Origin of the sequence: Enterococcus sp. BWB1-3, from assembly GCF_016745275.1 — a bacterium.
GTDB lineage: Bacteria > Bacillota > Bacilli > Lactobacillales > Enterococcaceae > Enterococcus_L.
Genome location: NZ_JADOEP010000007.1, coordinates 112,093 through 153,311, shown reverse-complemented (window position 1 = coordinate 153,311; position 41,219 = coordinate 112,093). Strand labels below are relative to the sequence as shown.

The 41,219-nt window shown below is 39.0% G+C and carries 31 protein-coding genes, 2 pseudogenes and 1 other annotated feature (1 of these 34 running past the window's edge); of the genes and pseudogenes, 5 read left to right on the top strand and 28 right to left on the bottom strand.

Annotated features, from left to right (window positions below):
- Nucleotides 1-320 precede the first annotated feature (320 nt).
- Nucleotides 321-3,137, bottom strand: a complete 2,817-nt coding sequence (gene uvrA, locus IW492_RS07525; protein WP_202066997.1) for an excinuclease ABC subunit UvrA — start codon at nt 3,135-3,137, stop codon at nt 321-323.
- Between the two features lie 10 nt (nt 3,138-3,147).
- Nucleotides 3,148-5,142 carry an excinuclease ABC subunit UvrB gene (gene uvrB / locus IW492_RS07520; RefSeq protein WP_202066996.1) on the bottom strand — a complete coding sequence of 665 codons (1,995 nt, stop codon included), beginning with the start codon at nt 5,140-5,142 and terminating at the stop codon, nt 3,148-3,150.
- Between the two features lie 348 nt (nt 5,143-5,490).
- Between uvrB and IW492_RS07515 the strand changes: the two genes are divergently transcribed.
- Together IW492_RS07515 and IW492_RS07510 are read left to right on the top strand one after the other, a co-directional pair.
- On the top strand, nt 5,491-7,641 hold the full coding sequence (locus tag IW492_RS07515; protein ID WP_202066995.1) for an amino acid ABC transporter substrate-binding protein/permease: 2,151 nt from the start codon (nt 5,491-5,493) through the stop codon (nt 7,639-7,641).
- Nucleotides 7,642-8,379 carry an amino acid ABC transporter ATP-binding protein gene (locus IW492_RS07510; protein WP_202066994.1) on the top strand — a complete coding sequence of 246 codons (738 nt, stop codon included), beginning with the start codon at nt 7,642-7,644 and terminating at the stop codon, nt 8,377-8,379.
- Between the two features lie 747 nt (nt 8,380-9,126).
- Here IW492_RS07510 and IW492_RS07505 read toward each other — a convergent pair.
- From IW492_RS07505 to IW492_RS07465, 10 genes and pseudogenes are all read right to left on the bottom strand, one after another.
- Entirely contained in the window at nt 9,127-10,224 is a 1,098-nt protein-coding gene (locus IW492_RS07505) for a glycerol dehydrogenase (RefSeq protein ID WP_202066993.1), read from the bottom strand.
- A gap of 108 nt (nt 10,225-10,332) precedes the next feature.
- On the bottom strand, nt 10,333-11,268 hold the full coding sequence (locus IW492_RS07500) for a homoserine O-succinyltransferase (RefSeq protein WP_202066992.1): 936 nt from the start codon (nt 11,266-11,268) through the stop codon (nt 10,333-10,335).
- Between the two features lie 3 nt (nt 11,269-11,271).
- On the bottom strand, nt 11,272-12,543 hold the full coding sequence (locus IW492_RS07495) for an O-acetylhomoserine aminocarboxypropyltransferase/cysteine synthase family protein (protein ID WP_202066991.1): 1,272 nt from the start codon (nt 12,541-12,543) through the stop codon (nt 11,272-11,274).
- A complete protein-coding gene (locus IW492_RS18045) occupies nt 12,533-12,715 on the bottom strand; it encodes a hypothetical protein (RefSeq protein ID WP_236671833.1) in 183 nt (60 codons plus the stop codon). Before IW492_RS18045 ends, IW492_RS07495 begins: the two co-directional genes overlap by 11 nt.
- Nucleotides 12,682-12,942: a binding site (T-box leader), on the bottom strand. It overlaps the preceding gene by 34 nt.
- A gap of 149 nt (nt 12,943-13,091) precedes the next feature.
- Nucleotides 13,092-14,039, bottom strand: coding sequence for an oxygen-dependent tRNA uridine(34) hydroxylase TrhO (gene trhO, locus IW492_RS07490; protein WP_202066990.1), 948 nt, complete (start codon nt 14,037-14,039; stop codon nt 13,092-13,094).
- Nucleotides 14,040-14,187: 148 nt separating this feature from the next.
- Nucleotides 14,188-14,562, bottom strand: a complete 375-nt coding sequence (locus IW492_RS07485; protein WP_202066989.1) for a VOC family protein — start codon at nt 14,560-14,562, stop codon at nt 14,188-14,190.
- A 259-nt stretch (nt 14,563-14,821) separates the two neighbouring features.
- Complete coding sequence (locus IW492_RS07480; RefSeq protein ID WP_202066988.1) at nt 14,822-16,210, bottom strand: L-cystine transporter; 1,389 nt, start codon at nt 16,208-16,210, stop codon at nt 14,822-14,824.
- A gap of 337 nt (nt 16,211-16,547) precedes the next feature.
- Nucleotides 16,548-17,345 (bottom strand): annotated as a pseudogene (locus tag IW492_RS07475) (carbohydrate ABC transporter permease); the annotation flags it as partial.
- An 86-nt stretch (nt 17,346-17,431) separates the two neighbouring features.
- Nucleotides 17,432-18,298, bottom strand: a complete 867-nt coding sequence (locus IW492_RS07470) for a carbohydrate ABC transporter permease (RefSeq protein ID WP_202066984.1) — start codon at nt 18,296-18,298, stop codon at nt 17,432-17,434.
- Between the two features lie 442 nt (nt 18,299-18,740).
- The gene (locus tag IW492_RS07465; protein ID WP_202066982.1) at nt 18,741-20,030 is read right to left on the bottom strand and encodes an ABC transporter substrate-binding protein; all 1,290 of its coding nucleotides are present in this window, start codon (nt 20,028-20,030) and stop codon (nt 18,741-18,743) included.
- Nucleotides 20,031-20,346: 316 nt separating this feature from the next.
- Here IW492_RS07465 and IW492_RS07460 point away from each other — a divergent pair, with 316 nt between their 5' ends.
- Both IW492_RS07460 and IW492_RS07455 read left to right on the top strand, forming a co-directional pair.
- Nucleotides 20,347-21,858, top strand: coding sequence for a response regulator transcription factor (locus IW492_RS07460; protein ID WP_330927603.1), 1,512 nt, complete (start codon nt 20,347-20,349; stop codon nt 21,856-21,858).
- Entirely contained in the window at nt 21,855-23,609 is a 1,755-nt protein-coding gene (locus tag IW492_RS07455) for a cache domain-containing sensor histidine kinase (RefSeq protein ID WP_202066981.1), read from the top strand. The genes IW492_RS07460 and IW492_RS07455 overlap by 4 nt, the downstream gene beginning before the upstream one ends.
- 820 nt (nt 23,610-24,429) lie before the next feature.
- Here IW492_RS07455 and IW492_RS07450 read toward each other — a convergent pair.
- Genes IW492_RS07450 through IW492_RS07440 form a run of 3 tightly spaced genes read right to left on the bottom strand, consistent with a single transcriptional unit; the run spans nt 24,430 to nt 29,474 of the window.
- A complete protein-coding gene (locus IW492_RS07450) occupies nt 24,430-25,383 on the bottom strand; it encodes a beta-galactosidase small subunit (protein ID WP_202066975.1) in 954 nt (317 codons plus the stop codon).
- Nucleotides 25,364-27,241 (bottom strand): glycoside hydrolase family 2 TIM barrel-domain containing protein, encoded by a 1,878-nt coding sequence (locus tag IW492_RS07445; RefSeq protein WP_202066973.1) that lies wholly within the window; start codon nt 27,239-27,241, stop codon nt 25,364-25,366. Before IW492_RS07445 ends, IW492_RS07450 begins: the two co-directional genes overlap by 20 nt.
- Nucleotides 27,242-27,266: 25 nt before the next feature.
- The gene (locus tag IW492_RS07440; RefSeq protein WP_202066967.1) at nt 27,267-29,474 is read right to left on the bottom strand and encodes an alpha-galactosidase; all 2,208 of its coding nucleotides are present in this window, start codon (nt 29,472-29,474) and stop codon (nt 27,267-27,269) included.
- A gap of 109 nt (nt 29,475-29,583) precedes the next feature.
- On the opposite strand from IW492_RS07440, the gene IW492_RS07435 reads away from it, so the two are divergent.
- Complete coding sequence (locus tag IW492_RS07435) at nt 29,584-30,615, top strand: LacI family DNA-binding transcriptional regulator (protein ID WP_202066962.1); 1,032 nt, start codon at nt 29,584-29,586, stop codon at nt 30,613-30,615.
- Between the two features lie 125 nt (nt 30,616-30,740).
- Here IW492_RS07435 and IW492_RS07430 read toward each other — a convergent pair whose 3' ends face one another.
- The 13 genes and pseudogenes from IW492_RS07430 to IW492_RS07370 all read right to left on the bottom strand — a co-directional run.
- Nucleotides 30,741-31,145, bottom strand: a complete 405-nt coding sequence (locus IW492_RS07430; protein ID WP_202066961.1) for a DUF1149 family protein — start codon at nt 31,143-31,145, stop codon at nt 30,741-30,743.
- Nucleotides 31,146-31,220: 75 nt separating this feature from the next.
- Complete coding sequence (locus tag IW492_RS07425) at nt 31,221-32,564, bottom strand: PFL family protein (protein ID WP_202066960.1); 1,344 nt, start codon at nt 32,562-32,564, stop codon at nt 31,221-31,223.
- 44 nt (nt 32,565-32,608) lie between these two features.
- On the bottom strand, nt 32,609-32,878 hold the full coding sequence (locus IW492_RS07420; RefSeq protein WP_202066959.1) for an ACT domain-containing protein: 270 nt from the start codon (nt 32,876-32,878) through the stop codon (nt 32,609-32,611).
- A gap of 222 nt (nt 32,879-33,100) precedes the next feature.
- Nucleotides 33,101-33,496 (bottom strand): MerR family transcriptional regulator, encoded by a 396-nt coding sequence (locus tag IW492_RS07415; protein ID WP_202066957.1) that lies wholly within the window; start codon nt 33,494-33,496, stop codon nt 33,101-33,103.
- A 426-nt stretch (nt 33,497-33,922) separates the two neighbouring features.
- Complete coding sequence (locus IW492_RS07410) at nt 33,923-34,354, bottom strand: hypothetical protein (RefSeq protein ID WP_202066952.1); 432 nt, start codon at nt 34,352-34,354, stop codon at nt 33,923-33,925.
- 208 nt (nt 34,355-34,562) lie between these two features.
- Nucleotides 34,563-34,910, bottom strand: a complete 348-nt coding sequence (locus tag IW492_RS07405) for an effector binding domain-containing protein (RefSeq protein WP_442896312.1) — start codon at nt 34,908-34,910, stop codon at nt 34,563-34,565.
- Nucleotides 34,911-35,001: 91 nt separating this feature from the next.
- Nucleotides 35,002-35,961, bottom strand: a pseudogene (locus tag IW492_RS07400) (IS30 family transposase).
- Between the two features lie 311 nt (nt 35,962-36,272).
- Complete coding sequence (locus tag IW492_RS07395) at nt 36,273-37,184, bottom strand: helix-turn-helix domain-containing protein (RefSeq protein WP_202066950.1); 912 nt, start codon at nt 37,182-37,184, stop codon at nt 36,273-36,275.
- Between the two features lie 1,195 nt (nt 37,185-38,379).
- Nucleotides 38,380-38,634 carry a metal-sensitive transcriptional regulator gene (locus IW492_RS07390; protein ID WP_202066945.1) on the bottom strand — a complete coding sequence of 85 codons (255 nt, stop codon included), beginning with the start codon at nt 38,632-38,634 and terminating at the stop codon, nt 38,380-38,382.
- Nucleotides 38,634-38,930 (bottom strand): rhodanese-like domain-containing protein, encoded by a 297-nt coding sequence (locus IW492_RS07385; protein ID WP_202066944.1) that lies wholly within the window; start codon nt 38,928-38,930, stop codon nt 38,634-38,636. The genes IW492_RS07390 and IW492_RS07385 overlap by 1 nt, the downstream gene beginning before the upstream one ends.
- Nucleotides 38,930-40,582, bottom strand: a complete 1,653-nt coding sequence (locus IW492_RS07380) for an FAD-dependent oxidoreductase (protein ID WP_202066943.1) — start codon at nt 40,580-40,582, stop codon at nt 38,930-38,932. The genes IW492_RS07385 and IW492_RS07380 overlap by 1 nt, the downstream gene beginning before the upstream one ends.
- Nucleotides 40,582-40,896, bottom strand: coding sequence for a rhodanese-like domain-containing protein (locus IW492_RS07375; protein WP_202066942.1), 315 nt, complete (start codon nt 40,894-40,896; stop codon nt 40,582-40,584). Before IW492_RS07375 ends, IW492_RS07380 begins: the two co-directional genes overlap by 1 nt.
- 187 nt (nt 40,897-41,083) lie before the next feature.
- Nucleotides 41,084-41,219, bottom strand: partial view of an endonuclease/exonuclease/phosphatase family protein gene (locus IW492_RS07370; protein ID WP_202066941.1) — the 3' portion only. 947 nt of this gene lie beyond the right edge of the window; 136 of the gene's 1,083 nt are visible here — the last part of the coding sequence; its start codon lies beyond the right edge, outside the window — the gene reads right to left on this strand; it ends in the stop codon at nt 41,084-41,086.

The following is a 41,219-nucleotide window of genomic DNA, read 5'->3' as shown; positions in this document are numbered from 1 at the left end:
GCGTACCCGAATTTTCTTACTCAACGGCCTTATTCAATACAAATAAAAAACACCGGAGAAGGAGTTCGATTCCTTCTTCCGATGTTCATTGGTGATACTATCAGTCCGATTTGACAAAGAGCCAGAGATGTTCCTTTTTCTTTTTTGAACGGATTATTTATAGAGAGAAAGTTATAGACCAATTCACACCCATAACTTATCTTCATTAAACAAATTTTACCTTAAATAAAGATTTAAATCAAGGAAACTAAAAGAATCCTTAATAATTATTTGTTTGACTAAAATAAATATAAACAAACTGAAAATGGAGTATACCAATTCTAAAGAACGCTCTTCAGATATTGCCCTGTATAGCTCTCTTTTATTTCAGCAATATCTTCTGGAGTCCCTATTCCTACAATGGTACCTCCGCCTTCTCCACCCTCAGGTCCTAGGTCGATTACGTGGTCTGCTGACTTAATCATATCCAGATTATGTTCAATAACCAACACTGTGTTTCCTGTATCAACAAGACGATTCAAAACATTCAGCAAGCGAGAAATATCATCTGTATGGAGTCCCGTAGTTGGTTCATCTAAAATATAGAAATTCTTTCCGTTGGATATTTTATGAAGCTCACTGGCCAGTTTCATCCGCTGTGCTTCTCCCCCGGAAAGTGTGGTTGCAGGTTGTCCCAATGTTACATAGCCTAAACCAACATCTAATATCGTCTGAAGCTTTCGATGAATTTTCGGAATGTGTTGGAAGAACTCAACCGAATCTTCCACAGTCATTTCAAGTATATCTGAAATATTTTTTCCTTTATAATGAACATCGAGAGTTTCAGAGTTATAACGTTTTCCATGGCAGACTTCACATGGAACATAAACATCCGGCAGGAAATGCATTTCGATTTTTATAATACCGTCTCCCCGGCAAGCTTCACACCTTCCGCCTTTAACATTGAAACTGAATCTGCCCTTTTTATATCCACGGACTTTTGCTTCATTTGTCTTTGCAAACAGATCACGAATGTTATCGAATACACTGGTATATGTTGCCGGGTTACTTCTCGGAGTTCTGCCGATCGGACTCTGATCAATATCAATAACCTTTTCGATATGCTTATATCCTGTGACATTTTTATGTTTACCTGGTTTATTTGAATTTCGATTAATTTTTTGTGCCAAAGCTTTTTTCAAAATTTGATTTACCAATGTACTTTTACCGGAACCTGAGACACCAGTTACAGCAACGAATTCACCCAAAGGAAATTCCACGTTAATATTTTTTAAATTATTTTCTGCAGCACCAGTCACTTTAATTGATTTGCCGTTTCCTTTTCTGCGTTTTTCCGGAACAGAGATTTTTTTCTTTCCTGATAAATACTGTCCAGTCAATGATTTTTTATTTTTGGCAACCTCTTTTGGAGTGCCGGCAGCTACAATCTGTCCCCCCTGATCTCCAGCTCCAGGCCCAACATCGATTAGATAATCTGCTTCCCTCATTGTATCTTCATCATGTTCCACCACAATCAGAGTATTTCCAAGATCACGCATCTTCTTTAATGAAGCAATCAGACGATCATTATCCCGCTGATGAAGTCCAATTGACGGCTCATCAAGAATATAGAGTACGCCTGAAAGGTTTGAGCCAATCTGCGTTGCAAGTCTGATCCGCTGGGCTTCCCCTCCGGACAACGTACCGGAAGCCCTGCTCAATGTCAGATAATCCAGACCGACATTCTCCAGAAATGTCAGACGATCTCTGACTTCCTTTAAGATAGGTTTTGCGATCATCTCTTCCTGCTCAGACAATGACAGCTTACCAAAGAACGGCAACCCTTTTTTGATCGTCAGCTCGCTGACTTCACCGATGCTGGTCCCGTTGATTTTCACTGCCAGTGCCTGCTGATTCAAACGATATCCTTTACATGTTTCGCAAGGCAATTCGGTCATGTAAGTACGCATTTGTTCCCGAGTGAACTCACTATTGGTTTCATGATAACGGCGTTTAATATTCTTTAGTACCCCTTCAAAAGGGACGTCTACGTCTCGAACACCGCCAAAATCATTTTCATAGTGAAAATGGAATACTTCTCCGTTTGAACCATTTAAAATAATATCCTGATGCTCTTCTGGCAATTCACTGAACGGAGTATCCACATCAATACCAAAACTGAGCGCTGCTTGTTCCAGCATTTGAGGATAATATTGAGAACTGATCGGATTCCATGGAGCAACTGCTCCTTCTTTCAGTGTTTTTTCTGGATCGGGGATAACTAAGTCCTTATCTACTTCCAACTTCATTCCAAGCCCATCACAATCCGGGCAAGCTCCAAATGGTGCATTAAATGAGAACAGACGCGGCTCCAATTCTCCTACAGTAAAACCACAGTAAGGGCATGCATAATGTTCACTGAACAGCAATTCTTCCTTGCTGTTTACGTCTACTAAAGCATAGCCGTCTGCAAGCCGGAGGGCTGCCTCAAGTGAGTCAAAGAGACGGGAGCGAATACCCTCTTTTACAATAATCCTATCGACAACAATAGCAATATCATGCTTCTTGTTTTTTTCAAGTTCAGGCACTTCACTCAGATCATAAACTTCTCCATCCACGCGAGCTCTCACATAACCGTCTTTTTGGATTGATTCAAATACTTTTTTGTGCTGACCCTTTTTCTTTACAATTACCGGTGCCAAAATCTGAACTTTGCTTCGTTCCGGCAGTTCCAGGACACGATCCACCATTTGTTCCACAGACTGACTGGTAATTTCTATATGATCATTTGGGCAAATCGGATGACCGATTCTAGCAAACAAAAGACGCAGATAGTCATTAATTTCCGTAACTGTTCCTACTGTTGAACGCGGATTTTTACTTGTTGTTTTCTGGTCAATCGAAATGGCCGGACTTAATCCATCAATGCTGTCAACATCAGGCTTATCCATTTGACCTAAAAACTGGCGGGCATAAGCTGAAAGACTTTCAACATATCGGCGCTGTCCTTCGGCATATAAAGTATCAAAAGCCAATGAGCTTTTTCCAGACCCCGATAAACCAGTCACTACAACCAGCTTATCTCTAGGGATTGTTACATCTATATTTTTTAAGTTATGAGCTCTTGCTCCGTGAATGACAATTTTATCGTTTTGCATCTTTTACCTCCTAGTTTGAAGCCTTCAATTCCAGTATTGTATCTCTTAATGTAGCTGCAGCTTCAAAATCAAGCGCTTTGGCCGCATCTCTCATTTCTTTTTCCAGTCGCATCAGCAAATCATCTTTTTCCTGTTTCGTCATCTTATCATAAGACTTGCTGATTGTATAAGTTTCATCCTCTTCTGCAACCTTGGAAATGGAGATCAGATCACGGATTTCTTTAATGATTGTTTTCGGAACAATACCATGTTCTTCATTATATTGTTCTTGAATAGAACGCCGCCGTGCCGTTTCATCCATCGCTTTTTGCATGGAATCAGTAATTTTATCCGCATACATGATAACTTTTCCATCCGCATTTCTCGCTGCCCGTCCAATAGTCTGGACAAGCGACCGCTCGCTTCGCAGGAATCCTTCTTTATCAGCATCCAAAATAGCAATTAATGAAACCTCAGGTACATCCAGACCTTCTCTCAACAGATTAATTCCTATCAAGACGTCGAATTCTCCCAACCTCAGATCACGGATAATCTCGGTTCGTTCCATCGTTTTAATGTCACTGTGAAGATACTTTACCTTCATTCCAAGTTCTTTGAAGTAATCTGTTAGGTCTTCCGACATTTTTTTGGTTAATGTCGTAATAAAGACCCGTTGATTTTTTTCAATACGCTCATTAATTTCACCAACAAGGTCATCAATCTGTCCCATAATCGGACGAACTTCAATCACCGGATCAAGCAGCCCTGTCGGACGAATAATCTGCTGAATCACAGTATCTGTTTGTTCATACTCATAAGGTCCCGGTGTTGCAGATACATAAACAACCTGATGGACATGCTGCTCAAATTCTTCAAGACGTAAAGGCCGATTGTCCAGTGCACTTGGCAGACGGAATCCATAGTCAACGAGCATTTGCTTTCTTGCCCTGTCGCCATTATACATACCTCGTACCTGAGGCATCGTTACATGCGATTCATCAATGACCAGCAGAAAATCATCCGGAAAGAAATCTATCAGAGTATACGGAGGCTCTCCTTCTGATCTGCCATCCATATGTCTGGAATAATTTTCAATCCCAGAGGTATATCCCATTTCACGCATCATTTCGATATCATAATTGGTTCGCTGCTCCAGACGCTGTGCTTCCAGCAGCTTATTTTCAGACCGCAGAACCTTCAGACGAGCATCCAATTCTTCTTGTATCTGACTGATTGCATGTTCCATATGGTCTTCATTTGTAACAAAGTGAGTTGCAGGGAAAATAACCGCATGCTCGGTTTCTCCTAAAATTTCCCCGGTCAATGCATCCACTTCTCGGATTCTTTCTATTTCGTCTCCAAAAAATTCGACTCTCAACGCATGGTCATCTCTTGATGCCGGGAATATCTCAACAACATCCCCTCTGACACGAAAACGCCCCCGCTGGAAATCAATGTCATTTCGTTCAAATTGAATATCCACAAGACTTTTCAGCAGCTGCCCTCTTTCTATTTCCATACCTGCTCTTAATGAAACAATTTGTTCACTGTATTCTTTTGGATCTCCCAAACCAAAAATACAAGAGACTGAAGCAACAACGATCACATCATTACGCTCCAGTAAAGCACTGGTTGCAGAGTGACGAAGTTTATCAATCTCATCATTAATACTGGCATCTTTTTCAATGTATGTATCACTTGAAGGAACATAAGCCTCCGGCTGATAATAATCATAGTAACTGACAAAATATTCAACTGCATTATTCGGAAAGAATTCTTTAAACTCTCCATATAGCTGCCCAGCTAATGTTTTATTATGAGCAATTACTAATGTCGGCTTGTTAATCTCTTTAATGACATTTGAAATTGTGAATGTTTTACCAGTTCCGGTGGCCCCCAAAAGAATCTGAGCCTTTTCTCCGCCTTCAACACCCTCAATCAGCTGAGCGATTGCTTGTGGCTGATCCCCATCCGGTTTATATTTTGAAACTAACTCAAATGTATTGGTGGTTTTTCTCTCAATCATAAGTTGTGCTCCTCTCGTGTAATTTTCTCACTAGAAAAGGAAAAGAGTAAATTTCTTACTCCCTGAATCATTTTAACATACCGAACATATTTTCGCTACTTCTATAATCTCAATTTTTTATCCGTTCTTATATGTATTATATATAGAAGGTATTCAAATGTTTCCCATCAGCTAAAAGCTTTTTAGAAGGAGAAATTATTAGTAACTAGGTGGGTTAACCTTGTCATAAAACCTAACATCAAACGTTAGATTTTTTTATTTTTTTTCTTACCTTTACCGAATTTATTGTTTTTCTCATGGATTTTGCTATATAATTGTTAAATATGTAATTATTTAGGAGGATTTTGTATGAAGAAGAAGCACTTTTTATTTTCTTTATTTGCTATGATTGCAAGTCTGCTCGTTTTAACGAACGGCAATACGAGCTGGGCAGAAGAAAAGACTTATGATATTGGAACAGATCTGACATTCGCCCCATTTGAATTTCAGGATTCAAATGATGAATATATCGGTATTGATATAGACTTGCTGAATGCGATAGCAGAAGATCAGGGATTCAAAGTGAATCTTAAGCCTCTTGGATTTGACTCAGCCATTCAAGCTGTACAGTCAGGACAGATTGATGGAATGATCGCGGGAATGAGTATTACAGATGAACGAAAAAAATCCTTTGACTTCTCAGATTCTTATTTTAACAGCGGCCTGCAAATGGCTGTCAAACAAGGGAATGATACCATTGAGAACTATGATGATTTAGATGGTAAAGCAGTTGCTGCCAAAGTAGGAACGGAGAGCGCAGCTTTTCTTGAAAAAAATCAGGACAAGTATGGCTACTCCATTAAAAATTTTGATGATGCAACCGGTTTGTATCAGGCTCTTCAAAACGGGGAAGCTGATGCGATCTTTGATGATTATCCGGTGTTAGGCTACGCCATTACAAATGGGCAAAAGCTTCAACTGGTTGGAGAGAAAGAAACGGGCAGTTCTTACGGCTTTGCTGTGAAAAAGGGGCAAAACCCTGAACTGATCGAAATGTTCAACGACGGACTTGAGAAACTAAAAGAAGACGGCACCTATGATAAGATCATTGCCGAGTACATCTCTTCCGGTTCTGAAGATGCTGAAGGTGAAATGAAACAAATTGAGCCTAAAAAAGATGTGTATACAATTGCCAGTGATTCAACGTTCGCGCCTTTCGAATTTCAAAATTCTGATGGTGAATACGAAGGAATCGATGTTGATTTGATCAATCGAATTGCTCAACTACAGGGCTTCACGATTGAATTTACATTCATCGGATTCAGTTCAGCAATTCAGGCTGTGGAGTCCGGTCAGGCAGACGGAATGATTGCAGGGATGACCATTACTGATGAACGTGAAAAATCCTTTGATTTCTCCACTCCTTATTTCAACAGCGGAATTCAAATTGCTGTCAAGGAAGACAACGATTCTATAACTTCCTACGAAGATTTAAAAGATCAAACAGTTGGAGCAAAAATCGGGACAGAGAGTGCTGATTTCCTTGAAGCGAATAAAGATAAATATGGATATAAAATCAAATATCTGGATACAACAGATGCTTTGTACAGCTCTTTGGATATTGGCGAAATTGCTGCGATGATGGATGACTACCCGGTAATCGGTTATGGAATTGCTCAGGGGCAGGCTTTGTCGACACCCATCCCCCGTGAAGAAGGCGGTTCTTACGGCTTTGCTGTGAAAAAAGGCAAAAATCCTGAATTAATTGAAATGTTTAATGAAGGCTTGGCTGAATTAAAACGAACAGGCGAATACGACACAATTGTTGGAAAATATATTAAAGACGGCAGCACCAAAGACACTGTTGATGAATCTACCTTTTCCGGAATGATTAAAAATAACTGGAAACGTCTGTTAAGCGGATTATGGATGACCGTTCAGCTTACACTGATTTCATTTGCTTTAGCGTTAATTCTGGGTGTGTTTTTCGGACTGTTCAGTGTTTCTCCTGTGAGAGCTTTACGAATAATATCAACAATTTATGTGGATATTATCAGAGGAATTCCATTAATGGTTGTTGCGTTCTTTATTTATTTCGGCTTGCCAAGTATGTTAGGCTTTAACATTCCTGTATTTATTGCTGGGATTATCACACTGACCTTAAATGCCAGTGCCTATATTTCAGAAATTGTCCGGGGCGGTATTAACGCTGTGCCAGTTGGACAAATGGAGGCTTCCAGAAGTTTAGGTCTGTCCTACAATAAAACAATGCGAAAAATCATTCTGCCGCAGGCCATCAAGATTATGATTCCTTCGTTCATCAATCAATTTGTTATTTCTTTGAAGGACACAACGATTCTTTCTGCAATCAGCTTAATTGAATTACTGCAGACGGGTAGAATTATTGTTGCCCGCAACCTGCAAAGTACCATGGTTTACTTTGTGATTGCTGTGATGTATTTAATTCTAATTACATCATTAACAAAACTGGCAAAAGTTCTTGAAAAGAGGGTGAAATAAATGACTGAAAAAATTCTTGTTGAACATTTGGTGAAAAAATTCGGCGATAATACTGTATTGAATGATATCAATGTTTCGATCAACGAGGGCGATGTTGTTTGTATCATCGGACCCTCAGGATCTGGAAAAAGTACATTTCTGCGCTGTCTGAATCAGCTTGAAGAAGCATCAAGCGGCGATATCATTATCGACGGTTCAAATCTGACAGATAAAAATACGGATATCAATAAAGTTCGCCAGCATATTGGAATGGTTTTCCAGCACTTTAACCTGTTCCCGCATTTATCTGTACTGGAAAACATTACTCTGGCTCCTGTAGATTTGGGACGTCTGTCTCCTGCGGAAGCGAAAGAAGAAGCAATGAGACTTTTGGATACGGTTGGATTGGCTGATAAAAAGGACAGCTATCCGAAATCACTTTCAGGGGGCCAAAAACAACGTGTGGCCATTGCTCGAGCACTGGCTATGAACCCGGATATCATGCTGTTTGATGAACCAACTTCTGCACTTGATCCGGAAATGGTTGGAGATGTGCTGAATGTTATGAAAAAGCTGGCAAAACAGGGCATGACCATGGTTATCGTTACTCATGAAATGGGCTTCGCTAAAGAAGTAGCGAACCGGGTAATGTTTATCGATGGCGGAAACTTCCTGGAGGATGGCTCACCGAAACAAATTTTTGAATCTCCTCAAAATGAGCGGACAAAAGACTTCCTTGATAAAGTGTTAAATATTTGATGAGTAAACTCTCCTGAGTATTGGCTTGCTCAGGAGAGTTTTTAATGCAGCAGCGGTCTTGAAACTATCATAGCCTCTCTGGGCAACTTAATTGGGTTCAAAATCTATATAGACCATTATCCAGAAAAAAACAGATACTTTTTAATTCAATTTACTTGTTTCAATAGACTATTTTTAACTGCTTTTGTGCTTTAAAACCTGCTAATTTAAGTAAAAGAGCCTGTGACAAACACTCATGAGGACTATCGCCCTCACCAAACAGAATGAAAAGAAAAAAACGATCGACCTACACGCTATTTCCTGTCATACTAAAGAGGACAGAAGGGCTTGTAGGTCGATCACTTATTGAAGTTCTTTTCCAAGTTGACCTTGAGGAACAAACTAGATCGTTCTACTTATCTGCTCCTGCGGTTACTCGTCGCATTTAAGTCCGTATACATGCTCCTTCGGTTACTCGTCGCATTTAAGTCCGTATACATGCTCCTTCGGTTACTCGTCGCATTTAAGTCCGTATACATGCTCCTTCGGTTACTCGTCGCATTTAAGTTCATGTACGTGCTCCTGCGGTTACTCATCGCATTTAAGTCCGTATACATGCTCCTTCGGTTACTCGTCGCATTTAAGTTCGTATACATGCTCCTTCGGTTACTCGTCGCATTTAAGTTCGTATACATGCTCCTTCGGTTACTCGTCGCATGGAGAAGCTTTGTCACAACCTCCTCAAGTTACTTTGTTTTCTTCATTATTCTATGCGTAATTATTCTCTACAAAGACATCCAGCGCCTGAATCGCTCTGACAATCTCTCGTTTTGTTACAACTCGCGGCTGCTGCTTCAGGTAGTCTCCATCTGATAGAGACTGCTCGGCAATCAAACCAAGCTGTTTCTCATCTTTAAAATCCAGTCCCATTCCTCGACAATTGATTGGCAGTCCCAATTCACTGAACAAGTCAATGTATCTTGTCAGCATTTCAGTCGGCTGTTCCTCTAAAACAAGCTGAACAAGTGTTGTGAAGGCCACTTTCTCCCCGTGCATCAACAAATTGACTTTTCCCTTGATAGCTGAAAAGCCGTTATGCAGAGCATGAGCAGCTGAAAGGCCGCCGCTTTCAAAACCAAGACCGCTCATTAAAATATTTGCTTCTACAACTGCTTCAAAGGCATCTGTAACTCGTCTTTTTCTATTATCTTCAACAGCCTGGAGTCCATAGGTAAATAAAACATCTTCACATCTCTCGGCAATCGCCAGTGCTGTGAATGTTGGTTTTTGCCCCAGCACATTAACCCCATGATTTTTCCAAACAGATCTTGCTTCAACTCCGGTGGCCAAACCATCTGCAATCCCTGCTATCAATGTCCGAACAGGTGCATTTACAATTATTTCGGTATCAACAAGAACAAGATCAGGATTTTTTTGGTACAAAGCATAGGTCTTAAAGCGGCCATCATCCTCATATAACACAGATACTGAAGAAGTTGGCGCATCAGTAGATGCCGTTGTCGGTATAACCACAATTGGTATATTCAATTGATCCGCGATTGCTTTCCCCGCATCAATAACTTTACCTCCTCCTAGTGCAAGTAAAACCTCACTACTCGTTTCAGTCATTTCATTAATAATACGTTGTATTTCTTTTTCAGAAGATTCTCCATTAAAAATAATGTGTGCTACCTTCAATCCTTCACTAGTCAGCTGCTGATCATACGATTCTCCAACAAGCGTCCAGACAAACTCATCCGTCAAAATCAGGGCATTATTCCCAAATGTTTGAATGTACGGTCCACTTCTCCTAAGAAGGTCTCTCCCCTGAACGTATTTTGATGGACTGACAAATAGCTTTTCCATGCTTTCACCTCTTACTACCAAATTTTTACCGTTTTTAATTATACAGGTCATTTTATTAAAAAAAAAGGGAAGCCGAAAATTCAGCTTCTCCTTTTATTATTATTCATTTCACATCATTAAACGTTCTTTTTGCTCACTGAGGATCTGATTCAACTCATATGGCGTCAGCTGATAGACATCGTTCAGCCAATTATGGTAGAGTAAATGCGCGTGTCCACGCCATGTGTTGATGACTCCTTTGTCCAGCTGGTTATCTACAAAATAGTTTTTAGGTATTGCAGTGTCCATGCCTTTTTCCTGATCACGCAGATATTCCTGTGTTAAAGAATCCGTATCGTACTCAAAATGACCCAGCAAAAAGATATTATGATCATCTTCGGAAATTAAAATCGTTGCCCCAATTTCTTCATTTGCTGCCATTATCCGTAAACGCTTCTCATCAATCTGTCCTTCATTGATGCCTGTGTACCGGGATTGAGGCGTATTAAAGCGGTCATCAAATCCTCTGAACAAACGATGATTTTCTTTTGGTGTCTGACTGTAAATACCAAACAGCTTTTTATCATAGGCAGTTTTCTCTACACCATAGTGATGATACAGGGCTGCCTGTGCACCCCAGCAGATATGAATGACCGAAGTTGTATTTGTCTGACTCCAATCCATGATTTCCACCAGTTCATCCCAGTAATTTACTTCTTTAAACGGCAGCTGTTCTACTGGTGCACCGGTAATAATCATTCCATCGTAAGTTCTGTTCCTGATCTCATCAAATGCCAGATAAAATTGTGACAAATGATGCAGGCTGGTATTTTTATGTTCATGAGAAGAAATTTTCAAAAAATCAACATCTATTTGCAAAGGACTTTGACTGATTAATCGAAGAAGCTGAATTTCTGTATCAATTTTATTGGGCATCAGGTTTAGAATCAAGAGCTTTAATGGTCGGATATCCTGTGTAGAGGCCCGTTCATTATCTATGGCAAAAATGTTTTCTTTTTCCAATACTTGCTTCGCCGGGAAGCTATCAACCAGTTTTATCGGCATCACCTATGCCTCCAGCTTTTCAAAGGCCTGCTGCAAATCTGTCAGAATGTCTTTCACATTTTCAATCCCACAGGAAATACGAATCAGTCCTGGAGAAATGCCTGCATTACTTAGTTCATCATCAGATAACTGACGATGTGTAGATGTTGCAGGATGCAGCGCACAGGTTCGAATATCTGCTACGTGTACTTCCAAAGAAACAAGTTCCAATGAATCAAGCCACTTAGCTGCTGCTTCTTTTCCATCTGCAATTTCAAACGAGATAACTCCGCACAACCCGTTTGGAACATATTTTTGAGCTAGTTCATAATTCACATCAGTTTCCAATCCAGGATAAGTAACAGAAGATACAGCATTTTGCTCTGTTAAAAATTTCGCTACTGCTAATGCATTTTCATAATGACGATCCATCCGTACAGGTAAAGTTTCCATTCCCAAATTCAGCAAAAATGAGTTTTGAGGAGAGGGAGTCGCTCCAATATCTCTCATTAGCTGTACACGAGCTTTAGTAATATAAGCAGCCGGTCCAAATGTCTCAGTATAGACCAAATTATGGTACGTCACATCAGGCTTGCTGAGCTGAGGAAACTTTCCATTACTCCAGTTGAATTTCCCGCTGTCAACAATTACTCCACCAGTCTGAACTGCATGACCATCCAAATATTTTGTCGTACTGTGTATCACAATATCTGCACCATATTCAATTGGGCGACAAAAATAAGGGGTAGCAAATGTATTATCAATAATAAACGGTACCTCTGCATCATGTGCCAGCTTGGCAAATTTCTCAATATCCAAAACATGCATGGCAGGATTAGCAATCGTTTCAGCAAAAACTGCTTTTGTATTTGGTTGGACCGCTTTTTTCAACTCTTCCAAGGTTGCTGTCTGATCAACAAATGTAACTTTGATACCTATTTTTCTGAACGTATGAGCGAGTAGGTTAAACGTCCCGCCATACACATAGGAAGAAGAAATCAGATGGTCTCCCGCTTCAAGAATATTCAGAATTGCAAAAAATGTTGCTGCCTGACCGGAAGAAGTACACAATGCCGCAACTCCGCCTTCCAGTGCCGCAATCTTTTCTTCTGCTGCATTTGTCGTTGGGTTAGCCAGACGAGTATAAAAATACCCAGCCTTTTCCAGATCAAATAATTTGCCAATTTCTTCTGTAGAGTCATACGTATACGTTGTACTTTGAACAATGGGAGCCACTCTCGGCTCTCCATTTCCCGGTTGATAGCCTGCATGCAGACACTTCGTTTCAAATTCCATTCTTTTTCCCTCCATCATTTTTTAGTTGTATTTCTGGTCCGCTTAATGTTTCAGCATTAAAGATATAAGAGTTCATGCCAGTCTTTTGATAGCGGGCTATGCAGCTTGTATACAAAAAAGCTCCCGCCTTTTCGTTGCCGAAAGGACGCGAGCGTATACTCCGTGTTACCACCTTAATTCACTGCTCCCTTATAAGAACAGCCTCAGTCAGTAAGACAAAATCCCCTTTTCTGTCATTACTGTCATGCTGTAACGGGCATTCCCGCTGACCGCTTATCCTCAGACTCACGATCATCTGCTCAAAGACCATCTTCCAAACTGATTCCTCTGCTTCTTTTCACCGGTCGAAGCTCTCTTTTAAAATTCAGCAGCTTGTACTCTTCTTTTCAATGCGTCTAACCTATGTTGTTGGGTTCACTATACTTGATTTTTTTGATTCAGTCAACAAGAATTCCGAACAAAAATAACTTAATAACTGAAATCATTAGTGTTTTCAAGCAAAAAAAGGATAAACCGCTCTTTCCGATTTATCCTTCATTGTTCTCTTTTTAGACGCCTAACTCAATCAAAGACAGTCGTTCAGCAACTTGCTCTTTTGTTAACTGGTGTTTCGCAGCATAACGATTTTCCGGATGTCTGCTGCACTCCGGTGAACAGCCGCCTAAGTGCTTCTCTTCATTTTCTACAGAAGAAAGAATCTGTCTGTTACAGTAAGGATTTGCACAGTTGATGTAGCGTTCACAGGGAGCTCCGTCAAACCAGTCCTTCCCGATAACCTGTTTGTCCACATGGTTAATTTCTACACTGATTCGTTCATCAAATACGTACATTTTTCCATCCCAAAATTCACCCTGAGTTTTTGGATTTTTCCCATAATTGGCAATACCTCCATGTAATTGCGCTACGTCCTCAAAGCCCTCTCTCAGCAGCCAGCCGGAAAATTTCTCACAACGAATGCCGCCTGTACAGTAAGTGACGATTTTTTTATCCATAAATTGCTCTTTGTTGTCACGAATCCATTGAGGAAGCTCACGGAAATTGCGAATATCCGGACGCACAGCACCGCGAAAATGACCAAGGTCATATTCATAATCATTCCTGGCATCCAATACAATGGTATTTTCATCAATCAATGCTTCGCGAAATTCTTCCGGCTCTAAATAGTTGCCAGTCAAAGCTAACGGATTAATATCATCTTCCAAATTCAAAGCAACCAGCTCTTTTCTTGGACGAACAAACATTTTCTTAAATGCATGTTCTTCCGCCTGATCCACTTTAAAAAAAGTATCCTTAAAGCGCTCATCAGCAAGCATTGCTTCCATGTATTTATTCGTTTCAGCTGTCGTTCCGGAAAGAGTACCATTGATGCCTTCGCGGGCAACAAGAATTCTTCCTTTTAAATTTAATGATTTACAGAAGGCAAGATGCTCTTTGGCAAACTGCTCCGGATCTTCAATCGTTGTATATTGATAATATAAGACTACTTGGTACTTCATTTCTTTCCCTCTTTTCATTTCATTCCAATTCATTATATAAAAAGAAAAAAACAGAATGCCAGTTTGATGCTTGTGGAATGCCGCACAATCAGCTGCTTTATTTACGAACAAAAAAGAGAACGAATTTCGCCCTCTCATGAGTTACATTCTATTCTCCCGACACTGCAAAATAATTCCCATCATTATCTGAAAAGTTAAAAACCAGCTCACCGCCGGGCAATTGCACTAGTTCCCCCACTGTTACATGAGCCTCCTTCATTTTTTTATACAGCTTTGTAATATCCTCGCTGAAAAGCATCAGTGATGGCGTGTTGCCTGCTACTTCAGGAGAGTGCTTTTGAATAAATGCCAGTTCATACAAAACAATTTTGGCAGAAGAATCTGCACTTGGTGCGATCTCCACAACCAGCGTTCCATCAACAGCATCTCTTTCCAATTCTACAAATCCGATACTTTGCCAGAATTCACTTGATTCACTGACATTATTTACATAGAGCATTATTTTTACTTGACTGGTAAACATCTAACTAGTCCCTCCAAAATGATTCTTATTTTTCTATACATCTTATTTTAACTTATGTTCTGCTTGAACAACATCATTTTGATTAGTTTAAGGAGGAAAAAAGATGAAATTAACTGTGCTGGTAGACAGCAATGGGTATATTACTCACTATTATGACGGTGAGGCTGCGTTATCTTTTTTATTGAAGATTAAAACATTTTTTCAATATAAAAAACCATGATCGGTTTCCTGTTTGACCCGATCATGGCTTTAATTTTTTTTATTTAGCTTCTACAACCAGTTCTTCATCTGCAAGAACAGATCGATCTAAATGACCAATATTGGAGCTGGCTACCATTCCGGCTACCATACTATCACTAACATTTACTGCTGTTCTTGCCATGTCAATCAGAGGTTCAACTGAGATAACCAAACCAACGATCGCTACAGGCAGATTCATTGCACCAAGAACGATCAAAGAGGCAAAGGTTGCACCACCGCCGACTCCCGCAACACCAAATGAGCTGATTGTTACGATTGCTGCCAGCATCAATACGAATTCTAAGCTGAATACATCAATTCCCACTGTTGGTGCAACAATTGTCGCAAGCATTGCAGGGTAGACACCGGCACAGCCATTTTGACCAATCGACAATCCGAAGCTGCCCGCAAAATTTGCTGTTGTTTCATCCACGCCCAATGCTCTTGTTTGTGTTTCAATATTTAAAGGCAATGCGCCCGCACTTGATCTTGAAGTAAAAGCAAAGCTTAAAACAGGGAAGGCTTTCTTCAAATAATTCAACGGATTAACCTTAATTACTGCCAGAATAACCAGATGCAGCAGAAAGACAACAATCAATGCTGCATAAGATGCCACTACAAATTTTCCTAAGTTTAAAATTGCTTCAAAATCACTCGTAGCAACGACATTGGTCATCAATGCCAGAACGCCGTATGGAGTCAGTCTCAAAACTAAAGTTACAATTCTCATAGTTATTTTATATAAGCTATCGATTAAGTTCGCAAAAAATTCAGCTTCTTTCGGAGCTTTTTTCTTCACTCCAAGGAATGCGATACCTACGAAAGCAGCAAAGATCACGACACCAATAGTACTGGTTGCACGTGTTCCTGCAAAATCAGCAAAAACATTTCGGGGGATGAAAGATAAGATCTGATCAGGAATTGATAAATTTTCAATGGTCTCCTGTCTGGTTGCCAGTTCAGCGATACGAGCCGCTTCAGCCGTTCCTTCTGTAAACTGAGCACCTTGAAGACCGAATAATATAGTACTGCCATAGCCGATCAAGGCAGCCGCTGCTGTTGTTCCAAGTAAAGTAGCCAAAACATTGAAGCTGATTTTTCCCAGCTTGCTTGACTCTTTCATTTTAGTAAATGCTCCTACAATAGAAACGAATACCAATGGGATCACGAGCATTTGCAGCAATGCCACATAGCCATTTCCAATAATACCAATCCATGACATTGCCTGAGATGTAACATCACTGGCTGTACCAAAGGCAACTTGAATAATTGCACCTAACACGATTCCTACACCCAGAGCTGCAAAAACACGAGTAGAAAATTTTAAGTGTTTTGCCTGCATCCGATAAAAGGCATAGACAACGCCGAGAAATGCAAGAACCACTAAAACTGTGATGAGTGTTGTCATTTTTTACTCCTCCTAAATTAAATTATGTTAATGACAAGTCCATCTAAGGAAGTAAAGGTTCCCGGCAGCAACTCTTCAGCAGCTGCCCTGAATTGAAATTCAGTGATACACTCATTCTAACTGATTAAAAGAAAAACAGGCTATTTTTTTGCTTGTAGACTGATAAGAAAAAAATAGCAGTGATAGCCAAAAACTATCACTACTATTTCTGTACATCTACGCCACCCTTCTGCCAGTACAAAGAAGGAAAACTTTTTTTACAGTAGAAATAACTTCCATACAACTGAAACCAGCTCTTCTTGCAAATTGACACATTAAGTATTAAAGTTGATTTCTTTTATTTCACAGAGCCGATCATTCCTTGAACAAATTGCTTTTGCAGAACAAAGAAGACAACTGCTGTCGGTAACGTCGCAATGACCAACCCGGTCATAATCATTCCATAATCTGGCGTGTAAGAAGCCCCCATTGCGGACAACACCAAAGGAATCGTACGCTTATCAGGTGACTGCAATGCAACTAACGGCCATAAATAATTATTCCAGCTGCTCATAAAGGTAATAATCGCTGCAGCCGCATAAGTATTTTTAGCGGTGGGCATGTACACTCTGAAAAAGATACTTAATTCATTTAAGCCATCCAGACGTGCTGCTTCCACCAAGTCTTTAGGAAATGATTTAACATTTTGGCGGAAGAAGAAAATCAGAAAAGCAGTACTAACTGAAGGCAGAATAACCACAAAGATACTGTTTATCCCCAAAAATGTTCCATTCAAGTTTGAAAACATCCGATACAAAGGTATCATCAATGCCGCAAAAGGCACCATCATAGACAACAGAAGAATATTGAACAGCCTGTCTTTTCTTTTACTATGATAAATTTCGAATCCGTAGCCGGCCATAGATGAAATAAGCAAAGCCAGAACGGTTGTAATCACAGCAATCACCGCAGAATTCCACAAAGCTCGGGCGAAGTTTAAATCATTTGAAAATAAATTTTGAAAATTGATCATCAAGTTGTTCCCAATTTTGATTTTACCTGCAGTAATATCTACTGGTGTATTCGTCATTCCCAAAATCATCCAGATAAAAGGAAAAATTGAAATAAATGAAACAATACTCAAGACTAAATACTTAAAGCCAGTCAGTAGAGAATCTTTCACATTTCGTTTTACTTTCTTGGTTGTTGCAGATACTTCACGTATAGTTGTTCCAGATTCCATTAGCCTTCTCTCCCCACTCTTGTTTGGATAATCGACAGAATGACGATAAATGCAACGATCACAAAGGATACTGCTGCCGCATAACCAAAATTCGGTGTAAATTTATAACTTAAATTGTAAATATATTGTGATAATGTCGCGGTGGCATTTGCCGGACCTCCGCCTGTAATATTCTGAACTTCATCAAACAGCTGCAGCGTTCCAATTGTTGATGTTATGGATGTGAATAAGATAATCGGCTTCAAATTAGGAATTGTTACACGAATAAACTGCTGCCATTTGGAAGCTCCATCAATATCAGCCGCTTCATATATTTCCGGATCAATATTTTGCATACCTGAAAGGAAAAAAATCATATTATAGCCTGTCCAACGCCATGTGATGGAAATAATGATCAGAACTTTTGCCCAAACCGGATCAGTAAGCCAGCCGATAGGCGAATCAATCAGCCCAATGCTCAGCAGTAAATTATTTACCAGTCCGGACTGTGAAAATAGACTTTTCATAATCAGGGAGTAGCTAACCATTGAAGTAATGCAGGGTAAGAAGATAGCTGTACGAAACAATCCCTTGAACTTCAGTTTTTTGTCATTTAAAAAATTGGAAATAAACAATGCCAGAAACAGCATGATCGGAACCTGAACAAGTAAATAAAGAAATGTGTTAAAAAAAGCTTTTTTGAAGGTTGCATCAGTAAGCAGACGCTGATAGTTCCCAAGTCCGTTAAAGCTCATGTTAACGGGTGTTCCGCTTTGAAAGGATGTAAGCAGTGCTAAAATCATTGGAATAAATACCATTAGTGAAATCAATATTACCGGGAGAATCAAAAAGGCATTACCATTTTTGAATAAGTCTTTCTTTCTCATTTTTCTTCCTCTTTCTTCAACAAATATAATCATCAGGTGACAGCAATTTGTTCGCAGCTTGTTGATACACAAAGATGTATACTTAGTCTGCTGCAGACATTTATCAGAATCTATTATGTAAAATAGCTAAAAAATAAATAAACGGTGTTCCTGAAGTCGCCTCTTCATAAATAAACCAGACCTGCTGAAACACAAAGCAATTGCTTTGCAGAGCTGATACAACATAATCTCTACTTAGATACTGAAAATACGAAAAGCTTCAAGCAGGGTAGGTGAGGTTGTGACAGAAGTGTTCTGTCTCAAGAAATAAGTCGGAATATACGAAAATAGCTACTCATATTTTCAGTATAGTTCGACTTATTTCCGAAGAGACAACTTCTGCGTCTACGGTTCTCACTTCGTTCCGATCCTCGAAGCATGGAGAAGCTTTGGCACAACCTTTTTAATTTGCCAGCTGTGCTTCTACTTGCTTTTGTGTATCTGCTAAAACGATATCTGTATCTTCACCATTAATAATGCGATGCAGCGCTTCAGCTACAACAGATTCAATCGCATAGGTCTGATCCCCGTAATTAACTTCCGGAATATCCGCTGTCCATGCAGAAAAATCTTCAAACACTTTTTGCCCGCTGTAAAACTCTGAAGCTTCCTGATAGGCCGGCTGGTCAGTGGCACTCAGCATAGTGGAAACCAAACCAATTTTCTCAGCCAACGTACCCATCAACTCTTCATTGGCAGCAAATGTTTTTTGGAGAAAATCTTTTGCATTTTCTTCTCCAGACACCCCTTTAATAACATACCAACCTGCTCCGCCTAAGCTTGACGCTTGAGCTGCTTGCATTCCTTCTGGTAGTGATGGGATAGGAGCAACTTTCCATTTACCTGATTGATCTTCGGCCCCCTGAATTGTTGAAGAATACCATGCGCCGATTGGACTGGATGCTACTGCTCCTGATTGCACTGCGGTCACACCTGCATTCCAGTCAGAGGTCTGCTCAACCAAATCTTCTTTAAGTAATGCTGCAAATAATTCCAATCCATACTTAAGAGATTTATTATCCTTAATTGTTACCGTCTTCCCATCTTCTGCTGTATACCATTCGCCTGCTTCCTGCATAATCATCCGCACACGCCCCAAGTCTGATGGATTCACCTCGGTAATTTTCTTTCCTGTTTTTTCTTTAATATCTCTGGCAGCCTGAATATAATCATCCCAAGCCAGGTTATTAACATCTTCTTCGGTATATCCTGCTTTTTCAAAAAGGTCTGTTCGATAGAAATTAGCCGTGATTCCTGAGTCAAACGGTACACCATATATTTTGTCATCTACTTTATTTACAGCAAACTTATACGAGGCAAAGTCTTCTTCATTTACAATATCTGAGAGATCTGCAAATGCATCCGGATAAGAGGTTAGATACCCTTGAATTCGATAATCCTCTATCAGAACAATATTCGGAAGTCCATCGGTGTTTCCGCTTGCCAACGCCGTATTCAACTTCTGCACAATATCATCCTGTGACATGGTCACAACTTCAACCTCCACATCTTCATCGTTATAAACCTCTTTTGCCTGATTCACTGCTTCAATGTTGAATGTTTCATCCCACGCCCAGACTGTAACTTCATTGTCTGTACTTGTATTCTCTGATCCATTACTGCTGCAGCCAGCCAATAGTAGAGCTGCTGATGCAAAAGCTGCAGCGCTTACAAATAGTTTTTTGATTTTCATTTTTTCCTCCGCCTGTTTTTATTGATTCACTTAAGTGTAGGTACATCATAACAGAATAAGAAAACGTTTACTTCGTTTTTGATAATGTTCAAAAAAATGTGCAAAAATAAGAAAAAAGTACAAATTCAGTACTGAAAAAAAGTTGAATGATAAAACTGAAACGCCTAAAGAAAGCGGTTCCCATCATCTTTTTACTATACAGAAATCAAGAGATCTTACATCAAAATTTCTTAAGTTTGTGAAATTTAAATATTTCATCAGCTTGCTTTCTCTCTTCTTTAGAAGTATTTTTAATTTATCAGAAAAATGAAGGCAGGTGGCAAACGTGTATAATATCATGCTGATTGATGATGAAAAAACAATTCTTCATGGATTAACCTCTATTATTGACTGGTCAAAACACAATTACCATTTAAGCGGAGCCTTTTCAAGCTCTTTAGAAGCACTCGATTTCTTTTACGAGCATCCGGTTGATATCGTCATTACAGATCTGATGATGCCTGAACTGACAGGAATTGAGCTGGCGGGTCTAATGAAAAAAAGAAAACCGAATAGTAAAATACTGGTTCTCTCAAGCTATGATGACTTTGTCCTGGTTAAAGATTCATTTAAGGAAGGTGTATCGGACTACCTGTTGAAACCAAAACTAACGCCCAATATACTGCTGTCCACGTTAAATGCACTTTCAGAAAAAATACCAAAGGACAATGTAAAAAAAGAACTTAGCAAAGAAGAACTAATCAGCAGAGAACTCAGTAATTATTTTTCAGGAATACATACAGAACGAACTCTTTCTCAAAAAAGCTTCAGCTATCCTCACTTCTTTTTAATCTATACAGAAGATGAAATTACTCTATCTGGGGAAAACAACGAGAAACAGAAAGTAAGCGTTAACTATTCAAGTAAATCACTGGACATTTTCTCATTTAAAACAAACAAAAATGACTATGGATTTCTTATTAATACGGCTTCCGAAAAAGAATTCTCTCTGTTAATCAACGTCTTTCAAAAAGAAAACAAACATATCAAAAACAGTTTATTTATCTATTCAGCGCAGCTTGATCAAGATAATTTGTATCAATCATTTTTAACGATTCAGAAATTAGGAAAGGGGCAAAAGTTTTATCATAAAAATGAGCTGATTATCCCGTTAAATAGCTTAACCATGCTGCAGCCAACCTATGACCATAATCCAAGTAAGTATCTGACATCAATCGTTAATAAAGACTACTTGCATGCACTGGAAGAACTCAAGAACTACACTCTGACTCTGCTTCATTTAAAGCTGACACCCTCTTATTTAAAACATGAAACAATCAATCAGTTTTATGCATTGATTAATTCACTGAACGATACCTATGCTGCAAATGAAAAGATCGCTGCATTGAAATTATCTCTCCCTTCGCAGCTGTCAAATGCAGACTGTTTAGAAGATTTTTCACTTCTTATTACGCAGACAATTTATCAGCTGATGGAAATTATTCCGCCGGCAAAAACAGACAGCTATGAGATTTTGACACTCGTATATGAGTATGTTCAGGAAAATTATCACGAGGAAATCAGTTTGCAGAGTATTTCTGAAAAATTTCATTTTTCATACAGTTATTTTTCTACCCTCTTTACCGAAAAATACGGAATAAACTTTACGAAGTATTTAAAAAAAGTCCGAATAACGAAAGCAAAAGAACTGTTAAAGAATCCAAGTCTGCCGCTATCTGAAATTTATAACAAAGTCGGCTTTACAGAACTGGGGTATTTTTCCCGCGTATTCAAAGAAGAGACAGGGATCACACCATCTCACTATCGTAAAGGAAAGCTAAATAAATGAAAAAGAAATTTAAAGAGTATGAGCTGTTTACCAAGCTTCTGATTATCATTATTGTTGCATTGTGTGCACAGGCAATCGTTATTTCAACCTTTATTTATTATCGTTCAAAAAATGTCTACATCGAGCTTTTTAACAAATCAAACGCAGTCGTACTAAAGAAAATTCAAAGTGATTTTGAAACGCTGAATGACAATATAGAAAACACATTGTCCCTGATTGAGGACAGCTCTGCCGTTGAAGGATATTTTACTATTAATTCAAAATACACCAGTGTGGACAGACTTGATCAGCTGCTTGCCATCCAGAAAATGAATCAGTCGTTTAGTGAAATATATCCAAAAATAAATTATGATGTAGTCATTTTTGGAGAAAACGGACGTACTTTTATCGGCAATGATATGATTACTTCGATTTCTTCACCTGAGTTCTTTAAATCTGACCTGATTAAGCAATTTAGGGAACATGCTGCAGACACACAGATGCTTTTTTCTGAAAATGGCCTGACTACACGAGATAAAGATGAGCCTAGTATTTTGTTTATAAAAAAACTAACAGATACATTTAACCGGACATTCGGCTATGCGGTAGTTTCAATTTCATCTCGACAGCTCGCAGAAATTTTTAACTCCATGATTAATTCTGAAATTTCTGAAATAACTTTTGTAACAAATGAAAATCAGATCATTGCTTCCAATGAATCCAGTCTAATCGGCAAACAATCTGAATATCTGGAATTGCTGAGCAACAATGAAACTCGTCAAATCCACGGAAAGCAAACAACACAACTTTCCTTGTACAGGCAAAATGTAGCCCTGATCAGTCAGGTCAATTTACATTCATTAGCCAACCAGATGGACGTGATTATTCCCACTATTCTCTATAACATTGTCACTATTATTCTTATCGGACCACTCGTTTTTACCTATTTAAATCGAAATACTAAATCAATTTATACACTGATCCATTCACTAAAAAACATTAACAGCGGCTCTTTGGAAACAAAAATGCCGGTACAGGGAACCTATGAAGTGCAGGTTCTCGGCAGTACAATCAATCAGTTGTTGGGAGAGCTGAACAGCTACTTCACCAACTCCATTCAAAATGAGAAAAAAAAGCGATTTCTGGAAATACAGGCAATGCAGACACAAATCCAGCCGCACTTTATTTACAATACATTGACAACCATAAAATTTTTAATTTGGCAGCAGGAAAATGAAAAGGCTATTTTGGGGATTGACAGTTTTATTGATCTTTTAAGGAGCACAATTGGGAATAAAGAAGAGATGATTCCTGTGCGTGAGGAGCTGAAAAGTGTAAAGAATTATATTGATATCCTAACTTTGCGTTATGGAGATACAATTTCTACAAAAGTAATGGTTCCTGATGAGCTGCTGGATTTAATGATGCCGAATATGATTATTCAGCCAATTATTGAAAATGCTTATATTCATGCGTTTAGCTCCAAGGAACAGGGGTTTATCACTATTTATGGAAAAATGAATGAATCATTTCTTATTTTTGAAATCATTGATACTGGAAACGGGTTTGATGTATCTCAGTTAAAAAAAGAGAAAAAAGACCACTTTTCCGGGCTTGGAATGAAAAATGTGAATGAACGAATTCATTTAATGTATGGCAGCACCTACGGCATGACAATCCAGTCAATCATTGGTGTAGGTACGACTGTGACGATTAAACTTCCTGTGCTGAAAGAAGAAACTGTAAAAGACGTTACCGATTCTGAGGAATAGTGAAAGGAGCTGTTCAGTTAATGGGGCATATAGCCGGATGAATTCCATTATGAAAGAAGTTAGCTGGCTGAATTCATTATCCTTCGGTTTGCAAAAAGAAATACTTGCTCAACTCAAACATACTAAGATTAGTGGGTAAGATATTCGACGGAATATCTTACCCACTAATCTTAGGAAAAAAGGACTGTGACATCAGTATGTCTGAGTCCCCTATAGCCGAATAAATGGTGTTCCAGTCTTTGTATGATTTGAGCATTCGTAAAAAGCGTAGGAGCATGCTCTTGCATACCCCTCAGACATGCGACGAGCATTCGAAGAAGCGTAGGAGCACGTTCTTACACGCCCTCCATGATTCGAGAATCGAAACGAAGTCCTTCAATTCTTAGCGGCTTTGCCGTTTAGAAATTGATGAGATCGAAACGAAGTCCTTTAATTCTTAGCGGCTTTGCCATTTAGAAATTGATGAGATCGAAACGAAGTGTAGTGTAGCGAGAGCTGTAGACGCAGAAAAACGGCTACAGTGTACTGTTTTGTCTCGAGAATCATTAGACTCGCAGAGACAGCAGTTCTTCTACGCTCCGCTACGCATACAGTTCTACTACATCAAGTGAGCTGGTTTCATTCAAGGAATACTTATCGAAACTACGCATACCATTCTGCTAAAGTGTGAATATAAGCAGAAGCGGCAAAGTAGAACTAGCACTTGTCGGTCCTAAACTGTGCCGAGTAATCGCAGGCAACATCTCGGAAATAAGGAAGAACACTTCTATCATGACCTCTTTTCAGCCTCAACACCTTTTATCTTACCTGTCCCTCGATTCTACTTAATAACAAATGAAAATTTATAATCTTTTTCTGCATTAATCCGATAGTCTTCTTCTACTTCCGCCCCCCAGCTGTCGATTCCGCCTACGCCTCGAACCTTCGCCAGCATTAGCAGAACTGTTCGTCTTTCAGGCGGCAGTTCCTCTATATGCGTAGCGTTTTCCAGTTCTTCCGCCTTAAACGGCAGTACTGAAAAAGCAAATGAATCCTCCAACTGCTCAAATCGTAAAGAAAACTCTTCGTGATCCCGATCCGCATTATTCAATGTGCTGTCCCGAATAATTTCCAGCCATTTCGTCCCCATGTGTACGCCGCAATCCTGAGGAACTAAATACGGTGTAACCGGCAAGCCTTCTACTTCATAGGTTCCCGGTATTCCCCCAGCCATTCTGTCCGGATATGTTTCTCCTGACAGACCTTCGTAATTAAACCGTTTTGCTTTCGTAGGCATAATAAAGCGCAATCCCAAAAGCGGCAGCTCCGGCAGACCTTTTTTTCCAAAGTAATGCATCACTACATATATTTCTCCCTCTTGATTTACACGATAAGAAACATCCACAGTCGTTTGGGGAACCGTTGTAGTTTCAAGAGAAAACACAATCTCCACTGTCTCTGCATCCTCCTGCCCCGTATACTGATTATTAACAGGTGCAACAGGCAGCTCTATTCTATTTTCATCAACGATCACACGGATATTCCGGACATTCATAAACAAATCAGCACCCAGCCACATGGAAGATTTAGAAGAAAACTTATTGCCGCGGTCGTTATCTGTCGTCGCCCGCCAAAAAGCAGGCAGCGTTTCTCTGTACAACCATTCCTTGCCGCTTTTATTTAATGATTCCAGTCCGCCTCGAGTGTAAGAAAAAATATAATGAAAGTCCGCTCCCTTAACACCCAATGTACAATCACCGAAAACAAGTCTCAGTTTATTTGCTGTATTTTCCATAGTAATATCTTACCTCCTGTAATGCTGGTTTTTCCTGTCCATCCGCAAAAACAATCCCATTTCCGGAAAACTCATAATCGCTTGGTCGATCATCAAAATCTCCACCATACCGCAATACTTCACGTCCGGTAATTTCATCTTTTCTTAATAATGCCTGATCTTTAAAATCCCAAATATAACCACCCTGGTACATCTCATATTGATCCAAAAGCTCCATATATGATTTTAAGCCGCCCAGTGAATTTCCCATGTCGTGCATAAATTCGCATAAAATAAACGGTTTTTGCGGTCTATTCTCCAAGTACTGTCTGATTTCATCTGGTGCGGCATACATGCGGCTCTTCATATCAGAGATAGAGCTTTCAAATACTGGATTATGGACGTTTCCTTCATAATGAACCAATCGGCTCGGATCAGCTGTTTTAAAGTACTCATTCATTTTTCTAATATTTTCCTCAGCATAGGATTCATTTCCCAGAGACCAGAACAAAATACTTGTATGATTTTTGAATGTTTCAAAATTCGTCTTTGCCCGATCAAGAACAACATCCAGCCATTGAGGAATAGCTCCTGGAACATTATAAGACGGCTCAACGGCCCCCATTTTTTGCCAGGAGCCATGAGATTCAAGGTTTGTTTCAGCCATCAGGTGAATTCCAGCCTGATCGCAAAGATAGTACCAGGCAATCTGATTCGGATAATGAGCGGTACGAACCCCATTAATATTCGCTTGAAGAATTGTTTTAATATCCGCTTTCATATTTTCTTTAGTAATAGCTCTTCCGGTTCGCTCGTTCCATTCATGACGATTCACTCCATTGATCACTAATCGTCTGCCATTTAGGTGCATTATTTTATTCTTAAGCTCAATCGTTCTAAAGCCAAATGGATAGTGCACATACTCTGTTACATTTCCATCCTTGTCAAATGTTTCCAGCTCCATCCTGTAAAGATTCGGTTTCCTGTAATCCCAAAGCTGCACATTTCTGAACAGCTCTGTCTGAATTGTCAGCTTATCCTCGACAGTTCCAGACTGTTTAAAAATGCTGCTGCCTTCTGTATCAAGAATACTGACAGTAAATGTACTGTCCTTTTGGATATTCTGAAATTGAAAATCTATTTCCACTTTTCCATACTGATAATCAGCAGTCAGCTGAGGTTTAATCCAGAGGTCCTGTAAATGGTTATCTCCTGCAGCAATCAGAACTACATCACGAAAGATACCAAAGAAACGGAAAAAATCCTGATCTTCAAGAAATGCAGCTGTACTTCTTTTATGCACCTCTACAGCAAGAATATTCTCATCTTCCAAATAAGGCGTTAAATCAAATTCAGACGGTGTAAAGGAATCCTCTGAATATCCAACAAATTCTCCGTTCAACCAGACGAACATCGCCTCCTCCACACCTTCAAAACGAATGGAAATTCTTTTCCCTGTCAGTCCTTTATCTAACTGAAAATTTGTCAGATAGGAGCCTACTGGATTATAGTCTGACTCTGAAAACATTCCTTTAGCAAAATCTGGATCTGCTGTTGTGAATACCGGTCTTCTAAATTCATGTCCTTCCCATGGATACATCGTATTAATATAATGGAGCTTGTCATAACCTGCCAATTCAATATGCCCCGGTACAGTGATCAAATCAAATCCGCCTGCATCAAAATCTTTCATGTAAAAATCAGCAGGACGCTCTTTTGCATTCTTCGAGTAAAAGAATTTCCACTGTCCATTCAGTAATTGTTCTCTCGAACTTTCCTGCTCTTCTTTCGATCCGAAGCATTGATGATCACTATGTGCATTTAGCTGATTGACTCTGAAAATTTGCGGATCATCTAACCATTTAATTTCTGCTTTCATCATTATTCATTCCTTTTCATCTTCTTTAAATCTTAGTAAAGTACAGCAGTTCTGTTTGGAAATCTCCATAAAAGTCAGGATAATACAAACCCACAGTCATTAATTCGCTGCCTGAGAACTTATTCCCTGTTTTTTTCTCAACATAAACTGCGCTTTCTTCAAGTCCTGCCAGTCTCACTTCGTTAAATACCGGCTGTGCTGAAGCAAGTATTCGTCCTAAAAATAGAACAGCTTCCTCTTTATTTGGAGAAACAAACATCCAAGCAGCTGTATTTCCTTCAAATGGACTGCTCAACCGATAAAATTCTCCGTATTGCACCGTTTGACGAAGCTGCCTGTAGTGTTCAATTTGCAGCCTTGTTATCCGTTTTTCTTCTTCCGTCAACTGTGTAAGATCCAGCTCATAGCCAAGTACTCCGCCCATCGCCACATCGCCTCGTGTCTTTAGACTTGTTTCTCGTCCAGTTTGGTGATTCGGTGATGCAGATACATGGGCCGTCATTGCTGAGACTGGATAAGCCAGACTTGTTCCATATTGAATTCTCATCCGTTCGACAGCATCAGTATTATCACTTGTCCATGATTGAGACATATAATAAATCAGCCCAGCATCAAAGCGTCCTCCTCCGCCTGAACAGCCTTCCCAAAGAATCTCCGGATAATCAGCAATTAAGTGCTCCATCAGCTCATACACGCCCAGCATATAGCGGTGCATCACTTCTCCCTGATTCTCTCCCAGTGCTGCTGAAAATGGGTCTGATAGCGAGCGGTTCATATCCCATTTAATGTAATCGATTTCAACAGTATCCAGGATACTCCTCAACTGCTTTTCGATCGCCTGTCGTACCTCTTCCCTTGAAAAATCAAGAACATGCTGATCCCTTGAGGACGAGGGGGTACGCCCCGGCTCCTGCATCAGATAGTCTGGATGCTTCCGGTAAAGCTCAGAGTCGATGGAAATCATCTCAGGCTCCAGCCATAAGCCAAACTGCAGACCTTGCTGATGCACATAATCGGCAATCCCCTTTAATCCATTTTTCAGCTTTCCCTGATATTCAAACCAGTCCCCCAGTGAAGAATTATCACTGTCTCTTTTTCCGAACCAGCCATCATCCAGAACGAACATTTCAATCCCGAGCTCTTTTGCCTCATCAACAATCGCATGAAGCTTCTCACTGGTAAAATCAAAATAGGTGGCCTCCCAGTTATTCACAAGAATTGGACGTTCCTTATATTGAAACCTCCCTCTTGCCACCCTCTCTCGTAAAAGACGATGATTCACCTGACTCATTTTGTTCAGCCCCTGAGCAGAATAGGATAGAATCATTTCCGGGGTTTGGAATGACTTGCCCGAAGCTAGTTTCCAGGAGAAGAGATGACTGTTAATCCCGCCGACAATCCGCAGCTGATCAATGGCATCCTTTTCCAGCTCAAAGGCATGATTTCCTGAGTACACAAAATTAATTCCGATTGCTTCTCCGGTAAATTCCGTTGTATGCTTATCAACGACTGCAATGAAGCTGTTCATATGGTGACTGCTGGTACCGCGGCGACTTTCAATCACTTTTCTGCCCGAAGTAATTACCTGACGGGAAATTTGACGTTCCTGTACATGGGCACCCGGCAACGCAATCACTTCATTAAACCTTCCGGAGTTAGTGAAGTCCAGCTGCAACGAGGCAAGCTTTTCAATTTGAATTGGCTCACCGCTTTCGTTTCGAACATTTACAGATCGAATAATTACTGCCCTGTCCGCATAAATCGTATAAAGTAAATCGATATAAATGGCTAATTCACGATCCTTCAATGTAATTATCAGTGTTTCTGCCTCTTCTTCAGCTAAAATATAGGTTTGAGGTAATCCGGTTAACCGAGGTTTTCCTTGCTGAATTGAATAGGAATCGAAACGTAAATCCAGCAGTGTTGACCCATTCCTTCTGCGTATAATGGAAGCCGGCGTTCGAAAATCCATTTCTCCATTTGTTGAATATTCCTGCGGCAATGTATCTTTTGAAAACGAGCGATCCGCATTCAAAGGGACATCTCCAGAAAATCCGCGATCTCTTCTAGGATAATTTTTTTTATCGCCATAGCCTGCGACACATTTTCCAAAATAAATATGAGCCAGAACTTCACTTTCCTCAATTTTCATCAGATAGGTAATCTCACTGTTTATAAGCTCAAATACACGACTCTTCTTATCAAAGGAAATCAAGTTTTTTTTACTTCTCATTTCATCTCACCTTTCTCAAAATAAACAGTATTATTTCCTTTCTGCTTCCTGTATACTGTTTACTAAACAAATATGTCAAGAAGAAAATGAAAAAGAAAGGAAGTTTTTTATGGTTGGAATCAGAGATGTCGCAAGAAGAGCCAATGTTTCTCCTGCCGCTGTCTCCAGAGTATTAAATGAAGACAAAACCATCAGCATTGCCCCGGAAACACGAAAACGAATTCTGGCAGCAGCAGAAGCTCTTGATTACAACATCAACAGACGAAAATATACCAAAAAGAGAATGCCCTCAATCGGTGTCATTTCCACTATCAGCAAAGCCAGCGAAGAACAGGATATCTATTACAGAGAATTGAGAGTGGGTCTGGAAGAAGAGGCAAGACGGCTCCATTTAGGGATGAATCGAATCTACAACTTGTCTGACAATCCAAAACAGTGGACAGACCTGGACCAGTTGGGTGCAATTATCGTAGTAGGTACGATTACAAATGATTCCATTACTCAGCTTCTTAAACAAAATAAGAACCTGATCGTTGTCGATAATCCTGACATACAGCAGGAAGTCGATATGGTCTATGGAGACTTGGAACGGATGACAACATCTGTCTTGACTCTTTTGCTGGAAAATGATCACAGGGATATTGCTTATATAGGTGGTTACCGTGTAGATTTAGATGAATTCGGAGGAAAAATAGTCACACAATTTGAAAAAAGAATGAGGGCTTACCTTCATTTCATGCAGGATAATCAGCTTGAAGAATTTATTGATTATCGGCTGGGATTGTGGACTGAGCAGGATGGGGAAAGGCTCACAGAGGAATTATTAAAAGAACGCCAAGATCATCTGCCTACCGCCATCCTTGTCGGCAGTGATCCAATGGCAGTCGGAGTGTACAGCGCATTGAACAAAGAAAATATCGTAATCGGCAAAGAAATTCAAATCATCAGCTTTGATAATCTTGAGGTGGCAGAAAAATTAAAGCCCGGTCTAACCAGTATTCAGATTAACGCAAAATCAATCGGTAAAGCTGCCGTTCGAATGGCGCTTGAACGCATTGACAATCTTCGAGAGGAATACATCATCATGACCTATCCTACAAAGCTGGTGATCAGAGACAGCTTCAATCCTGATAGAAAATAGAGTTTTAAATTCAATATATCAAAAAAACTGTACGTATCTGATACATAAATCGATACGTACAGCCTTTTTTTAATTAAATAATTCCAAACTAAAACAGCCCTGCATTTCTTCAAGCTTTTTTCAGCTTACTTCTCGTCTTCCTGCTGTTCCGGCTGGCCTGACTGGAAGTTCAGCTGAATCCCCGGTTTATCCAAAGCAATTTCAGTTACTTCGTATGCAAGTCGCTGGATAATACTGAATAATGGTTCAATCAGCTCATCAACATCTGCCTGAGACAAATCTGACTGCTTTTCAATTTTTTGATTAATGATGTGTGAAATCTGACTGGCAGATCCTGACAGCACAAATTCGTCAAATGCCAGACGAAACTCCAAACGGGCTGCAATAATTGTATTTTCAGCAGGATAATTTTCATCCTTGGATTCAATAGGTGAAAATCCTACACGCAATTCTGTTTTAACTTCCGTTTCCGGTGCACGCATATCATAGTGAAATGCTTCTACTACTTCTTGCTGACGTTTAATTTCCAAATTAATTCACTCTCCTTCGAAAGTATTATAACATATCTAAATTATGTTTATTGTTCAAATGGAGCGAATATTCGACTAATTTTTAAACGAATGAATGGGTGCCGGAATTCTCCCGCCGCGTAAAATAAAGTCAGTCGATGCATACGAGTTCACTTTCATCACCGGTGCTCTGCCCAGCAGTCCCCCAAACTCAACCATATCGCCAACCTTTGTTCCTTTGGCAGGAATAATCCGTACAGCTGTTGTCTTGTGATTAATCACACCTATTGCCGCTTCATCTGCAATCATTGCTGCAATTGTTTCAGCAGAAGTTTCCCCAGGAATGGCAATCATATCCAGTCCTACAGAGCAAATTGCCGTCATTGCTTCTAGCTTTTCAAGGTTTAAGGCACCATTGTTCACTGCATCAATCATTCCTGCATCTTCAGAAACCGGAATAAAAGCACCCGAAAGTCCGCCGACATGATTACAGGCCATAACTCCGCCCTTTTTCACAGCATCGTTTAATAGTGCAAGAGCAGCTGTCGTTCCATGTGTTCCCACACTTTCTAATCCCATCTCTTCCAGAATATACGCAACACTGTCTCCAACTGCAGGAGTCGGAGCAAGAGATAGATCAACAATGCCAAATGGAACATTCAGACGTTCCGAAGCAATCCTTCCGACCATTTGCCCCATACGGGTAATCTTGAACGCAGTCTGCTTCACTACTTCTGCCACTACATCAAACGGCTCGCCCTTTACTTTTTCCAATGCCCGTTTCACCACGCCTGGACCGCTGACTCCTACATTGATTACACAATCAGCTTCTCCCACTCCATGGAAAGCCCCAGCCATAAACGGGTTGTCTTCAACAGCATTTGCGAAGACGACTAATTTGGCACAGCCCATATCAGATTTTGCAGCAGTTTCTTTAATCACATAGCCCATGTGACGAACTGCATCCATATTGATCCCCGCTCTCGTTGAGCCAATATTTACAGATGAACAGACAAAATCTGTTTCAGCCAATGCCTGTGGAATAGAATTGATTAAACGGTCATCGCCGAACTGATAACCTTTTTCAACAAGAGCACTGAATCCTCCGATAAAATTCACACCAACAGTCCGAGCCGCATGATCAAGCGCTTTGGCATATTTCACGTATTCATCATCAGCGCTCGCTGCGGCAATGATACTGATTGGTGTCACTGAAATTCGTTTATTGATAATTGGAATACCATATTCCGCTTCAATTTCTTCACCAACGCTGACTAGATTCTTTGCCAGACGAGTAATTTTGTCATAGATTTTCCGGCAGGCTTCATCGCTGTCGCTATCAATACAGTCCAACAACGAAATCCCCATTGTAATGGTACGAATATCCAGATTCTCTTCTTCAATCATTCGAATCGTTTCTAAAATTTGCTTTGTTTCCAAATCGTTCACCTCTATTTTAAATGAATGGATGTTTTTCCTTACGTTTACAGCTTATGCATAACATTGAAAATTTCTTCATTTTGAATGCTGATCTTCACGCCCAACTCATTACCAAGCAAATTCAATGTTTCACGAATCTCTTCAAAATTCGTTCCTTCTTTCGCCAGAGAAAGAATCATCATCATTGTAAAATATTCATCCATAATTGTTTGAGATACATCCAGAATATTGATACCCAATTCTGCCAGTTTTGTACTGACTCCTGCAATAATCCCTACTTTGTCCTTACCAATTACTGTTAACACCGCTCGCATCATTCAGCCTCCTCATTTGTTTGTCCTATTATAGCATATTCTCTGAAAATAACTGCGAAAATCATGAACAAACCACCAAAATAATTAGATAACGTTCGTGTTTCAAATATATCCCCTGTAATCAGCAAAAATGCCGCTTCTCGCAGAGGCAGAATGCCACACAGCTTGAAACGACAGTCTTCTAATCACGTTAAGGTCTGTTTGAAAATTTATGCTGTCACCTCAATTCCCAACACTTGCTTTCACACGACCATTTTTCTTATCCCGCTTTTTTATATTTCCTTCTGTCAACTTCATTTTATAGTGAATATACTCTAAGGTTGCCTGCAGCTTCTCCAGCTGTTTGATGGTTTCGGTCTCCTGAACTTTTAGCAGCTTCAGTCGCTCCTCCAGCGTTTCTTCTCCTTCTTCGTATAAATCAAAATATCTTTTTATAGATTCCAGGCTCATGCCGGAACCTTTCATACATAAAATAAAATCGATACGGCTTAAATCTTCTTCACTATAATTTCGTATCCCACTGACACGCTCCACATAGTCAAGCAAGCCAATTTTTTCATAATAACGCAGTGTGGATAAAGACAAATTATACTTTTTGCTTACTTCATTAATCTTCATATATCTTTCCCCCTCTATTATCGGTAATTCAAAATATATTCGCCTAAAGCCTCCAAATCCTTGATATACAAAGATTCATTACCAGTGTTTGTTCTCTCCTTCGTAACAATCCAGTTATGCTATCTTAGGCAGCAAAGCGAACACCTTACACTGAGCAGCATTGAGCTTCAATAATTGTTCTGACATATTTTTTTCTGCATTTTTTATCACCCGAATGCCCAATGACGTAGGCTCTTTGTCAAGTGTATCAGCTATTTAATCATTCAGTTTTTCATAGATTTTTTTGAGTTAACCTATTATCTAATATTCTATCAGAAAATCTTACTGAATCACCGTACAATGTGAAAAAATAGGAAATTTTAGCAATAAAAAGGTGACAATTACCTATTGCAGATAACTATCACCTTCTATTCATTTTAAGTAGTCCTATACTTTTTTGTTAAATTGCGTTTTACAGCTGGAACAGGTAACTTTGATAGTTCCTTTATTTTTAGGAGCTCTCAAATGCTGATGGCATTCAGGACAGGAAAAGTACGTATACGTCTTTCTATTTTGAATCCGCTCTTTCAAGTATCCAAATTTCTTCTTTTCTTTGTTCATCCATACGATATATTTCTGATTTTCATTCGACCGTCTATAGATTTTCTTTGAAAAGAAACGGTAATAAACTAATGCCAGAATAATGAACGCCGCCCATCTTAAAATATTCGTGCCGAAGAACAGGTTAATCAATATCAAAGCGAGACTGACAACTAGCAGACTTCGACTCAGAGAATCAAATACCCCATAGCGTCCCCGCATATATTTTTGCAGTTTCATGTTCCATTTCGACAGCCATTTAAACCATGTATTTCCCATCTTATCGCCTCTTTCTTCTTCCTTAATCTTACAGGAATGAAAAAAATCTGCAACTTGCTTTAAAAGAAAGCAGGAAAGCTTAACGAATATTTTCTATTTTACTGATGCGCAGAAGTTTTACCAGGTCAAAAATGACTATTTTTACTATTAGTGAAAAAGCAACGCATGAATCAAGGATTCTAAAATTCATCTCTCAAATCTGTTCAAATTATTTTACTGAAATATATATTGCAATACTGCCACCCTGTTCATATTTTTCAAAATCCTTCTGATATCGGCGATTTAGTTTTCCCTCTTTTTCCAATGACCAGATTTTCTGCCAAGTATTGAACACATTCTGTTTGGAAAGATGAGAAGGAGCTGGCTCAACCGGAAATATCTCGCAGGTTTCATCATCCAAATGGATTTCTTTACCCTCAAACGATTCCGCAGAAATGGACAGTGTGTAATCCCCGGTAAAATCGCTCTCATACTCATGATAAACAGCATAAATCATTGAGCCCGAGACAACCTGTTCCATACATTTCTGCCAAAGCTTACCAATTTTCCCCCGCATCCTCAGCAAAATTATTCATTCTTACAGAAGCTATCTCATAGACATTCATTTATTTCTCCACTTTCAATTTTTCTTATCATAATTTCATTTGTCAAATTAAGCTAGACACCATCTCATCATCCATATAACTCAAAAATACTTCCATGGGGGTTCGATAGTTCAGTGATTTCCTTGGAATATGGTTCCTTTTTGAGGCAACCGATTGGACAAATGCCTCATCAACTTCATTGAAATCCATTTGCTTAGGAAGTCCATCCTTTCGAAGCAGCCCATTTGAGTGCTCATTCAGGCCGCGTTGAGAGGAGTTCCTGGATCCGCAAAATAGATATTGATGTCTTGCTTATTAGAAATACTCTTCCAATTCGAAAACTCTTTTCCACAATCAAACGTAATTGATTTGAAGAGATTTTTAGGAAATGTGCTAAACCATTCGTTCAAAGTTGTTTCGATATCTTTGGCTTTATGTCCATTAGGTTTGAGTGTGACGATGGCTTTTGATTGGCGTTCAACTAGCGTAATGACAGCACTTTTATGATGAGCACCCACAATCGTATCGCCTTCTAAATGGCCAAATTCTTCACAAAAATGAGGATATTCCTGTTCTCTTTCGTCAATCGTCCGTCTAAAGGCTTGTTTTCCACGTTTTTCCTTCTGACCATTAGGCTTTCGTTTTCCTTTCAACGGTAGGAAGGAACAATCAAAGAGGCCTTTTCTAAACATCCGATAGAGGGTTCGAATCGAGCAGTCAATCGGAAACTCACCACGACCAATCAGAACATCTGGCGTTCACCCTTGAGTTACTTTCGTCTGAATATAGTCTTTTTGTTCATCAGGTAAAACAATGGACCGACGACCACAACGGGATTTGTGCGCCTTGTATTGTTGGTAGTATTCGAGCGCAGTATGTCCAGTTGCTAGAAAATGATACACGTTATAGATGGTTTGACGAGCACGTCCTAAGCGTTTAGCAACTTGTGCAACAGGTTGCTGGGTATTGAAATAAGCTTCTATACATCACGAGTTCATTTGGTGTAAGATGAGTATAGGTCATTTGTCTTCACTCCTTATAATTCTTTGGACGGAACTATTTTGAGTGTAGCACAAATGACTTATTTAGTTGTCTAGCTTAATTTTACTATCGGCGATTTTAAATAATTCTTACAATGCCGACAATACACATTCACAGTAAGTTGTCGCTCTAACATTTATTCTAATCTCATCTCTGCTTCTTTTCATGTTTAGTTTCAACTGATCACCACAATATAGATTTTCCTGATGACAGGTCATACATAAAAAGCTATGACCGGTGTTGCTTGAATATATCAACTTTCTTTGCCAGTTTTACCAACTGGCATGATCTAATTATCTATGAACATATGCTGGATTTCTAGTAGTAATCACTTCACCAATTAACCTGTTATGGGTCAACAATTTAACTTCTTCTCTAACAGCTTTTGCTTGTACAATATCTCCTACATTTTCAAGTATACTTATAAAACTAAGTATACTATCATAATAATCTGGCTCACCAGTTAAAAGCAAATTCAATAAATCTGATAAATATTGTACATTTAATTTATAACTATAATCATAGTTAAATTCGGTTTGATTTTTAGCGATTTTAATAAATATCTTAGCAGTATCAAAATCATTCTCATATAATCTGGTAGTTATCCAATTCAATAAAACTCGTGATGCAAATTTTTTTGTCTCGTAATCTCTTAATTCTATATCTTTTACAGGAAATGCATTTGAAAGAATCATTGCTCCTTGTTCTTTTGTAAAATAAGGAATGATATTAGTCAATAAAATATAATCAGCTTGAAAAAAATACTCTTTTTCACATAATATCTTATACACTTCTGTTACATCAAAGTCATTTATACTTTCAATCTCCTTCCAGAATTGAGAAAAGTAACTTTTTATTCCTATGTACTGAGCAAAATCTTTTAAACTTTTACAATTCTTCTCAACTAATTTTTCATATTCATTAACTAGCCTCCTCTTACTTGTTTTATCATCTAAATTGTATGCACAATAATAGTATAGATCTTTCATACCTTGTAAATCATTGTCTAAATTCACTATCGAAAAAAATTCACTTGTATTGATGCTCATTATTTTTAGCAAATCCTGTAAGTCATTCATTCTAACTGATCGCTTGTTTCCCTCTATTCTAGAATAAGCAGAAGGATCAATATACTTAGTTTTCATTTGTTTTTGAGTTAGTTTTCGTTTTGTTCTAATAAATTTTAGTGCTTCTGCTACATTCATTCGTACTCTCCAATCAATTCATGAAATAATTTCATGAAAAAAGCAATTACAGTCCAATTATATCTTAAAAATCACAAAAAGTAAAATAATTGATGTCATTTTCTCAATATATCAATCATGTACTTTATTCTCTTTTTAAAGTTTGTTACTATTTACCTAAAGAAAAACATAATTTTTCTTTAAAATTAGAATAATGCATATGAGGAGGAAAAACAAATGATACAAATAATTAGCACAGCAACAACAATTATTTCTGTTTTAGTAGTTATTGTTGGCATTTAACTATTAACCTACCCGGCATCTTAAATAAGATAGCTACTTAAAAAGATGCCGGGAAACTCAATTAAAAAGCCGAAATTTTCAGTTGAGGTAACAAAATACTACTAGGATTTAGCAGTAACCTAATTATAACAAACAGACCTAACTTAATAAATATTTTTATAGATTAACACACAATTTATTCACTATCTCTTGAAATAGATTGTTGTTAGAATCTTTATTTTTTCGCTTCCTAAAGCTATTATTCTAATTGCATAAAAGACCAGCCTTGCTTACCCCGTTAATAACTTTAACCACTCTCCCAAGCTTGCTGATCTTTTTTGTTGCACCGCTTCCATCACTTCTTTCATCCCTTCATCCGAGATAAACTCTTTTCTAATTGCTGTTCCTCATTACTAATAATTGATAATTCTACATAATAGCCTTTTAAATACCTCTTTTTCACTGGATACAATAGGTTGTCACAGGTGCTTTCTATTTGAAAATTCATAAAATTTTTATTACACCGTTACTTAGATTAAAGCTACGCAGTTAGCCAAATTAGACGATATTTATTTTGATTACATTACACTATTGTTTAGATTAAACTCATGATATTTTAAAATACCCCTAAGCCAATTTACATTTACATTACACCTTTGTTTAGATTAACCCCTTCCTATTTTTGCCCTTGGCACACAAGGTTTTTTTGGGGAAATTCTGTCGATCTCTCCATTTTAGCCCTGTTCTCTATTTATTTTTACAGGAGAGAAAGAATTAAAGTCAATGATGTTGAATAATTCGTTTACTTACGCATAGCAGAAAATCCTATCAAATCAATAATTTCCTAATTTCGACTGCAAATTTGACTATTCTAACAAAAAATCTGTCGATCTCCCCATATTTTTACACTATCGGAGGTCAACAGATTCTATTTTTATCTAGTTTTTATTATCATTTCCAGCGCTTTTTCAACATCTTCACTGGTTAAATCGATGTCTTTTTCCTGCATGCACTGTACAAGATTTTCTGTTACAACCAGACCAATAACTTTGTCGATACTGGACCGAACAGCCATCAGCTGCGTCACAACTTCCCGGCAGTCTTTTCCTTCTTCCATCATTTTAAGAATACCACGTACCTGTCCTTCCGACCGTTTCAGTCGATTCGCTATCTTTTTATCACATTCCATTACACGATATCTCCTCTCCAGGCTGACATGCCGCCCATGATATTTGTCGTTGTAAATCCTTTAGACCCTAAAAGCTGACAAGCCAGTTGTGAACGTGAGCCCGAGTGACAGATAACGTAGTAATCTTTATCTTTTTCCAATCTCTCAGCTGTTTCAGAAAAACCGCTTAATGGTATATTTACAGCCCCATCAATGTGTCCTGATTGAAACTCATCTTCTTCTCGGACATCTAGAATATTCACATTCTTTTTCTTTATCAGCTGTTCAAATTCTGGAATCATCATTGTTTGATACACTATTTTATTACCTCCCCGGGATATACGGCGCTATAGATTTGAAATGCTCCATCAAGATTTTTCACATCAAATCCATTGTTCTTTAAAATTCTTTCTGCCAGATAGCTCCGCTGTCCACTTTGACAGCTGACAATAATCTGCTTATCCTTTGGAAGCTCATTCAACCGAGTTCTAAGTTCATCCAATGGAATATTAATATCTTCTCCAATGCTCCCATTATTTTTTAGTTCCTCTGTATTTCGAACATCCAGTAATACGGCCCCCGCTTTTCTTGCTTCTTTCAATTCATAAAACTGAATATTATCTGAAATACCTTCTACAATATTCAACGCTGCATAGCCAATCATATTTACCGGATCTTTAGCTGATCCAAATGGCGGAGCATAAGTAAATTCCAGCTCTGGAAGATCCATAACGGTCAAATCTGCTTTAATTGCTGTTGCCAAAATGTCAATTCGTTTATCTGCGCCATCTTTACCAATTGCCTGCGCCCCATATATTTTACCACTAATTGGATTAAATAATAGCTTCAAGATAATAGGCTGACTACCAGGAAAATATCCAGCATGACTTTTTGCCACGATGTGAACGACCTTATAATTCAGATTCAGGGCCTTTAACTGTCGCTCATTTAAGCCGGTACTTGCTGCAGCCATGTCAAAAACTCTGACAACTGCCGTACCGATGCTTCCTTTATTTTTTCTGTCAATATTTGAAATCACATCTGCAACCTGTCTTCCCTGACGATTGGCAGGGGAAGCCAGAGAAATCATTGCTTCTGTTCCGGATATTTGCTGTTTGATAACAATTGCATCTCCCACAGCAAAAATATCTTCATCTGTTGTCTGATACTTCTCATTTACTAAAATACCTCCACGCAAGCCCATCTCCAGACCTGCTTCAACAGCCAGTTTGTTCACAGGTTTTATACCGATGGAAAGGATTGTAAAATCACTTGTGAGTTCCTTTCCATTACTTAGCTTAAGAGTTTTACCATTTGCTTTAAACTCTTGCACTGCCGCATTCGTCATCACGTTTATTCCAGCTTCCTTCAACCGATTTTCCACAAAAACTGCCATCTCAGGATCTAAAGGAGGCAGCAGCTGAGGAGCTGCTTCAACAATTGTCACATCCAAGCCCAAATATTTTAGATTCTCTGCCATTTCCAATCCGATAAAACCAGCTCCAATGACAATCGCTTTTTCAGGCTGTTTTGTCTTAATTTCTTCCGTAATTTTGTCTACATCAGGAACATTTCTTAAGGTGTAGACATTTTCAGCGTCCTGAAGTCCGCTGATTGGCGGCAGCAATGGCTCTGCTCCCGGCGAAAGTATCAGCTTGTCATAAGAGATTGCTTCTGTTTTTCCGTTTCTGTCAATCTGTACTGTTTTATGATGTCTGTCAATTTTAATAGCTTCTGTTTCTACCATTACATCAATATTGAATCGTCTTTTCAACTGCTCTGGAGTTTGCACTATTAATTCTTCACGCTCACTGATTTCTCCAGAAACGTAGTAAGGCAGCCCGCAATTTGCAAACGACACGTAAGGTCCTTTTTCCAAAACAATAATTTCTGCTTCTTCAGACAGACGTCTTAATCTGGTTGCAGCTGACATTCCGCCTGCTACTCCGCCGATAACCACTACTTTCATTAATAATTTCCTCCCTTAACTGCACCCTGCCAACGGATCATACCGCCTTTTACATGGACTGCCTGAATTTTTCTTTTTTCTAAATTCTTTACTGCCCGTTTACTTCTGATTCCTGACTGACAGATGACATATATTGGTGGATCTGTTTTCGGTTTATATCCAGATATTTTTCCAAGCGGAACGTTCACTGCACCGGGGATATGGCCGCCTGAAAATTCAGCCTTTTCCCGAACATCTATGATTGTTAACGTTTCAGCCAGCTTCTTTTCCAGATCCTTTCCTGATATAGACGGTGTACGATTAAATAGAAACATACGCTCTCTCCTTTTTATACCCCTATGGGTATTCGTTAATGATACTATAATTGACAAATACTGCTTTGTAAAGAAAGAAGTTTATCACTCAAATTCCTGATAATTCTTTTCTATAGAAAAAAACACTGAAATCTTAAAGACCTCAGCGTTTTTTGAGTTATTCAATTTTGTTAAATAGAAGCTCGAATTAATTTGATTCCTTCAATTTAAATGTCATCGTTACTGGGTGATGATCTGAATACTGGAAGGATTCATCCAATACTTTTGTTTCCAGTGCCTCAACATTGTCAGATACGATAAAACCGTCAATTAGAGCTACGAAT

Excerpts from the sequence above, each read along its gene's own strand:
- uvrA (WP_202066997.1), bottom strand. The coding sequence starts at position 3,137 with ATGCAAAACGATAAAATTGTCATTCACGGAGCAAGAGCTCATAACTTA.
- uvrB (WP_202066996.1), bottom strand. The coding sequence starts at position 5,142 with ATGATTGAGAGAAAAACCACCAATACATTTGAGTTAGTTTCAAAATAT.
- IW492_RS07515 (WP_202066995.1), top strand. The coding sequence starts at position 5,491 with ATGAAGAAGAAGCACTTTTTATTTTCTTTATTTGCTATGATTGCAAGT.
- IW492_RS07510 (WP_202066994.1), top strand. The coding sequence starts at position 7,642 with ATGACTGAAAAAATTCTTGTTGAACATTTGGTGAAAAAATTCGGCGAT.
- IW492_RS07505 (WP_202066993.1), bottom strand. The coding sequence starts at position 10,224 with ATGGAAAAGCTATTTGTCAGTCCATCAAAATACGTTCAGGGGAGAGAC.
- IW492_RS07500 (WP_202066992.1), bottom strand. The coding sequence starts at position 11,268 with ATGCCGATAAAACTGGTTGATAGCTTCCCGGCGAAGCAAGTATTGGAA.
- IW492_RS07495 (WP_202066991.1), bottom strand. The coding sequence starts at position 12,543 with ATGGAATTTGAAACGAAGTGTCTGCATGCAGGCTATCAACCGGGAAAT.
- trhO (WP_202066990.1), bottom strand. The coding sequence starts at position 14,039 with ATGAAGTACCAAGTAGTCTTATATTATCAATATACAACGATTGAAGAT.
- IW492_RS07485 (WP_202066989.1), bottom strand. The coding sequence starts at position 14,562 with ATGTTTACCAGTCAAGTAAAAATAATGCTCTATGTAAATAATGTCAGT.
- IW492_RS07480 (WP_202066988.1), bottom strand. The coding sequence starts at position 16,210 with ATGACAACACTCATCACAGTTTTAGTGGTTCTTGCATTTCTCGGCGTT.
- IW492_RS07470 (WP_202066984.1), bottom strand. The coding sequence starts at position 18,298 with ATGAGAAAGAAAGACTTATTCAAAAATGGTAATGCCTTTTTGATTCTC.
- IW492_RS07465 (WP_202066982.1), bottom strand. The coding sequence starts at position 20,030 with ATGAAAATCAAAAAACTATTTGTAAGCGCTGCAGCTTTTGCATCAGCA.
- IW492_RS07455 (WP_202066981.1), top strand. The coding sequence starts at position 21,855 with ATGAAAAAGAAATTTAAAGAGTATGAGCTGTTTACCAAGCTTCTGATT.
- IW492_RS07450 (WP_202066975.1), bottom strand. The coding sequence starts at position 25,383 with ATGGAAAATACAGCAAATAAACTGAGACTTGTTTTCGGTGATTGTACA.
- IW492_RS07445 (WP_202066973.1), bottom strand. The coding sequence starts at position 27,241 with ATGAAAGCAGAAATTAAATGGTTAGATGATCCGCAAATTTTCAGAGTC.
- IW492_RS07440 (WP_202066967.1), bottom strand. The coding sequence starts at position 29,474 with ATGAGAAGTAAAAAAAACTTGATTTCCTTTGATAAGAAGAGTCGTGTA.
- IW492_RS07435 (WP_202066962.1), top strand. The coding sequence starts at position 29,584 with ATGGTTGGAATCAGAGATGTCGCAAGAAGAGCCAATGTTTCTCCTGCC.
- IW492_RS07420 (WP_202066959.1), bottom strand. The coding sequence starts at position 32,878 with ATGCGAGCGGTGTTAACAGTAATTGGTAAGGACAAAGTAGGGATTATT.
- IW492_RS07415 (WP_202066957.1), bottom strand. The coding sequence starts at position 33,496 with ATGAAGATTAATGAAGTAAGCAAAAAGTATAATTTGTCTTTATCCACA.
- IW492_RS07410 (WP_202066952.1), bottom strand. The coding sequence starts at position 34,354 with ATGGGAAATACATGGTTTAAATGGCTGTCGAAATGGAACATGAAACTG.
- IW492_RS07405 (WP_442896312.1), bottom strand. The coding sequence starts at position 34,910 with ATGCGGGGGAAAATTGGTAAGCTTTGGCAGAAATGTATGGAACAGGTT.
- IW492_RS07395 (WP_202066950.1), bottom strand. The coding sequence starts at position 37,184 with ATGAATGTAGCAGAAGCACTAAAATTTATTAGAACAAAACGAAAACTA.
- IW492_RS07390 (WP_202066945.1), bottom strand. The coding sequence starts at position 38,634 with ATGGAATGTGATAAAAAGATAGCGAATCGACTGAAACGGTCGGAAGGA.
- IW492_RS07380 (WP_202066943.1), bottom strand. The coding sequence starts at position 40,582 with ATGAAAGTAGTGGTTATCGGCGGAGTAGCAGGCGGAATGTCAGCTGCA.
- IW492_RS07375 (WP_202066942.1), bottom strand. The coding sequence starts at position 40,896 with ATGTTTCTATTTAATCGTACACCGTCTATATCAGGAAAGGATCTGGAA.